This window comes from Paracoccus versutus (assembly GCF_029909795.1).
Classification (GTDB): domain Bacteria; phylum Pseudomonadota; class Alphaproteobacteria; order Rhodobacterales; family Rhodobacteraceae; genus Paracoccus; species Paracoccus versutus.
This window is the reverse complement of the sequence record NZ_CP038196.1, coordinates 1186488-1241075: the sequence shown is the minus strand read 5'-3', so window position 1 is coordinate 1241075 and position 54588 is coordinate 1186488. Positions and strand designations below refer to the sequence as shown.

Below are 54588 nucleotides of genomic sequence, written 5' to 3'. Positions count from 1 at the left end.
CATAGGAGACCATGCCGCAGATCATCGCCACGGCGATCTGCGGCACGCGCAGAAGCTCGCCCAGCGGCCGGCCCTGGGAATGGCCCTGGGCAGGGGCGGGCGGGCGCGGAATGTCGAGAAAGGCGAAAAGCACCGGGCCCAGCAGGTTCAGCCCGATGATCGCGGCATAGGTGGCCAGGAAGGGGATGGCGGTCACTTCCGCCGTCCAGCGCACCAGCAGCGGGCCGGTGAAGGCGGCGGCCAGCCCGCCCGCCAGCACCCAGGAGATGGCGCGCGACTGGAACTCGGGCGGGGCGCAATCGGTGGCGGCGAAGCGGAAGAATCCCTGCGCCGCCATGTAGACCCCGGTAAAGAGCGCGCTGGCGGTGAACAGCCAGAAATTGCCGCTGGCCAGGGCATAGGCGGCGATGGCCGCCCCAAGCGCCGCCGAGCCGCAGGACAGAAGGAACCCCGCCCGCCGCCCGTGCCGGCGCATGAAGCCCGAAAGCGGCCGGGCCGACAGCGCCGAGCCCAGGATCATCATCGACAGCGGCAGGGTGGCGATGCAGGGGTTCGGGGTCAGCATCTGGCCGGCCAGCCCGCCGACGATGAAGATCATCGACATCTGCGCCCCGAGCAGCGCCTGCGCCAGCAACAGCACGATGACATTGCGCCAGGCGCGGCGCATCGGGTCTGCCTCGGCCAGGGTCATCGCCATGGCGGGTCTAGCGCAGCGTGCGCGCGTCGCGGGCGCGGGTCTCGATCGCCGCCCAGTCGCTGGCGGCGACATCGGCGTCGGGCGCGATCCAGCTGCCGCCGACGCAGACCACGTTCGGCAGGGCCAGGTAGTCGGGGGCGTTCTGCAAGGTCACGCCGCCGGTCGGGCAGAAGCTGACCTGCGGCAGCGGACCGGCCAGGGATTTCAGCGATTTCGCCCCGCCCGCCGCCTCGGCCGGGAAGAATTTCAGCATGGAATAGCCCAGTTCCATCGCCCGCATCACCTCGGAGGCGGTGACGGCGCCGGGCAGGAGCGGCAGGCCGATCTCCTCGCAGGCCCGCGCCAGCCGCTCGGTCAGGCCGGGCGAGACGGCGAAGCTGGCGCCGGCGTCCCTGGCCCGCTTCGCATCGTCCGGGGTCAGTACGGTGCCGGCGCCGACATGGCCGCCGGGCACCTTGGCCATCGCGCGGATCACATCGAGCGCGGCGGGGGTGCGCAGCGTCACCTCGAGCACCGGCAGGCCGCCGGCGACCAGCGCCGTCGCCAGCCCCTCGGCGCGGGTCGCATCGCCGACGACCAGGACAGGGATCACCGGGGCGAGTTCGCAAAGCGCGCGGGTGTTCCGGGATTGCTGTTCGGGGGTCATGGCGGGCCTCGTTCTTGCGGAAATCTCGCGGCAGGTTGCGCTTTTCCGCGCCGCTGCGCAAGGGTTCGTGTTAGCGTTAACTTGCCGCGGGCGGGGTGGGCCGGCGCAGGACAGGGGGCTGTCCGCCCCCTCTTGCGGCGCAAGGCCGCAATTCACCCCCGAGGGTATTTCGGCAACGGAGAAAGGCTTCAGCCGCCGAAACTGCTGCGCCCGCCCGAGCGGGCGGTGGCCGAGGCGCCGAAGCCGCCGCGCTGGCTGACCTGGGCCGCGCTCATCGGCGGCTTGCCGATGGTCGAGGGCGCACGCTGGAAGGCTGCCGCCGGCACCTTGCCCGCGCCGCGGTTGCTGGCGAAGCTCTGGTCGCCCTTGGGCGTGGAATAGCGCCCGTCGGCCGTGTTCACCATCGGCTGCGAGAAGATGCCGCCGCCGCGCGACAGCATCGAGCCCATCATGTAGCCCACCAGCAGCGGCATGAAGGAAAACCCGCCGCCCGAGCCCTGCGCCTGCTGTTCCTGGGCCGGGTCGCCGCCGCAATTGCCCACGCCATGTTCCTGTTCGCACAGCTCCTTGGATTCGTAGCGCGGCGCGGTTTCCAGGAATTCCTGCTGGGCGGCGGCGAAGTTCTGGCGGCAGTCCTCTTCGGTGAACCACAGGGTTTCCTGCTTGCTGGCGGCGATGCAGCTTTCCAGGTCGGGAAAGCTTTGCGCGTCCATGCGGTCGTCCTCGCAGGCGGCCAGCGCCAGGGTCGCGGTTCCGGCCAGCACTAGCGCGACATGGCGCGAGCGTTTGCGGGGGAGGCGGTCGGTCATGGTCAGCCCTCGATGAAATGCGGCTTGAAGCGCGACAGGTTGTGGGTGATGGGCGAGCGGTCCTCGCGCAGGCCGAGCCCGCAGCAGGTCTCGCCCACGATCCAGGCGCCCAGCACCGGGTGGAAGCCGCCGAAATCCGGCAGCCGGGCCAGGCCCTGCACGATCATCGGGTGATGCGAATAGCTGTCGTCGCCGGTGCGCGCCACCTCGCGGCCCGCTTCGCGGATCACCACGCCCGCGCCCTCGCGCGAGAAGATCGGCTTGGTCACATGGCCCTGGGCCAGGGTTTCGCGCGCGGCCTCGAAGGCCGGGGCCAGCTCGGGGGCGGGGCTGCCGCCCGCCATCGCCTCCTCGACGTCGGCCAGGAAGAAGGCGGGCAGCAGGTTCGGGTGGCCGGGGAACATCTGCCATAGGAGCGGCAGGATGCCCTTGTTCGACAGCACCGCCTTCCAGGGCGGCTCGATGAAGCGGGTGCCGGAGCCTTGCAGGTGCCGGGCGAAGTCGTCGCGCAGCATGTCCTCCCAGGGGTAGAGCTTGAAGAGCGTGCCGATGACGCGGGACTGGTCGTCGGCGAATTGCCCCTCCTCGGTCAGGCCGATCTGGGAAAGCGCGGTGAAATGCGCGCCCAGGCCCGCCTCGCGCGCGGCCCAGGCCAGGGTCTCGACGGTGGCGTAATCCTCGGGGTTGTCGGGATCGGCGGTGAAATGCACCTCTTCGCCGTCGGTGCAGATCTGCGTCCAGCGCGCCACGATCGCCTCGTGGATGCTGTTGAACTGGTCGGCATCGGCATCCAGCACCCCCGCCGCCCGCTGCTGTTCGAACCAGAGCCATTGGAAGCTGGCGGATTCGTAGAGCGATGTCGGGGTGTCGGCGTTGTATTCCAGCAGCTTCGCGGGGCCATGGCCGTCATAGGCCAGGTCCATGCGGCCGTAAAGCTCGGGCTCGCCCCGCGCCCAGCTGGCGGCGACCAGATCCCAATGCTCGCGCGGGATGTCGAGCCGGGTCAGCCAGGATTCGTCGCGGACGGCGCGGTCCACCGCCTCGCGGCAGAGCGCGTGCAGTTCCGTCGCGGGGGCCTCGATGTCCTCTTCGACCTGGCGCAGGGTGAAGCGATAGGCGCTGGTTTCGTCCCAATAGGGCTCGCCGCCCATGTCGGCGAAGCTGAAGCCCAGCTTCTCGGCCTCGTCGCGCCAGCCGGGTCGCTCGGGAAGGGTGCGTTTTTCCATGGTCTCTCCTTCCGCCCGAGATAGGACGGGGCGGCGCCCCGGCGCAAGCCTGCGCCGCGATTTTCTGGCCGGGCGGGTCGGTGCATCGGCCGCCCTTCGCCCCCCGGCAGGCCGGGTTTCACGCGGGGCTTGCGGCAGGGCCGGCTTCGCGCCAAGCTGCTACCATTCCAGCCCCGCGAGCGACGGGGCGCGACAACAGGGATGATCCGTCATGCAGAACCGTTTCCCGCTTCGCGCGCTCATGCTGGCCTCGGCCGTGGCCTTGGCGCCGGCCGGTGCCGCCTGGGCCGAGACCCCCGCCGATACGCTGGTGATCGCTCATCAGATCGACGACATCATCAGCCTGGACCCCGGCCAGAGCTTCGAGTTCTCGGGCCAGGACGTGGTCAGGAACCTTTACGACCGGCTGGTCGATATCGACCCGCTGGACCTGGCGGCGGGCATCAAGCCCAGCCTGGCCGAAAGCTGGGAGGTCAGCGAGGACGGCAAGACCATCACGCTGACCATGCGCGAGGGGGTGAAGTTCCATTCCGGCAACCCGGTCCGGGCCGAGGATGCCGCCTGGTCGCTGCAACGCGCCGTCAAGCTGAACAAGTCGCCCGCCTTCATCCTGAACCAGTTCGGCTTCACCGCCGAGAACGTGGACGAGCGCGTGACCTTCGACGGCAACAGGCTGGTGCTGCAACTCGACCAGCCCTATGCGCAAAGCTACGTGCTGAACTGCCTGGCCTCGGAGGTCGGCTCGGTCGTGGACAAGGAAACCGTGATGGCCCATGCCGAGGGCGAGGATTTCGGCAATGCCTGGCTGTCCACCAACGATGCGGGTTCGGGGCCCTTCACCCTGGCCACATGGCGGCCGAACGAGGCGGTGCAGCTGACCGCCAATCCCGATTACTGGCAGGGCGCCCCGGCATTGGCGCGGGTGATCGTGCGCCATGTCCAGGAAAGCAGCGCGCAACGGCTGCTGCTGGAGCAGGGCGACGTGGACGTGGCCCGCAACCTGACGCCGACCGATGTCGAGGGCATCGCCGGCAACGACAGGCTGAAGGTGATGGACGAGCTGCGCGGCCGCATCCTCTACATGGGGCTGAGCCAGAAGGATCCCCTGCTGTCCCGCCCCGAGATGGTCGAGGCGATGAAATACCTGATCGACTATGCGGGCATGGAATCGAGCTTCCTCAAGGGCCAGTGGAAGGTGCATCAGAACTTCCTGCCCGAGGGCTACCTGGGCGCCTCGGACGAGAACCCCTGGACCCATGACATCGAGAAGGCCCGCCAGATCCTGACCGATGCCGGCATCACCTCGGGCACGGTCAGGACCATCGTGCGCGACATCCGCGAATATGTCGACGCCGCCCAGACCCTGCAGGCCGCCATGGCGCAGGTCGGGCTGACGCTGGAGATCCAGCAGATGACCGGGGCGCAGGTGCTGGACGCCTATCGCGCGCGCCAGGTGCCGATCTTCATCGGCGAATGGGGGCCGGATTACGCCGATCCGCATACCAATGCCTCGACCTTCGCCCATAACCCGAACAATGCCGACGATGCCGGCCTGTCGCAGCTGGCATGGCGCAACAGCTGGGCGGTGCCCGACGAGATGAACCGCGCCGTCGAGGCCGCCACGCTGGAGGGCGACACCGACAAGCGGGTGCAGATGTATCTGGACATCCAGAGCCAGTATCGCGAGATCGCGCCGATCATCCCGATGTTCCAGAAGATCGAGCAGGTGGCGATGCAGCAGAACGTCCAGAACTGGACCTCGGGCGGCTCGGTCAGCTCGGTCCTCTATCGCCAGGTGACGAAGGAATAGGGCGTGGTCCAGCCCGACATGCTGGACCAGCCGGGGCGGGACGGGCCGCCCCCCGCCGCCGGCGCGCCGTCGGGGCGCGCCATGCGGCTGGGCCGTCGCTTCGCCGGCGTGGCCCTGTCGCTGGTGCTGACGCTGCTGGGCCTTTTGCTCGTCACCTTCGTCATCGGCCGCATCATGCCGATCGACCCGGTGCTGAAGGTGGTGGGCGAGCGCGCGACCCAGGCGCAATATGACGCGGCCTACCAGGCCATGGGGCTGGACAAGCCGATCTGGCAGCAGTTCCTGCGCTACATGGCCGAGGTGCTGCGCGGCGATTTCGGCCGCTCGATCTCGACCGGCCATGCGGTGGCGCAGGACTTGCGGCGGGTGTTCCCGGCCACGCTGGAGCTGGCGACGCTGGGCACGCTGATCGGCGTGCTGGTCGGCGTGCCGCTGGGCGTGGTCGCCGCCGCGCGCCGGGGCGGCTGGATCGACCAGGTCGCCCGCGTGGTGGCGCTGGTGGGCTATTCCATGCCGATCTTCTGGCTGGGGCTGATGGGCCTTCTGCTGTTCTACGGCATCCTCGGCTGGGTCGGCGGGCCGGGACGGCAGGGCATCGTCTACGACGGCATGGTGCCCACCGTCACCGGGCTGATCCTGGTCGACAGCCTGGTCGCCGGCGACTGGGCCGCCTTCCGCGACGCCTTCAGCCATATCGTGCTGCCGGCCGGCCTTCTGGGCTATTTCAGCCTTGCCTATATCAGCCGCATGACCCGCAGCTTCATGCTGGAGCAGCTTTCGGCGGAATATGTCGTCACCGCCCGCGTCAAGGGCCTGTCCGAGCGCCGGGTGATCTGGGGCCATGCCTTCCGCAACATCCTGGTGCCGCTGGTCACGGTGATCGCGCTGAGCTTCGGCTCGCTGCTGGAAGGCTCGGTGCTGACCGAGATCGTGTTCTCCTGGCCCGGCATCGGCCAGTATATCACCAAGGCGCTGCTGGCCGGCGACATGAACGCGGTGCTGGGCGGGACCGTGGTGGTCGGCACCTGCTTCGTGGCGCTGAACCTGCTTTCCGACATCCTCTACCGCCTGCTGGACCCGAGGGCGACATGACCCGGACCACCCGCGCATGGCTGCTTTCGGACGCGCCGCAGACAAGGCGGCAGGCCCGGCTCGGGGCGCTCTACCAGGGCTGGCTGACCTTTCGCGCCAACCGGCTGGCGATGGTCGGGCTCGCGATCCTGGTCCTGCTGGTGCTGGTCGCGGGTTTCGCGCCCTGGATCGCGCCGCAAAACCCCTATGCGCAGAACCTGGCCCAGCGGTTGCAGCCGCCCTCCGCGCAGCATTGGCTGGGCACGGATGCGCTGGGGCGGGACATCCTGTCGCGGCTGATCTTCGGTTCGCGGGTGACGCTGTTCATCGTCGGCACCGTGGCGCTGATCGCGCCGGTGATCGGGCTTTTCGTCGGCACGGTGGCGGGCTTCGCCGGCGGCTGGGTCGACCAGGTGCTGATGCGCGTCACCGACATCTTCCTGGCCTTCCCCAAGCTGATCCTGGCCCTGGCCTTCGTCGCCGCCCTCGGCCCCGGCATCGGCAATGCGGTGCTGGCGCTGGCCATCACCTCATGGCCGCCCTATGCGCGGCTCGCGCGGGCCGAGACGCTGACCATCCGCCGCGCCGACTATATCGCCGCCGCCCGGCTGCAGGGCGCGGGGCCCTTGCGGCTGCTGATCGGCCATGTCTGGCCGCTCTGCGTCAGCTCGCTGATCGTGCGGGTGGCGCTCGACATGGCGGGGATCATCCTCTCGGCCGCGGGCCTGGGCTTCCTGGGCCTCGGCGCGCAGCCGCCGATGCCGGAATGGGGGGCGATGATCTCGGACGGGCGCAGCTATATCCTGGATTTCTGGTGGGTCGCGGCCATGCCCGGCCTGGCGATCTTCGTCGTGTCCCTGGCCTTCAACCTGCTCGGCGACGGGCTGCGCGACGTGCTGGACCCCAGGGGAGGCCGGGAATGACGCCGCTGCTTTCGGTCCGGAACCTGCGCGTCGCCTTCCCGACCCGCTCGGGCCTGTTCGAGGCGGTGCGCGGCGTCAGCTTCGAGCTGGGCCGCGAGCGGCTGGGCGTGGTCGGCGAAAGCGGCTCGGGCAAGACCATGACCGGCCGTGCCATCCTCGGCCTGGTGCGTCCGCCGGGGCGGGTCGATGCCGACCGCATGGCGCTTGGCGGCGAATCGATCCTGAACCTGCCCGAGCGGCGGATGCGCCGCCTGCGCGGCGCGCGCATCAGCATGGTGATGCAGGATCCCAAGTTCAGCCTGAACCCGGTGATGACCGTCGGCCGCCAGATCGTCGAGGGCTACCGGCTGCACACGGGCGTCAGCCGCGCCCAGGCCCGCGACAAGGCGCTGGAAATGCTCGCCGCCGTGCAGATCCGCGACCCCGAACGGGTGTTTCACGCCTATCCGCACGAGGTCTCGGGCGGCATGGGCCAGCGCATCATGATCGCGATGATGCTGGCCCCCGACCCCGAGATCCTGATCGCGGACGAACCCACCTCGGCGCTGGACGTCTCGGTCAGGAACGGGGTGCTGCGCATCCTGGACCGGCTGGTGCGCACACGCGGCATGGGGCTGATCTTCATCAGCCACGACCTGAACCTGGTGGCGCAATTCTGCGACCGCGTCCTGATCATGTATGCCGGCCGCGTGGTCGAGGAACTGCCCGCGCGCGATCTGCACGCCGCCCGCCACCCCTATACCCAGGGCCTGCTGAACAGCCTGCCGCGCCTCGACCGCCCGGTGGAACGGCTCGCGGTCCTGCAAAGGCAGGCGGGCTGGCGCGACGCCCCGCCCGAGGGCGCGGCATGATGCGGCTTCTTCGTTCCCCAAATACCCATCCGCCCCGGTGCAACCCATGCTGACGGTCGAGGATCTGGACGTCTGGTTCGGCCATCCGCCCGAGCGCGTCGATGCGGTGAAATCCGCCAGCTTCGCCGTCCGGCCGGGCGAAAGCTTCGGCCTCGTCGGCGAAAGCGGCTCGGGCAAGTCCACGATCCTGCGCGCCATCGCCGGGCTTGTCGACAGCTGGTCGGGCCGCATCGAGGTCGCGGGCGAAGCCGTCGCCGGCCGCCGCCGCTCGCGCGGCTTCCACAAGACCGTGCAGATGGTGTTCCAGGATCCCTATGCCAGCCTGCATCCGCGCCATTCCGTGGACCGGGTGCTGTCGGAAACCCTGCGCCTGCAGGGCATGGACCGGATCGACGCCCGCATCGCCCGGCTTCTGGACCAGGTCGGGCTGGGGCAGGGCTTCCGCTTCCGCTATCCGCACCAGCTGTCGGGCGGCCAGCGCCAGCGCGTCGCCATCGCCCGCGCGCTCGCCGCCGAGCCCAGGCTCCTCTTGCTCGACGAGCCGACCTCGGCGCTCGATGTCAGCGTGCAGGCCGAGATCCTGAACCTGCTTGCCGACATCCGGGCCGAGCGGCGGCTGAGCTATGTCCTGGTCAGCCACGACCTGGCGGTGGTGGCGCATATGTGCGACCGGCTGGCGGTGATGCGCGCGGGCCGGATCGTCGAGGAAATGGACGCCGCCAGCCTGCGCGCGGGCGCGGCGCAGGGCGATTACGCCCGCGCGCTGATCGCCGCCAGCGCCGGCTATGTCCGCGAAGCCTAGCACTACTTTGGCAGAAGTCTGTTGAGCATTTTTCGCCACTTCCTACGGCAGTGGGGACAGTTGGGCGGCGGCTGACTGAGCTGGATCAAGATCGTCTGTCTGATAGCTGGTAGGCTCGGTTGCGGCGGGGCAGCTGGGGCCCTGTTTTTTCCGACCCGCTGCCTTCAGGCGTCGGGCTTGCAGGAAGGCGAACGCGATCATGGTCATGAGCGCATGTCGGTGCAGGCCCTGCCATGATCGGCCCTCGAAGTGGTCAAGGCCCAACTCTTCCTTGAGCTGCTGATGGGCTTGCTCACAGACCCAACGGGCCTTGATGGCCCCGGCCAGTTTCTTGAGCGGTGTGTCGGCCGGCAGGTTGCTGAGGTCGTATTTGCGCTCGCCGGTGGAACGGTGCTCGCCGACCAGCCAGACCTCCTCGCCGGGCAGATGCTGCTGGCCAAGATTGCCAATGCGCTGCGGCGGTCCGCAGGCCAACGCGGACGCGCATGGCAGCGAACCGGGCTGAGAGCTTGCCTTTCGTGCCGCGCCGCCAACTCACGGCCTGCCCCTTCGCATTCTCAAGTATCCTGCGCCGGACGAGATGGGACATCGGGGACATGGTTCTTACGCGGTCGCCCGCGCCCGGCGACCGGGAAGATCAGGGTAACGTTGGCCGAGTAGAGCTTCTGCTTGTGAGGGATGCCCACGGCCCAGATCAGTCCACGCTCGGTGAGCGCCTGCCGGAACGGGCCAGACAGGCCATAGCCGGCGTCGGCCAGGATGCCGCCAAAGCACGCACCTGCGCTGCGCACACGGTCGATCTCGGCCAATGCGATCTCCGGCTTGGTACGGTAGGTGCGCGCCTCGTCAGGAACCTTTGCCCGATCCATGCGCGCCGTATCACTGGTCCAGCTCTCGGGCAGAAACAGCCGAAGCCCGATCATCACGGGCACTTCGCCTGATGCCAGCGTCACCGACACAAGGGTCTGGCAGTTGGCGTTCTTGCCGAGCGCCGACGCGTACTGCGGTGCTACCCCAACTGAGGCACGCCCCTTCTTGGGTAACGCGGTATCATCAATAATCAGCCAAGCATCGCTGCCACCAACCAAGGCGTCTGCCTGCTGGCACAGTTCCTTCTCCAGCGGCGCGCTGGCCCACAGCGCGGCACCAATAAAATGATGACGTTGGTCATAACCAATCCCGGGCGAACGCATCGCCATGGGCTGCACGCTCTTGCGATCGCCAGGACCAATCAGCCCCTCAACGCAAGCCGGACACATCCGCGCCCGGCGCCGGTCGCCCAATGTTGCCACAAAGGGACGAAGCCACTCCGTCAGATCGTCCCGTCGATCATCCGCCATCGCCAGCCTCCACAAGCTGGCACTCTATGAATCACCGCAAGTGACTCTTGGGAATCCTGAAAATGCACTTCTGCCAAAGTAGTGCTAGACCGCCACGCCGAAGATCTTGCCGATGCCGGCGGTGGCTGCCAGCGCCAGGGTTCCGCCCGCCGTCACCCGCAGCACCGCCCGGCCGGGCGGGGCGCCGCCGGCCCAGGCCCCCAGCGCGCCCAGCGTCCCCAGTGCGACCAGCACCGCGACCAGCACGCTGGCGACGACCTGGCCGCCGGGCGCGAACACCGCCGCCAAGAGCGGCACCGACGCCGCGGTGCTGAAGGTCGCGGCCGAGGCCAGCGCCGCTTGCAGCGGGTTCGCGTTCGACGCCTCGCTGAGCCCCAGCTCGTCGCGGACATGGGCGGCCAGCGCATCATGCTCGGTCACTTCGCGCGCGGCCTGCAGGGCGGTGCCGGGGCTCATGCCGCGCGTTTCGTAGATGGCGGCCAGCTCGTGCAGCTCCGCCTCGGGCATCTCGCGCAGGGCCGTGCGTTCGCGGGCGATGTCGGCGCGCTCGGTATCCGATTGCGAACTGACCGAGACATATTCGCCCATGGCCATGGACATTGCCCCCGCGACCAGCCCGGCAAGCCCGGCGATCAGGATCGCCTCGCGTCCCGGATCGGCCGCGGCGACCCCGGTGATCAGCGCGCCGGTCGAGACGATGCCGTCGTTCGCCCCCAGCACCGAGGCGCGCAGCCAGCCCAGGCGGCTGACGTAATGCGGATCGTCGGGATGGGCGCTGGGTTGCTTGCTCATGGCTGGCCTCGGCTGCTGCATCGCGGGCAGATTAACCGGCCCCGCCGGATTTGCCAGCCTTGCGTCCCGCGCCCGGCGCCGTCACGCTGCGGCCAGGCGAATCCCGCCGGACGGAGGCGACATGCTCCACGACCCGATCCTGCCGCCGCCGCGCAACCTCATCGGCGGCGCCTGGCGGCCGGCCGCCTCGGGGCGCGAGATGCCGATGATCTCGCCCCTCGATGGCCGGCCCTTCGCCGCCATCGCCGATTCCGGCCCCGAGGACGTGGATGCCGCGATCCGCGCCGCCCGCACCGCCTTCGAGGGCGACTGGGGCCGCCTGACCGCCGCCGAGCGCGGCCGGCTGATGCTGCGCCTTGCCCTGCGCATCGAGGCCGAGGCAGAGATGCTGGCGCAGCTGGAAACCCGCGACAACGGCAAGCCCATCGCCCAGTCCCGCGCCGACATGGCGGCGCTGGCGCGCTATTTCGAATATTACGGCGGCGCGGCCGACAAGCTGCATGGCGAGGTGATCCCCTTCCTGAACGGCCATGACGCCATCAGCCTGCGCGAGCCGCATGGCGTCACCGGCCATATCATCCCCTGGAACTATCCGGTGCAGATCTTCGGCCGCTCGGTCGGCGCGGCGCTGGCCATGGGCAATGCCACCGTGACCAAGCCGGCCGAGGATGCCTGCCTGACCATCCTGCGCCTGGGCGCGCTTGCGGCCGAGACCGGCTTTCCACCCGGTGCGATCAATATCGTCACCGGGCGCGGCGCGGTCGCCGGGCGGGCGCTGTCCGAACATCCCGGCGTCGATTTCATCAGCTTCACCGGCTCGCCCCAGGTCGGCCAGGCCATCGGGATCGCTGCGGCGCGCAATCACATCCCCTGCACGCTGGAACTGGGTGGCAAGTCGCCGCAGATCGTCTTCGACGACGCCGACCTCGAGGCGGCCGCGCCGGTGATCGTGGGTGCCATCGTGCAGAACGGCGGCCAGACCTGCTCGGCCGGATCGCGCGTGCTGATCCAGCGCGGCATCTGGGACCGGCTGACCGCCATGCTGGCCGAACGCTTCCGCGCGGTCGAGGCGGGCCCGGCCGAGGGCGCGCTGCTGGGCCCGCTGATCTCGGCCCGGCAGAAGGCGCGGGTCGAAGGCTACATCGCCGGGGCCGCGGCGCCGCTGATCGCCCGCGGCGCCATTGCCGGGGACGCGCCGGCGGCGGGCTTCTACGTCGCGCCGGCGCTCTTCGGCCCGGTCGATCCGGCAAGCCCGCTGGCGCAGGAGGAAATCTTCGGCCCGGTGCTGGCCGCCATCCCCTTCGACACCGAGGCCGAGGCCGTGGCCATCGCCAACGGCACCGAATACGGGCTGGTCGCCGGCATCTGGACCCGCGACGGGGACCGCCAGGCGCGCATGGCCCGCGCCATGCGCTCCGGGCAGGTCTTCATCAATGCCTATGGCGCCGGGGGCGGGATCGAGCTGCCCTTCGGCGGGCTGCGCAGATCCGGCCACGGGCGCGAAAAGGGCTTCGCCGCGCTTTACGAATTCTCGCGGCTGAAGACCGTGGTTCATCGTTTCGCATAAAGGGAGGGAAAGATCATGCGGCTGCAAGGCAAGACGGCATTGGTGACGGGCGGCGCCTCGGGCTTCGGGCGCGGCATCGCCGAAACCTTCGCGCGCGAGGGGGCGCGGGTGGCGGTGCTGGACATCGACGGCGAAGGCGCGGCGGCGGTGGCCGAAGGGATCGACGGGCTTGCGCTGGCCTGCGATGTGAGCCGGGGCGACCAGGTCCGCGCGGCGGTGGACAAGGCGCGCGAAGCCTTCGGCGCCCTCGACATCGTGGTCAACAACGCCGGCTGGACCACGCCGAACGGCCCGCTTCTGGACACCGACGAGGCGGCGTTCCGCAAGATCTACGACATCAACGTGCTGTCGATCTTTCACATGACCCATGCAGTGCTGCCGCATTGGCGGACGCGCGGGCAGGGGGTGATGATCAACGTCAGCTCGACCGCCGGCATCCGGCCGCGGCCGGGGCTGAGCTGGTACAATTCCTCGAAGGGCGCGGTGAACACCCTGACCCGCAGCCTGGCGGCGGAACTGGCGCCCGAGGGCATCCGCGTGAACGCCATTGCCCCGGTCATGGGCGAGACCGGGATGCTGGAGCGCTTCATGGGCTGCGAGGACACGCCCGAGAACCGCGCCCGCTTCCTTTCGACCATCCCGCTGGGCCGGCTGTCGAAGCCGCGCGACATCGCCAATGCGGCGCTTTACCTGGCCTCGGACGAGGCCGATTTCATCACCGGCGTCATCCTCGAGGTCGATGGCGGGCGGACGGTCTAGCCCGTCACGCCCTGTGCCCGCCGCGTGGCCACGCTGCGCCACAGGAAGGCCAGCACGAACAGCGCCGTCAGCACCAGCACGATGGTCGGTGCCGGCGCGCTGTTCAGCCAGAAGCTGGCCCAGACCCCGCTGGCCGCCCCGAATGCCGCGACGCCGACCGAGGTGGCCAGCATGGCGGACAGCCGGCGCGTCAGCAGGAAGGCCACCGCCCCCGGCGCGATCAGCAGCGCGACGGCCAGGATGATGCCGACCGAGCTGAGCATGGCGACCACCGTGGCCGAGATCATGGCGAGCAGCCCGTAGTTCAGCAGGTTGAACGCCAGCCCCGACACCCGCGCCTGCACCGGGTCGAAGGCCAGGAGCGCGAAATCGCGCCATTTCAGCACCAGCACCAGCCCGACCATGGCCGAGATGCCGCCGGCAAGGCGCAGATCCTCGGGGCCGACGCCCAGCATGTTGCCAAACAGGATATGGTCCAGGTGCAGGTCGGTCTGGATCGCGGTGTAAAGCACCACCCCCAGCCCGAACATGCCCGACATGACCACGCCCAGCACGGTGTCGGCCTTGACGCGGCTGTTGTCCTGGATCCAGCCGGTCAGGGCCGCGCAGCCCAGGCCCGCCAGGAAGGCGCCAAGGATCAGCGGCAGGCCCGCGACATAGGCCAGCACTACGCCGGGCAGCACGGCATGGCTGACCGCATCGCCCATCAGCGACCAGCCCTTGAGCACCAGAAAGCAGGACAAAAGCCCCGCCGGCAGCGCGATCATCAGCCCGATCAGCGCCGCATCGCGCATGAAGGGGAAGGAAAAGGGCATCAGCAGCCAGTCCATCACGCGGCCTCCTTCAGCGCGTCGCGGGCGCGGCGGCGGGCGGCCAGAAGCCCGTGCTTCGGCGCCAGCAGGAAGGCGGCCAGGAAGATCAGCGTCTGCAGGCAGACGATCACCCCCCCGGTCGCGCCGTCGAGGAAGAACGAGACATAGGCGCCAATGGCCGAGGTGAGCGAGCCGATCGCCACCGACAGCAGGATCAGCCGCGGAAAGCGGTCGGTCAGCAGATAGGCGGTGGCGCCCGGCGTCACCACCAGCGCCACCACCAGGAAGGCGCCGACGGTCTGCATCGCCGCCACGGTCGAGGCCGAGAGCAGGGTGAAGAACAGCACCTTCAGCGCCTGCGGGTTCAGCCCGATGGTGCGGGCATGGCTTTCGTCGAAGAACACCACCATCAGGTCGCGCCATTTCGCTGCCAGCACCAGCGCCGAGATGCCGCCGATGAGCGCCAGCTGCAGCGTGTCGCCGGGCGTGATCGCCAGGATGTTGCCCATGGTGATGGTCTGCACGGAAACCGCCATCGGGTTGAGCGAGACCATGAACAGCCCCAGCCCGAAGAAGCCGGTGAAGATCAGGCCGATGATCGCATCCTCGCGCAGGCCCGTGCGCTTGTTCAGAAACAGCATGGTCAGCGCCGCGAGCCCGCCCGACAGGAACGCCCCCAGCGCGAAGGGCAGGCCCAGCATGTAGGCCCCGGCGACGCCCGGCACGATGGAATGGGACAGCGCGTCGCCGATCAGCGACCAGCCCTTGAGCATCAGATAGGCCGACAGGAAGGCGCAGACCCCGCCGACCAGCGCCGAGACCCAGATCGCGTCGGTCATGTAGCTGTATTCGAAGGGCACCAGCAGCGTGCGGATCATTTCGGCGCCGCCTCTTCGCGGGCGCTGCGCTGCTTGTCGTCGTAAAAGACCAGCGGGCGCTCGTCGTCCGACAGCACGGTCAGGCCGCGCGGGTCGTCGTCGTCGTGCAGGTGCCGCGGCCCCAGCACGAAATGGCGCAGCACGCCGCCGAAGGCCAGCCGCAGGTTGTCGGGGGTGAATACCTCGGCCGTGGGGCCATGGGCCAGCACCGTGTTCTTCATCAGCACCACCCGGTCGCAATATTCCGGCACCGAGCCGAGGTCGTGGGTCGAGACCAGCATGACCCGCCCCTCGTCCCGCATTTCCTGCAACAGCGCGATGATGGCGGATTCGGTCTTGACGTCCACGCCGGTAAAGGGCTCGTCGAGCAGGATCACCCAGGCACCCTGCGCCAGGGCGCGGGCCAGGAAGACGCGCTTCTTCTGGCCGCCCGAAAGCTCGCCGATCTGGCGGTGGCGGAAGTCCTGCATGTTCACCCGCGCCAGCGCCTCGTCCACGGTGCGGCGATCCTCGGGCCGGGCGCGGCGCAGAAAGCCCATATGGCCGTAGCGGCCCATCATCACCACGTCCTCGACCAGCACCGGAAAGGACCAGTCCACCTCCTCGGCCTGGGGCACATAGGCGATCAGGTTGCGGCGCAGCGCCTGCGGCACGGTCAGGCCCAGCACCCGCACCTTGCCGGCGGCGGCCGGAACAAAGCCCATCAGCGCCTTGAACAGCGTGGACTTGCCCGAGCCGTTCACCCCCACCAGCGCCGTGACCGAGCCCTGCGGCACGGTGAAACTCGCGTCGCGCAGGGCGGTGAAGCCGTTGCGATAGGCCACGGTCAGGCCGGATACCTCGATGCCCAGGGTGTCACGCATCGCTCAGCGCCTCGACGATGGTTTCCGAGGTCACGCGCAGCAGGTCCAGGTAGGTCGGCACCGGCCCGCCGGCCTCGGACAGGCTGTCGACGTAAAGCACGCCGCCATAGCGCGCCCCGGTCTCGGCCGCGATCTGCCTGGCCGGGCGGTCCGAGACGGTGCTTTCTGAAAACACCACCGGGATCTTGTGCTGCCTGATCGCATCGACCACGCGGCGCACCTGCTGGGGCGTGCCCTGCGCATCGGCGTTGATCGGCCACAGGAACAGCTCGCGCAGGCCGAAATCCCGCGCCAGATAGGAAAACGCCCCCTCCGACGTCACCAGCCAGCGCCGCTCCTCGGGCAGGGCGCGGGCGGCGTCGCGCAGCGGGCCGATGGTGCGGGCGATCTCGCCCTTGTAGCGGCCGGCATTGGCGCGATAGCTGCCCTCGCCCTCGGGGTCGACCTGGGACAGGGCGGCGGCGATGTTGTCGACATAGAACAGCGCCGTGTCCAGCGCCATCCAGGCATGCGGGTTGGGCTTGCCGTCGTAATGCCCGCCCGAGATCGGCATCGGCTCGATCCCCTCGGTCAGCGTGGCCGAGGGCAGGTCGCCCAGGTTGCGCAGGAACTGTTCGAACCACAGTTCCAGGTTCATCCCGTTGCGCAGGACCAGGCTGGCGTCGCGGGCGCCGATCAGGTCGCTGGGGGTGGGTTCGTAATTGTGGATCTCGGCCCCCGGCTTGGTGATCGAGACCACCTCGGCCCGGTCCCCGGCCACGTTGCGCGCCATGTCGGCGATGATGGTGAAGGTGGTCGCCACCTTGAACTTGCCGCCCTGCGCCAGTGCCGGGGCGGAAAGGATGGCGGGAGCGGCCAGCCCGGCAAGGGCCGTGGTCAGGAATGTTCTGCGCTTCATGGTCCGATTCTTGTTCCCGTGGGCCTGGTTCTGTTGCCGTTTATCTGCGAACGATTCTCAACTGTCAAGCCAGTTGCAATTTCTTCGCATCTGGGCCAGAAAACCGCATGGAGATCGAAACCCGCGCCGAAGCCTTCGAGGCCGCGCTGCGCCGTGCCGGCGTGCGCATCACCCGCCAGCGGGCGGCGCTGTTGCGCGTGCTGGCCGGGGCCGAGGATCACCCGGACGCGACGCAGCTGCACCAGCGCGCCATGGCGGCGGGGGCGGGGGTGTCGCTGGCGACGGTCTACCGCACGCTCTCGGCGCTCGAGGCGCAGGGCGTGATCCAGAAGCTGGAGTTCGAGGGCGAACCGGCGCGGTTCGAGCCCGCCGACGGCAGCCACCACGACCACATGATCGACGTCGAGACCGGCGAGGTCATGGAATTCGTCAACGAGCGCATCGAGCGCCTGCAAGCCGAGATCGCCGCCGAGATGGGCTATGAGATCGTCCGCCACCGGCTGGAGCTTTACGTCCGGCGGCGGAGATGAGCCTGGCGGTCTTCGACAAGATCATCTCGGACCGCGGCTCGCGCTATGCGGTGGCGGGCGGGCCGGCCAGGACGCGCGCCGAGGCCGAGGCGCTGCTGGCCGAGCTGCGCCGCAACAAGCGTTTCGCCAAGGCGACCCACAACAGCTGGGCCGCGATCCTGTCGGGCGAGGCGGTGCGCGACGACGACGGCGAAAGCGGCGCCGGCCAGATCATCCTGCAGATGCTGGAGCGGGCCGGGCTGACCGACCATGTGGTGATCGTGACGCGCTGGTATGGCGGCAAGCACCTGGGCGGCGACCGCTTTCGCCATGTCGTCGATGCGGTGCGGCACTATCTGGCGCAGGTGGGGCGCTAGTCCTCGCCCTTCACGGCATGGGCTTGCAGCAGTTCCAGCGGCACGATCTCCAGCGTGCGGGCATGGGTGGCCTCCAGCACCACCTCGGGCGCGGCGAATTCCTGCGCGGCCTGCAGGAAGCGCGCGGCGCAAAGGCACCAGCGGTCGCCCGGCTTCAGCCCCGGAAAGCGGAACTCGGGCCGCGGCGTGCTGAGGTCGTTGCCCAGGTATTTCGACAGCGCCAGGAACTCGGCCGTCACCACGACGCAGACCGTGTGCCGGCCGCGATCCTCGGGGCCGGTATTGCAGCAGCCGTCGCGGAAAAATCCGGTCAGCGGCGCGGTCGAGCAGGGCGCAAGCTTGCCGCCAAGGACGTTGAGCGCGGGGTCCATGTCAGGTCTCCTTCGGCTGCCAGTCGATCCAGCGGGCATGGAAATCCGCCCGGCCGAGGCTCCATTGCCGCATCCCGCCGCCGGCCCAGAGCCGCAGGGCCAGCGCCGCGCCCTCGCCGCCGTCGGCCTCCATCGATAGATGCGCCAGGGGGCGCTCGGGGCTGGCCTGCGCGCCGGCGGCCTGCAGCGCGGCCTCGATCCGCGCGCGCGTGGCGGCGGGAAAATATTGCGCCGCAACGGTGTGATAGACAAGCCTGCCATGGTTGCAAGGTTCGGCCAGCCGGGCCGGCAGCCAGTCGCCCGCATCGCCGCGATCCACCCGCGGCGGATGGCTCCGGGCCAGGGCCAGCGCCGCCTGCATCCGCTCCAGCCGCGCGTGCTGGTCCGCCCAGATATAGGACAGAAGCCGCAGCCCGTCCCGCACCGGATCGAGCGGGTTCAGGTCCACCCCCCGCGCCGCGCCGGTCGCCAGCAGAGCATGGGCCGGGACCGCGCCGCGCCATTCCGGGGCAAGCCGGACAAGCGTCGCATTGTCTCCAATAGTCCGGTATTCATCGCCTATATCAAGATGATATAGAGGAAAGTTCAGGTTCAGTCCAGCACTCGCCCCCAGCTCCAGCAAGTCAAAGCGGCATCCGGGAAGCTCGCCGGCCAAGTGCCGGCCCGCAGCGATCAGCACCGCGGCGCGGGCGACCTCATTGGTCTGCGGCGCAAGCTCGAGCCATTCCAGCATATGCGGCTGATGCTGATGAATTGCTTCGGAAATCTTCTGGCGAAGCCATGCATCATCGCCCCCGGCATAGGCCCGCGCCAATTCCGGGTCGCGCCCGCTCAGCACCAGCGCATGCAGCGCCCCGCAAAGCCGCAGCGGCAGCGAATCGCCGCGGTGGCTGGGATCGCCGGGCCAGGTTCGCACCCGCCGCGCCAGCGCGCCGTCGCCCTCGGCCAGGACCGGCGCCAGCTGCTCGCAGACCCGGGCCGTCAGCGGCGAGCCGAGCGTGCGGCAGGCGCCCGCCTGCAAGGCGAAGGCCTCGCGCCAGGCCGTCACCGGAACCGCTCGGTCAGCGCCCTGAGCCGGTCGGAGAGGCTGGGCGGCTCGGCGGCGAGGTCGTTGGCGGGTTTCGCCGCGGGCCTTTCCGGCGATCCCTTGCGGGGGTTCTCGGCGCGGGTGCCGCTGTTGCGCGCCGGCGCCACCCGCGCCGCGACTGCGTTCATGAACCGCGCATCGTCCCCCGCCGCCAGCGCCTCCGCCCCCTCCGAGATGCCGCGCAAGAGGTCGTCCAGCCCGGCCTCTTCGGCCTTGGCGAAATCCGACAGCACATAGCCCGACACGCGGTTCTTGTCGCCGGGATGGCCGATGCCGATGCGCAGCCGGCGATAGCCCTCGCCGATATGCTGGTGCAGCGAGCGCAGTCCGTTGTGCCCGGCATGGCCGCCGCCGGTCTTAAGCCGCAGCTTGCCGGGGGCGAGGTCCAGCTCGTCATGCAGCACGGTCACGTCCTCGGGCCCGAGCTTCAGGTAGCGCATCGCCTCGCCGACCGACTGGCCCGACAGGTTCATGAAGGTTCCGGGCTTGAGCAGGGTGACGCGCGTGCCCCCCAGCCGCCCCTCGGCGATCTCGCCCTGGAAACGCGCGCGCCAGGGGGCAAAGCCGTGGTCGGCGGCGATGCGATCGACCGCCATGAAGCCCACATTGTGCCGGTTCGCGGCGTATTTCGCGCCCGGATTGCCCAGGCCGACGATCAGTTTCATGCGTTTCTCCGTCGCTCGGGCGCCAGATTACCGGCCCGGCCGGTCAGGGGCAAATTTTATCGCTCTCTTGTCCTCGGGGCCCGGCGTTACTAAGACTCTGTCAACCTTTCGCGTCTAAGAGCGGTCGAACGGGACAGGGGCCTTGGGACGAATCGCGAAACGGACAGGCCAGGCAGGGACAAAAGCAAGGACAGACATGCACGATCCGGCAGAATTCTACATGAACACCCTCGTCCCCATGGTCGTCGAACAGACCAGCCGGGGCGAACGTGCCTATGACATCTTCTCGCGCCTGCTGAAGGAAAGGATCATCTTCCTGTCCGGCCCGGTGCATGACGGCATGGCGACGCTGATCTCGGCGCAGCTGCTGTTTCTCGAGGCGGAAAACCCGACCAAGGACATCAGCATGTATATCAACAGCCCCGGCGGGCTGGTGACGGCGGGCCTGTCGATCTATGACACAATGCAATACATCAAGCCGCGCGTCTCGACGCTGGTGGTGGGGCAGGCGGCCTCGATGGGCTCGCTGCTGCTGTGCGCAGGCCAGCCGGGGCAGCGCTTCTCGCTGCCGAACAGCCGCATCATGGTCCACCAGCCCTCGGGCGGCTTCCAGGGCCAGGCGACCGACATCCTGATCCATGCGCGCGAGACCGAAAAGCTCAAGCGGCGCCTGAACGAGATCTATGTCCAGCACACCGGCCGCACGCTGGAAGAGGTCGAGGAGGCGCTGGAGCGCGACCGCTTCATGTCGCCGCAGGAGGCGAAGGATTGGGGCCTCATCGACGAGATCCTGACGGCGCGCGGCAAGGCCGAGCCGGGCCAGTGATCACGGCTGCGGGAAGCTGGCGGGGCAGGCGTTTTGGGGATTGTGACGGGCCGGGGGGGCTCGTAACATGATGGGCAACGCATGGCGTGGCCTGGCCACGTCCGGAACAGGCGGTCGTCCGGCGCTTTTGCCGGGCCTCCGGTGCTATACGAGGATGAACTGATGGCCAATCCGACCGGCGGCGACAGCAAGAACACGCTCTATTGCAGCTTCTGCGGCAAGAGCCAGCATGAGGTGCGCAAGCTGATTGCCGGTCCGACCGTGTTCATCTGCGATGAATGCGTCGAACTCTGCATGGACATCATCCGCGAGGAGACCAAGTCCTCGGCGCTGAAATCCGGCGACGGCGTGCCGACCCCGCGCGAGATCTGCAACGTGCTGGACGATTACGTGATCGGCCAGGAACATGCCAAGCGCGTGCTGTCGGTGGCCGTCCACAACCACTACAAGCGGCTGAACCACAGCTCCAAGACCGACATCGAGCTGGCCAAGTCGAACATCCTGCTGATCGGCCCGACCGGCTGCGGCAAGACGCTGCTGGCGCAGACGCTGGCGCGCATCCTGGACGTGCCCTTCACCATGGCCGACGCCACCACGCTGACCGAGGCCGGCTATGTCGGCGAGGATGTCGAGAACATCATCCTCAAGCTCCTGCAGGCCAGCGAATACAACGTCGAGCGGGCGCAGCGCGGCATCGTCTATATCGATGAGGTCGACAAGATCACCCGCAAGTCCGACAATCCCTCGATCACTCGCGACGTCTCGGGCGAGGGGGTGCAGCAGGCGCTGCTGAAGATCATGGAGGGCACGGTCGCCTCGGTGCCGCCGCAAGGCGGGCGCAAGCATCCGCAGCAGGAATTCCTGCAGGTGGACACGACCAATATCCTCTTCATCTGCGGCGGTGCCTTTGCCGGGCTGGACCGGATCATCGCGCAGCGCAACAAGGGCACGGCGATGGGCTTCGGCGCCAACGTCAAGGAGGACGACGACAAGGGCGTGGGCGAGTTGTTCAAGCAGCTCGAGCCCGAGGACCTGCTGAAATTCGGCCTGATCCCGGAATTCGTCGGCCGCCTGCCGGTCATCGCCACGCTGGGCGACCTTGACGAACAGGCGCTGATCACCATCCTGACCCAGCCCAAGAACGCGCTGGTCAAGCAGTATCAGCGGCTCTTCGACCTCGAGGGCGTGAAGCTGACCTTCACCGAGGACGCGCTGGTCGCCATCGCCCGCCGCGCCATCAAGCGCAAGACCGGCGCGCGGGGCCTGCGCTCGATCATGGAGGACATCCTGCTGGACACCATGTTCGACCTGCCCGGCATGAGCAGCGTCGAGGAGGTGGTGGTCAACGAGGAGGCGGTGGACAATCCCGCAGCCAAGCCTTTGCTGATCCACACCGATTCGAAAAAGGAAACCGCGACCGCGGGCTAGGCCCGCATCGCATAGGGGCTCGGCCGGCCGCCTTGGCGGCTGCCGATCCCGCGCCGCGGCGGGTCGGTCGGCGTGGTGCAGGCGGGGCCATGGGCGCCGCCTTTTTCGTTTACCCCTCCGCGCGCGTCCATCCGCACGGAGAACGTCTCTGTCCGGCGGGCCGCAATGGTTTGTCGGCGCGTAAGGTTTCCGGCCGCGCTCGGATCGGCTTGTCCCCGTGCGGGCTCCGCCGGGGTGAACCGCATCCAGCTGCTGGCCTGCGACTACGGCTTGCCCCTGCGCGGGCTCCGCCGGATTTCCGGCCCAACGCTATCGCGCGGCTGCGGCGCATCATCTGCCTGATCGCCTTCGGGCTGCTGTTCCTGGGAATGCTTTCAGTCATCCTGGGGATGGCAGTTCTATTGGTGCAGCAGATCGTCAATCTGGGCCGACTGACGCTTCTGGGCTTGCTCTCCAGGCCCCAGTCAAGAGCCGAGACTCTCCATATAAGCCCCCCGACCAGGAGCAATGAGAAACCCTCCCGAGAGCAACTCGGGAGGGGGATCTCATCCCGACCTGGATCTTGGGGAAACTGGGGTGCGCTGTCCGTGGGGGGTTTCCCGGATCGCCACATCGGCCTCGGTCAGGTTCTCGGAAATGGTCGAGAACTCGCCAGCATTCAGCAGGGGAGCGATGGAAAGCCGGGCATTGGCCTCCTCCAGCGCCCTGATCCCGCCGCGATGAGCCGGCCCACCATCCGCCCCCCGGCCGCGTCGATTTGCCTTGTCCGGGCACGGCTGCGGCCAAGCGTCTCTGGACCTTCGCCGCAACTTGCGGCATATCTCGGCCACACCCGATTGATGAGGTTCGCACCCATGTCGTTTCTGCTGCGCTTTCTGACCTGGTGGAACAGCCAGACCCTGAACACCCAGGTCTGGACCAAGCTTTACGGCGAAAAGGTCGGCGAGGACGATCAGGGCAATGTCTATTACCAGTCCGGCGGCGGCAAGCGGCGCTGGGTGATCTATAACGGCGAGGCCGAGGCAAGCCGCATCTCGCCCGAATGGCACGGCTGGCTGCATCACACCTACAAGGAGCCGCCGACCGCGGCCCCGCTGCCGCACAAGACCTGGGAAAAGCCGCATGAGCCGAACCTGACCGGGACGCCTGGCGCCTATCACCCGGCGGGCTCGCTCTATCGTGCGCAGCCGGTCGAGCGGCGCGACTACGACGCCTGGCAGCCCGAGTAGGCGCATGAACACCGCCGCCGAACGGGCCGAGCTTTGGGTTGGCGCGGCGGTCCTGGCCGTGGCGGCCGGCTTCCTGGCCTGGTCCACCGCCGGCGGCAGGCTGGGGGCGCAGCTGGCGGGCGGCTATGAGCTGCGCGCGGCCTTTCCCAACGTGGACGGCATCGAGGTCGGCACCGATGTCCGCGTCGCCGGCGTCAGGGTGGGGCGGGTCTCGGCGGTTGACCTGAACCCGCAGACCTATTTCGCCGAGGCGCGGCTGCGCCTGCCCGACGGCATCCGCCTGCCCAGCGACAGCGCGGCGCTGATCCAGTCGGACGGGCTGCTGGGCGGCGCCTATATCGAATTGCAGCCGGGCGGCGCGCCCGACAACCTGGCGCCGGGCGACGAGATCGAGGATGTGCAGGGCGCGGTCAGCCTGATCTCGCTGATGATGAAATTCGTGGATGCGCAAAGCACGGACGACAGCCCATGACCGATCTTCTGACCCGCGCCTGCCTGTGCCTGCTGCTGGCCGCCAGCCCCGTCTTCGCCCAGGACGAGGAGCCGGCCGAGGACCAGCAGCTGATGATCGACCCGGCCTTCAGCGACGATCCCGATGCGGTGGTCCCCGTCGAGCCCTCGGCGGCCGAGCGGCAGCGCGCCGCCGAAGCCGCCCGCGGCCCCGAGACGGCGCGCGGCACCGGCGCGCAGCTGCGCGGCCTCGACAAGATCACCGGCCGGACGCAGGATTTTACCCTGGCCGTGGGCGAGTCGATCGCCTTTGGCCGGCTTCAGTTGAGCCTGGCGGAATGCCGCTATCCGGCGGCGGACCCGACCTCGGACGCCTATGCCGAGCTGACGATCACCGACCATCAGGCCAATGCCCGGCTGTTTGCGGGCTGGATGATCGCCTCGTCCCCGGCGCTCTCGGCGCTGGACGATCCGCGCTATGACGTCTGGGTGATTTCCTGCAACAGGGCCTGAACGCCGGGCAGGGCATGGGTAGTCAGGTCGGCCCGGACCTTTAGCGCGACCGCCAGCCGCCGGCGATATTCAAGGCGCGGGATGGCCTGGCCACCCATCGAGGCGAGATGCGGGTTCGGATATTGCGTGTCCCACAGCGTGAATCCGCAGCGCGCCAGATGCGAGGACATCCAGATCAGCGCCGCCTTGGAGGCATTGGGCCGGTGCGAGAACATGCTTTCGGCAAAGAAGGCCCCGCCCAGCGTCAGGCCGAACATGCCGCCGATCAGCGCGTCGCCGGCCCGGATCTCCAGCGAATGGGCGTGGCCCATGCGGAACAGATCGCGGTAAAGCGCCATCAGCGGGGCATTGATCCAGGTTTCCGCGCGATCGGCGCAGCCCTGGACCACGCCGACGAAATCGCAGTCGAGGGTCGCATGCCAGCCGCAATGGCGCAGCACGCGCCGCATCGAGCGCGAGACATGCACCCCGCCCACCGGCAGGATGCCGCGCAGCCCCGGCTCGAACCAGTAAAGCTGGGGATCCGAGGCGGATTGCGCCATCGGAAACACCCCCTGGGCATAGGCGGCCAGCATCCGTTCGGCAGTCAGGCCCCTGCTGCTCATGCAGGGACCGCCGGTCGTGCCGCCTGCCGCATCGCTCAGGCGCTGACGGCCATCTCGGCCAGCCAGCGTTCCAGCCAGTGGATCGAGTAATCGCCGCGCTGGATGTCGGGATTCTCGATCAGCGCCCGGAACAGCGGCACGGTGGTGTCGATCCCGTCCACGATCAGCTCGCCCAGGGCGCGGTTCAGCCGTGCCAGCGCCTCGGGGCGGTCGCGGCCATGCACGATCAGCTTGCCGATCAGGCTGTCGTAATAGGGCGGGATGCGGTAGCCGTCATAGATCGCCGAATCCATCCGCACGCCCAGCCCCCCCGGCGCGTGATATTGCGAGATGGTGCCGGGCGAGGGGGTGAAGTTCGGCAGCTTCTCGGCATTGATCCGCACCTCGATGGCATGGCCGCGGATCTGAAGGTCTTCCTGGCGGAACTCCATCTCTTCGCCGGCGGCGACCAGGATCTGCTGGCGCACCAGGTCGACGCCGAAGATCGCCTCGGTCACAGGATGCTCGACCTGGAGGCGGGTGTTCATCTCGATGAAGTAGAACTCGCCGTCCTCGAACAGGAACTCGATGGTGCCTGCGCCGCGATAGCCGATCTTGGCCATGGCATTGGCGCAGATGCCGCCGATGCGGGCGCGCTGCTCGGCGGTGATGACCGGGCCGGGCGCTTCCTCGAAGACCTTCTGGTGGCGGCGCTGCAGCGAACAGTCGCGCTCGCCCAGATGCACGGCGCGGCCGCGGCCGTCGCCAAAGACCTGCACCTCGATATGGCGCGGGCGCTGCAGGTATTTCTCGATATAGACCTCGTCGTTGCCGAAGGCGGCCTTGGCCTCGGCGCGGGCGGTGCGGAAGGCGGTCTCCAGCCCGGCTTCGTCATTGGCGACCTTCATGCCGCGCCCGCCGCCACCGGCGGTGGCCTTGATGATGACCGGATAGCCGATCTGCGCCGCCACCTGCTTGGCCGCGGCCACGTCCGCCACGCCACCGTCCGAGCCGGGCACCACCGGGATGCCCAGCGACTTCGCCGTCTCCTTGGCGGTGATCTTGTCGCCCATGATGCGGATATGCTCGGCCGAAGGGCCGATGAAGGTGATGCCGTGATCCTCGACCATCTGCACGAAGGCGGCGTTTTCCGACAGGAAGCCATAGCCGGGATGCACCGCCTGCGCACCGGTGATCTCGCAGGCCGAGATGATGGCGGGTTGCGACAGGTAGCTGTCGGTCGAGGGCGGCGGGCCGATGCAGACGGATTCGTCGGCCATGCGCACATGCATCGCATCGGTATCGGCGGTGGAATGCACGGCGACCGAGGCGATGCCCATTTCGCGGCAGGCGCGGATCACGCGCAGCGCGATCTCGCCGCGGTTGGCGATCAGGATCTTGTCGAACATCCGCGCCTCACTCGACGACCATCAGGGGCGCGCCGAACTCGACCGGGCTGCCGTCGTCGACGAGGATGCGCTTGACCGTGCCCGAGCGGGGCGAGGGGATGTGGTTCATCGTCTTCATCGCCTCGACGATCATCAGCGTCTCGCCTTCCTTGACCTGCTGGCCGATGGCGACGAAGGGCGTGGCGCCGGGCTCGGGCGCCAGGTAGGCGGTGCCGACCATGGGCGAGGTCACGACGCCGGGCAGGCTGGCCGGATCCTCGCTGGCGGGGGCTGCGGCCGCGGCCGGGGCGGCGGCGGGGGCCATCGCCGCGGGGGCGGCGAAGGCGGCCGGCATGGCTTGCGGCGCGGCTTGTTTCTGGTGCTTGGACAGGCTGACGGTCAGCCGGTCGTTTTCGTCATATTCGCGCTTGACGGTCAGTTCGGTCAATTCGTTGCGATCGAGCAGTTCGGCCAGCGCCTGGATGAAGGCGACATCGCCCTCGTGATGGCGCTTGTCTTGACCAGCGTGTTTGGAATCGTCGCTCATGCCGTCCTCTGGATGTCGTTGTCGGGGCCCGCGTTCTGATTGCGCGGCGGATTTGGGCGTCCTTATAGACCGTCGGGCAACCCAAGGGAAAGGGATTCGCCGCCTAGCCCCTGCGTTTCCAGCGCCGATGGACCCAGAACCACTGCTCCATATGGTCGCGGACCAGCCGCTCCAGATCGTCGTTCAGCGCCTGCATCATGGTCGGGGCGTCGCTGTGGGGGATGGGCGCGCCGACCTCGACGCGAAAGCTCAGCCCGTCGGGCTGGCGCACCCCGGCGATGGGCAGGATCAGCGCATCATAGCGCAGCGCCAGTTCCGCCGGGGTCAGCACCGTCCTGGTCGGCAGGCCGAAAAAGCGCAGCTCGGCGCCGTGGACGTCGAACTGGTCGAAGCCCAGCGACAGCCAGCCCCCACCCTTGAGAAAGCGCAGCATCGCCGCAAGCCCGGCGCGGCCGCGCGGGAACATCGGCTCGGCGATGGCGCGCATGGCGGGGATGTAATGGCGGTTGAACGCCTCGTTGTTCATCGGCCGGTAAAGCGCGCCGACCGGCCAGCCGCGCCCGGCAAGCGCCGCGCGCATGGCGTCGTAATTGCCGAAATGCGCCACGGCCAGGATCACCGGCCGGCCCGCCTGCGCGGCCTGTTCCAGCGCCGGCAGGCCGGGGCCGGCCAGCGGGTCGGCGGCATGGATGCGGTCGGTGAACTCGGAGCCGGAATAGATCTCGGCCAGCGAGCGGCCGGCGTTGTCGGGCACCGCGCGGGTCAGGCGGCGGACCTCGGCCGCGGAAAGGTCGGGACGCGCCATGGCCAGGTTGGCGCGGATGCGCCGGCGCCAGCCCGCCAGCGGGCCAAGCAGATGGGCAAAGAACCAGCCCATCGCGGGCACGCGCCGCCGATAGGGCAGGATGCGCGCCAGCCCCATGACGGCCAGGAAGGCGCCATTGGCGATGCGGTCGCGCAGCGGGGCGGGCTCCTGGGTCTCGGTGTCGGTCTCGGTCATTGCGGCCCCGTTCCGGCGGCCCGGTTCATCGCGCGGGCCTCGCGCATCCAGACATACAGGCCCGCGGCCACGATGATCAACGCGCCGATGAGGGTCCAGAGGTCGGGCAGGGTGCCCCAGAACAGCCAGCCCCAGAGCCCTGCCCAGACCAGCCCGGTATAGCCGAAGGGGGCGATGGCCGCCGCCTCGGCCAGCGAGAAGGCGCGGATCAGCAGCGCCTGCGCCGCCGTGCCGAGCCCGCCGAGCAGCAGGAAGGCCCAGAGGTCGCCGGCCGCGATGGGCTGCCAGACGAAGGGCACGGCGAGCGAGGAGAGGACCGTGCCGACCAGCGCCGACCACAGGATCGAGGTCGCGGTGGAATCGCTTCTCGCCATGCGGGTCAGGATGGCGCCGGCGGCATAGGTGAAGGCCGCGGTGAGCGCCAGCAGCGCCGCGGGATGGAAGACGCCGGCGCCGGGGCGGATGATGAGCATGGCGCCGCAGAAGGCGGCGAGGATGCCGAGGATGCGGCGGATGCCGATGGATTCGCCCAAAAAGACGGCCGCGCCCAGCGTGATCAGCACCGGGTTGAGGTCCATGATCGCCGTCGCCTCGGCCAGGCCGATGAATTGCAGCGCGCTGAAGAACAGCAGGCCCGAGCCGAATTGCGTCACGCCGCGGAAGAACTGCACCGCCGGGCGCCGGGTGGCGAGGGCAGGGCGCAGCCGCGGCGCAAAGATGACCGCGACGATGGCCAGGTTGGTGACGAAGCGCACCCAGACCACCTGCACCGGGTGGTAGAGCGTCGAGAGATGCTTGCCGGTGGCATCCATCAGCGTGAACAGGAAAATCGCCAGCAGCAGGAGCAGGATGCCGCGCAATTGCGCCGAGCGCGCCGGATCGCCCGCGGGCGCGAGGATCGGCGGCAAGGCGCCGGGGCTGGGTTCGGGCGGTGTCATGGCATGTCCCTCTTGTTCCCGCTTATGCCCGTGGGCGGCGGCGGGGTCCATGGGGGCGGAGCGGGTGCCTGCCCGCGCCGTCGCATGGGTATTTGGGGAACGAAGAAGCCGGGCGGGGATTCGAGGGGACCAGGCTTCGGGGCCGGGATTGGGCAGGCCGCGCCTTGGGAGCGCGGCCCGGATGGGTCAGCCGAGCAGGCGGCGGGCCTCGGCGATGGTCGCCTCGGCGGTGATGCCGAATTCCTTGTAGAGCGTGGGCGCCGGGGCCGAGGCGCCGAAGCCGGTCATGCCGATGAAGCCCGAGGTTTCCTCGCGCCCGCGCTCGCCCAAGAGCAGCCAGTCCCAGGGCTGGCGCACGGCGGCCTCGATGGCGATGCGCACGGTGCCGGCGGGCAGGACCTGCCGGCGGTATTCGGCGTCCTGGTCGCGGAAAAGCTCCATCGACGGGACCGAGACCACGCGGGTCGGCACGCCCTCGGCCTCGAGCGCATCGCGGGCGGCGACGGCGATTTCCACCTCGGAGCCCGAGGCCATCAGGATCACCCTGGGCTCGGCGCTGGCCTCGCGCAGGACATAGGCGCCCCTGGCCGAGAGGTTCTCGGACCCCGCATCCTCGCGCAGCAGCGGCAGGTTCTGGCGCGACAGCGCCATGACGGTCGGGGTCGATTCGCTCGACAGCGCGATTTCCCAGGCCTCGGCGGTCTCGATCAGGTCGCAGGGGCGCAGGGTCAGCGTGTTGGGCGTGGCGCGGCAGATCGCCAGGTGCTCGACCGGCTGGTGGGTCGGGCCGTCCTCGCCCAGGCCGATGCTGTCATGGGTCATGACATAGGTCACCGGCAGGCCCATCAGCGCCGAAAGCCGCATGGCGCCGCGGGCGTAATCGGTGAAGCACATGAAGGTGCCGCCATAGGGGCGGAAGCCGCCGTGCAGCCAGATGCCGTTCATCGCCGCCGCCATGCCATGTTCGCGGATGCCGTAGTGGATATAGCGGCCCTGGCGGTTTTCCGGCGTGAAGATGCCCAGATCCTTGGTCTTGGTGTTGTTCGAGCCGGTCAGGTCGGCCGAGCCGCCCAGCGTCTCGGGCAGTTCGGGGTTCACCACCTCCAGCACCATCTCGCTGGCCTTGCGGGTCGCGACCTTGGGCTTGCTGGCCAGCGCCTGCTGCTTGAGCGCGGCGATGGTGGGGGCAAGCCGCTCGCTGGTGCCGCCCGAGATGCGGCGGGCGAATTCGTCGCGGTTTTCCGCCGCATCGACGCGGGCGGCCCAGGCTTCGCGTTCCGCCCGGCCCTTGGCGCCGATGGCGCGCCAGTCGGCCAGGATGTCATCGGGCACGGTGAAGGCGGCGGCATCCCAGCCCAGCGCCTCGCGCGCGGCGGCGATCTCGGCCGCGCCGAGCGCCGAGCCATGCACGCCCGAGCTGTCCTGCTTGTTGGGCGCACCGAAGCCGATGATGGTCTTGCAGGCGACCAGGACCGGGCGGTCGTCCTTGCCGCTGGCCGCATCGGCCAGGGCGCGGGCGATGTCGGCCGGGTCGTGGCCGTCGCAGCTGAGCGTGCGCCAGCCCGAGGCCTCGAAGCGCTTCAGCTGGTCGGTCGAATCCGACAGCGACACGCGGCCATCGATGGTGATGTCGTTGTTGTCCCAAAGGACGATCAGGTTCTTCAGCTTCTGGTGGCCGGCCAGGCCGATCGCCTCCTGGCTGATGCCTTCCATCAGGCAGCCGTCGCCGGCGATGACCCAGGTCTTGTGGTTGCACAGGCCCTCGCCGAACTGGGCGCGCATCGCCTCTTCGGCGATGGCGAAGCCGACGGCGGTGGCGATGCCCTGGCCCAGCGGGCCGGTCGTCGTCTCGATCCCCTCGGCATGGCCGTATTCGGGATGGCCGGCGGTGATCGCGCCCCATTGGCGGAAGTTGCGGATCTGGTCGATCGACATCTGCTCGTAGCCGGTCAGGTGGAGCAGCGAATAGATCAGCATCGAGCCATGGCCCGCCGACAGCACGAAGCGGTCGCGGTCGAACCAGTTCGGCGCGGCGGCGTCGAATTTCAGGTGGTCGCGGAACAGGACCGTGGCGACGTCGGCCATGCCCATCGGCATGCCGGGGTGGCCCGAGTTCGCCGCCTCGACGGCGTCCATGGAAAGGGCGCGGATCGCGGTGGCGAGGCGCCAGTGGGCGGGATCGGCCTTGCGGCGGGCGGCGATGTCCATATCGGGATTCCGTGCTGTTGTATGGCGGCACGTCCTGATAGGCAGGAGGGCGCGCGGTTGCAAGCCGCAAGGGGAACGGAGGGGCGGTTTCGCATGACAAAGCATCACGCCATCATCGGTTTCCGGCAGGACCGGATCGGCGCGCGGCTGATCTGCCTGCTCAATGTTATGCGGATTGCGCGCAAGTTCGGGGTCTCGGGGCGCTATCTGTGGCTGTCCCAGCCCGGCGGCCCCTATCCCGAGCTGGCCGATCCGCGCGATTTCCTGGATCCCGGCTTCGTGGCCGCGCATATCGACGTGGTCGGGCGCGCGCCCGACCGCGCGGGCCTGCGCAACCTGCCCGCAGTCGCGCCGGGCATGAGCCGCGCCGGCTTTGCCCGGACCCTGGCCGAGGGGCGGCGCTATGAGTGCGACAGCATGGCCGAGATCCTGCGCTTCATGGACGAACCCGAGGCCGAGGCGGCGGCCGGCCTGCGCGCCGTGGCCGCCGATCTGGCCCTGTCCCCGCGGCTGGCGCGGGCGCTGGCGGATGCGCGGCGCATCCTCGAGCGCGCGGGCGGCGGCCGGCCGCTAGCGATCCATGTCCGGCGCGGCGACATCCTGGACGGCGATCCCTGGTCCTATTCCTCCTGGGCGTCGAAATATGTGCCCGACGAGTTCTTCCGCGCCTTCGTCGCCGCGGTGGAGGGGCCGGTGATCGCCTTTTCCGACACGCCGGCCGCGGTCGAGCATCTGCGGCAGGGCGATCCGCGCATCCTCTCGGTGCAGGAGTTGCTGGACCCCGGCGCGCTGACCCCGGCCGAGCGCGACCTGCTGGAACTGCTGCTGATGGCCGGTTGCGCCCAGGTGGGCGCGCCCAGCCACAGCGCCTTTTCGCGCGCGGCGGCGATGGTGGGGGAATGCCGGATCGTGACCCTGCCGGGGGCGCTTCCCGCCGATCTGCAGGCTTCGGCCCATGATGCGCTGCTGGAGCGGGTGCTGTCGCGGCCGGAGAGTTTCCTTGCGCCCGGCGATCTGGCGCAAAGCATAAGCTATGCCGCCGGCCATGCCCGGCGCCGCGGCCGAGGCGCGGAGCTGGTCGATGCCTTGGTCGGGAACCGCGCGCTGCTGGAGCGTTTTCCCTTTCTTTATCGCGAGCTTGCGGTGGCGGCCTGGTCGGCGGGCCGGGCGCAGAAGGCGCGGCGGCTGGCCTTGCAGGGGCTGGAGGCGCCGCTGATACGCAACCGCGACAAGCCGCAATGCCGGCAGGTGCTGCTGGTCACGGGCGGGCAGGGCGGGAATGCGGATGGCGCCGCGCCCGCACCGGACGCGGCCTTCGTGGACATGATCCTTGCCGGGCGCTCGGCCGAGGGGCCGATCATGCCCGCCCTGGCGCATCGGCTGATGCGCGAGGGCGGCGCGGCCAGCCGGGCGCTCGGCTTCGCCCCCGAACTGCTGGCGACCTATGCCCAGCCCGACCCGGAACGCGGCAAGGGCCGGATCCTGCCGCTTTGGCTGTTGCGAATCGACTGGTCGGAGTTCATCCGCGATCCGGGCCCGCAGCGCGAGCTGCTGGTCTGGCCCGACCTGTGGCGCAAGCTGGGCCCCGGCGCCGAGGCGCTGGCCCCGGTCGAGGCGGCGCTGGCCAGGGGCGAGCAGCCGCCGCTTGCCGAGGGGGACGCGGCCTGGCTGGGCTTTTGCGCCTCGGTGCTGCGGCTGCATGGCCGGCTGAACCGGGCGCTGGCGCTGCTGCACTGGCTGGATGCGGCGCGGCCGGGCCGGATGCTGACCTGCAAGCGGCTGGCCGATGTCTGCTTTGCCGCCGGCAATCGCAAGGCCGGGCAGCGCTGGCTGGATGCGGCGCTGGCGCTGGCGCCGGACCAGCCGCTGCTGCGCCTATCGGCCGCGCTGCGCGCCGCCGAGGCCCAGGACGCCCCGCGGGCCGAGGCGCATCTGCGCGCCGCCCAGGCGGCTTGGCCGGAACTGGGCCTGACCCAGACCCTGCGCCGCACAATGCGCCGGCAGATGCAGGCCGGCGCGCTTGCGGATGCCGCATCCTGCGCGGCGCAGGCCGGCTGATCACGCGATCGTCATAAAGCATTTGCCAAAGCCCGGCCGCCAGCGCAGTCTTGCGAAAACGCAAGGATAACGGGCAACGAAGGGGGGCCTCATGGCAAGAGCCGCGACATCCGCAGTCGATCCGGTCGACGAGATCCTGCCGCCGTTGCGCATGACGACCCTGGGCTTGCAGCATGTGCTGGTCATGTATGCCGGCGCGGTGGCGGTGCCGCTGATCGTCGGCCGCGCGCTGAAGCTCTCGCCCGAGGACGTGGCCTTCCTGATCTCGGCCGACCTGTTCTGCTGCGGCGTGGCCACGATCATCCAGTCGCTGGGCGTGACGCGCTGGTTCGGCATCCAGCTGCCGGTGATGATGGGCGTGACCTTCGCCTCGGTCGGGCCGATGGTGGCCATGGCCAATGCCTATCCGGGCCCCGAGGGCGCGCGGATGATCTTTGGCGCCATCATCGGCGCGGGGATCGTCGCCATGCTGATCGCGCCCTTCGTCGGGCGGATGCTGAAGTTCTTTCCGCCGCTCGTGACCGGCACCATCATCCTGGTGATCGGCGTCACGCTGATGCGGGTGGGGATCAACTGGATCTTCGGCAACCCGGTCGGGCCGACCGCGCCCAAGGTGGTGGACCCGGTCGCGGCGGGCTGGCTGAACCAGCTGCGCGACCTGGCCGGGACCGGCGCCGTGCCCGCGCTGCCCGAGGGCTTTGCCCCCGCGCCCAGCGTGCAGAACCCGCTTTACGCCCAGCCGGTCAACATCGCCATTTCCGGCGTGGTGCTGGTGGCGATCCTGCTGATCGCCCGCTTCGGCCGCGGCTTCGTCGCCAATATCGCGGTGCTGCTGGGCATGCTGATCGGCGCGGGGCTGACCATCGTGCTGGGCCAGATGACCTTCGACAAGGTGGCCGAGGCGCATTGGTTCGGCATCGTCGCGCCCTTCCATTTCGGCATGCCGATCTTTGACCCGGTGCTGATCGTGACCATGGTGCTGGTGATGATCGTGGTGATGATCGAATCGACCGGCATGTTCCTGGCGCTGGGTGAGATGACCGGGCGCGAGATCACCCCGCAGCGCCTGACCGCCGGTCTGCGCACCGATGGCCTGGGCACGCTGATCGGCGGCATCTTCAATACCTTCCCCTATACCTCTTTCAGCCAGAACGTCGGCCTTGTCGGCGTCACCGGCATCAAGAGCCGCTTCATTTGCGTCGCCGGCGGGCTGATCCTGATCCTGTTCGGGCTGGTGCCCAAGATGGGCGCGGCAGTGGAATCGCTGCCGACCCCGGTGCTGGGCGGCGCGGGCCTCGTCATGTTCGGCATGGTCGCCGCGACCGGCATCCGCATCCTCTCGACGGTGGATTTCGCCGGCAACCGCAACAACCTGTTCGTGGTGGCGGTGGCGCTCGGCTTCGGGATGATCCCGCTGATCGCCCCCGATTTCAAGCAATGGATGCCGCATGCCATCCACCCGCTGGTCGAATCGGGCATCCTGCTGGCGACCATCGCGGCGGTGGCGCTGAACGCCTTCTTCAACGGCGCCGGCGGCAGCGTCGAGGAGGCCAAGCGCGCCGCCGGCATGGCCGATCACTGATCGGCGGCGGCCTCGCCCGGCGGCGTCTCCAGCGGGCGGATGCGCAGCCGGGTGATGCGGTTTTCCCGCCGCGCCAGCACCTCGAAGCGGTAGCCGTGAAAGGAAAACACCTGGCCCGCCGCCGGAATCGACTGGGCCATGTGGATCACCAGCCCGGCGACGGTATTGGCCTCGTCGTCGGGCAGGGACCAGTCCAGCGCCCGGTTCAGGTCGCGGATGGTCATCGCGCCGTCGACCATGTAGTCGCCCTGCGGTCCGGGCAGCAGCGTTTGCGCGGCGTCCATGTCGTGTTCGTCGGTGATCTCGCCGACGATTTCCTCCAGGATGTCCTCGAGCGTGATCAGCCCGCGCAGGCTGCCATATTCGTCCACCACCAGCGCGAAATGCGTGTGGCGTTTGAGGAATTCGCGCATCTGCTCGTCCAGCGGCGTGGTCTCGGGCACGAAATAGGGCGGCATGGCGGTGTCCAGCACGTCAAAGCTGCGCAAGGCGTCCGGCCCCTGGTCCTGAAGCGCCCGGCGCACGCCGCGCAGCAGGTCCTTGGCATGGATCACGCCGACGACATTCTCGCGCTCGCCCCGATAGACGGGCAGGCGGGTATGCGGGCTCTTCAGCACCAGGTCCAGCACCTGATCGGCGGGAAGGCCGGCGTCGATCATTTCGATGCGCGAGCGGTGCAGCATCACCTCTTCGACGGCGCGTTCGCCCAGGTCCAGCGCGCCCAGCAGGCGGTCGCGTTCCTCTTTTTCGACCGAGCCGCTGGATTGCGCGATGGCCAGGGCGCCGGCGATTTCCTCCTGGACGGAAAAGACATGGCTTGCCCGGTCGGGTCGAAAGCCCAGCAGCGCCAGGATGCCGCGCACGATCAGCCGGACCACCGCGACGATCGGGGCCATGATCCGGGTGAAGACGCCGATCGGGCGGGCGACGCGGCTGGACAGCTCCTCGGGGGCAAGGATGGCATAGGTCTTGGGCAGCACCTCGGAAAAGATCAACACCAGCGCGGTCATCACCAGCGTCGCAACCGCCACGCCGCCGGCGCCCAGGATGCGGGTGAACAGCGCCGTGGCCAGGCTGGCCGACAGGATGTTGACCACGTTGTTGCCCAGCAGCAGCGAGCCGAGCAACCTTTCGCTGTCGCGGGTCACGTCAAGCGCCCGCGCGGCGCCTGCATCCCCCTTGTCGGCCCTGGACCGCAGCTTGGCCTGGCTAGAGGCGGTCAGCGCCGTTTCCGAGCCCGAGAAGAACGCCGAAAGCGCCAATAGCAGCAGGATGGCGGCGCAGGTCAGCCAGACCACCGGATCGGCAAGGATCGAATCGGGGACCGGCAGGGCGGCGGCGGCCGCATCCGCGGCTTGGGCTGGGACGGTCATGGCTTCTTTCCGCTGGCGTCGGCATGGGCCAGCGGATGGTGGTTCAGCACCAGGTCGCGCATCCGCGTGTCCAGGACATGGGTATAGATCTCGGTCGTGCCCAGGTCGGCATGGCCCAGCAGCGTCTGGATCGCGCGCAGGTCGGCGCCGCCCTCCAGCAGATGCGTGGCGAAGGCGTGGCGGATCACATGCGGCGAGACGCGGGCCGGGTCGATGCCGGCCGCCAGCGCCAGCTGGCCCAGCAGGGTGTTCATCGCCTGGCGCGTCATGTGCCCCTCGCGGCTGGCGGCGGGAAACAGCCAGCGCGCGCCCTTGCCCGCGACCAGCCGGCCCAGCGGGCTTTCGGCGGGCGCATTGTCGCGCCGCTTCAGCCAGGCGGCCAGTGCCCGGCGGGCGGGATCGCTCAGCGGCACCATGCGCTCCTTGCCGCCCTTGCCGCGGATCAGCAGCAGCGCCGGATCGCCGCGGCAGGCGCCCACCGGCAGCGAGACCAGCTCGCTCACCCGCATGCCGGTGGCGTAGATCAGCTCGACCAGCGCCAGGTTGCGGGCGCGCTCGGCCTCGTTGCGGCCGATGCGGGGCAGGGCGTCCAGCAGGGCCTGCACCTCGGCCCGGTCCAGCACCTTGGGCAGGCGCTGCATCCGGCCCGGCCCGCTGATGCGGCAGGCCGGGTCGTCCTCGCGCCAGCCTTCGTCCAGCGCGAAGCGCATGAGCTGGCGGATCGCCGACAGCCGCCGCGCCCGCGTCGCCCGCGACAGGCCCTGGGCGTCGCAATGGGACAGGTAATCCTCGATCCCCTCGCGCGGGACGGCCAGCAGGGTGTCGTCGCGCGCCGCCAGCCAGTCGGCGAAATCCCGCAGGTCGCGGCCATAGGCCAGCAGGGTGTTGCGCGCCGCCCCCGCCTCGGCCGCCTGCGCGTCGAGAAAGGCCGAGATCCGGCCCCGGTCGTTCAGGCCGCCGCCGCTCACGGTGCGCCGGCGCCCGGCGGGGGCGCCATCACCGGGGCCAGGATCAGCTCGATCGCCGCCTGGCGCGCGATTTCCTGCTGGCCCAGCACGCGCAGGACGCGCAGGCCCTGCGCCGCCCGCGGCAGGTCGCCGTCGAGCCCGGCATCGACATCGGCGATGGCGGCCAGCAGCGCCTCGCCCCGCCGGTTGGCCAGGATCAGCTGCGCGGCGCTGTCCGGCAGGTTCTGCTCCGACGGGCCAAGGAAGGCGGGGAAAAGCGCGGCCGCCCGCGGCTCGCCCTCGCCCTGCGGCGGGGCGGATTGCGGCTCGCCCTCGGCAAAGCGCAAAAGCCACAGCTCGAAAGGCGCGGCATCGGCGGGCGGGGCCTGCACCACCTGCGGCTGCGCGGCCTGCAGCGCCAGCCACAGCGCGATGCGGCCGGCGCGGCCATCCAGCCCCAGCGCGCCGACCTCGGCCCCGACCATGTCGGCCAGCGCCGGGCCAAGCCCCGCCGCGACCATGGCGTCGAAGGCGCGGGGCAGGGCGTGGCCCACGCCCGCCACGTCGCGCATCAGCAGCGCATCGGCCAGCGCCTGCACCGCGCCCGCGCGGTCCCAGACCCCGCCCGAGGCGGCGGGCTTCTGCTCCAGATAGATCATGCGCAGCTGCGAGGCCGGGATCGCCCCCGCCCGCGCCAGCCGCTCGGCCGCGTCCAGCCGCGCCTTCCAGCCCTCGTTCTGGTCCAGGTCCGCCAGGGCGAAGGCCAGGGGCAGGCTGGACGAGGGCAGGGGCTGGCCGATGGCTTCGTGCAGGCGCAGTTCCAGCGGCGTGACCACGGCGGGCGGCACCAGTTCCTCGGCGCTGTCGGAATAGCCGTCGTCCAGGTAATGCGCCAGGAGCGTCGCCATCTGCGGGTCGATCCGCCCCATGGCCTGGGCGCCGTGAAACACCAGCGCCGCCGCCGCCCAGTCGCCGCCGAAGGCCAGGCAGAAGATGCGCGCCGGAAAGCTGGGGGCGACGCCGGGGGTGCGGTCCATGGTCTCGCAGGCCTGGGCCTCGTCGCCGGACAGAAGCGCGATGTCGAACAGCCGCCGGAACCGCTGCGGGTCGCCGGGGCCGGCGGCCTTCAGCAGCTCCTTGGCGGCGCCGGTGGCACCCATGTCCAGCAGCTTGTCGACGCGGGCCAGGAAGAGGGTGCCTTCCTGCCCGGCCTCGGTCCGGGCCGGGCGCAGTTGCGCGGCCAGCAGCCGCCGCTCCAGCCGCCGCAGCGCCGGCAGGCGCGGGTTCGGGCTGCGGATCAGCCGCACCAGCACCGCCGCCTCGCTGTCGCCCCAAAGATCGGCCGGAAGCCCCGCCGCCCGCGGCGAGACGGTGCCCTTGCCGTCGGGATTGCCCTCGCCCAGCCGGGTCACGCCGACCGGCTCGACCGCGCCGGTGGGGGCAAGCTCGCGCCGGGCGCGCTGCCTCAGCTCGGGCGGGCGCGCGTCGCCGGGCCGCCAGGACGAGATGTTGTCGGGCTCGCGCACGCTGCCCGACAGCCAGTCGCTGGCCGAAAGCGGCGGCTTGGCCCCGGCGGGCAGGGCAAGCGCCAGCCCGCCCACCAGGGCGCAGGCCAGGCCAAGGCCGTCAGTCGAGGTCATTCTGCCCCGCCCCCGCATCCTCGGCCGCCGGGGCGGACTGGGCGGCATCGCCGTCGTCGGGGGCCGTGGCCGTCGAAGGGGCCGGCGTTTGGGTCGCGGCCGGGGTCGATGCCGGGGCGGCGGCCCTTTGCGCGCCCAGGTCCAGTTCGACCGGCATCCGCATCTCGCGCGGGTCGGAACTCATGTCGCCGAAATAGGCATAGCCGGCCAGGCCCGCCAGAATCAGGATGACCAGAACCACCACCACCTTCAAAAGCCGCATGAATTGCCCCTTCCGCCTCGATATGCTTGCCGGTCTGTCGCCGGTTCTTGCGAAATATATATGGCATTTCCCGAAAGATCACGCCATCAGTCTGTCCGGTTGCAAGAGGCGGGATCCGGGTGGTGATGCGGCGTAACATCGTGCTGATCGGAATGATGGGGGCGGGCAAGACCGCGATCGGGGGCGAACTTGCGCGCCGGTTGCGCAGGCCGTTCTCGGATACCGATGCCGAGATCGAGCGCGCGGCCGCCATGACCATCCCGGAAATCTTTGCCCGCGACGGCGAGGACTTCTTTCGCGCCCGCGAATCAGAGGTGCTGGGCCGGGTGCTGGCCTCAGGGCCGGGCGTGGTCTCGACCGGCGGCGGCGCCTGGCTGCGCCCCGAGAACCGCGCCCGCATCGGCGAAGAGGGGGTCTCGGTCTGGCTCGACTGCGACCTGGAGACGCTCTGGCACCGGGTCCGGCACCGGCCGACGCGGCCGCTGCTGCAGACCCCCGACCCGCGCGGCACGCTGGAGCGGCTGCTGGCCGAGCGCAGCCCGGTCTATGCGCTGGCCGACATCCGCGTCCCCGCGCAGCGCGGCGACAGCATCGAACAGACGGCGGACCGCGTGCTGGACGCGATCCGCGCGCATGATCCGGCGATCCTGGAGGGCAAATGAGCATCGAAACCGTCCATGTCGACCTGGGCGCACGTTCCTATGACGTGCGCATCGGCCAGGGCCTGCTGGCCCGCGCGGGCGAAGAGATCGTCGCGCTGGCCGGCCGCCGCCGCGTCGCCGTCCTGACCGACGAGACGGTGGCGGCGCTGCACCTGCCGGCGCTGCGCGAGGCGCTGGCCCGGCAGGGGATCGAAGCGCCGGCGCTGGCCCTGCCCGCCGGCGAGGCGACGAAATGCTGGGCCGAGCTGGGCCGCGCCGTGGAATGGCTGCTGGCCCAGCGGATCGAGCGCAACGACCTGGTGATCGCGCTTGGCGGCGGGGTGATCGGCGACCTGGCGGGCTTTGCCGCCGCGATCCTGCGCCGCGGCGTGCGCTTCGTGCAGATCCCGACGACGCTTCTGGCGCAGGTGGACAGTTCGGTCGGCGGCAAGACCGGGATCAACAGCCCGCAAGGCAAGAACCTGATCGGCGCCTTCCACCAGCCGGCGCTGGTGCTGGCCGACATCGACGTGCTGACCACCCTGACGCCGCGCGATTTCCGCGCCGGCTATGGCGAGGTGGCGAAATACGGGCTGCTGGGCGACGAGGGCTTCTTCGAATGGCTGGAAGCCAATGCCGGCGGGCTGGCGGCCGACCCGGCGCGGCGGCTGCACGCCGTGCGCCATTCGGTGGCGATGAAGGCCGGCATCGTGCAGCGCGACGAGACCGAGCAGGGCGAGCGCGCGCTGCTGAACCTGGGCCATACCTTCGGCCATGCGCTGGAAGCGGCCACCGGCTATTCCGACCGGCTGCTGCATGGCGAGGGGGTGGCGATCGGCTGCGCGCTGGCCTTCGAGCTTTCGGCCAAGCTGGGCCTGTGCAGCCAGGAGGCGCCGTCGCGGGTGGCGGCGCATTTCGCCGCCATGGGCATGCCGGCGCGCATCGCCGACATTCCGGACGAGCTGCCCGACGACGAGGCGCTGATCGGGCTGATGGCGCAGGACAAGAAGGTGCAGGACGGCAAGCTGCGCTTCGTCCTGGCGCGCGGCATCGGCCAGGCCTTCGTCACCGATGCGGTCGACCCCGCCCTGCTGCGGCAGGTGCTGGCGCAATCGCGCTAGGGCTGCGGATCGCCGGTTTCGGATTCGGTCTCGGCGGGGGGCTCGGTGCTGCGGATGCGGGGCGGCACCACCTCGTCATGGCCCAGCTTGCGGTCGCGGTCGCGGCGCAGCGCCGCCCGGCCCAGCATCAACAGCGTGATCGGCGTCGTGACCATGATGAAGATGCCGATCATCAGCTCATGCACCACCACCCGCCCCTCGGCCAGCGAGAACATCAGCATCGAGGCCAGGATGATCAGCAGCGTGCCATAGCTGTAGCCCAGCGTCGGCGCGTGCAGCCGCTGGTAGAAGCTTTTCAGCCGCACCAGGCCGACCCCGCCCAGCAGCGTCAGCGAGGCGCCGACCACCACGAACAGCGCGATGATGACGGCGGCCCAGGGCGGCAGTTGCTCCAGATGCATCATTCGATCACCTCGCCCCGCATCAGGAACTTGGCGGCGCAGACCGTGGTGACAAAGCCCAGCACGGCGATGACCAGCGCGCCCTCGAAGAAGAAGACATTGCCGTTGCCCATGCCGATGACCAGAAACAGCAGCATGGCGATGCTGTACATCGTGTCGAGCGCCAGGACGCGGTCCTGCGCCCGCGGCCCGCGCAGCATCCGCCAGCAGGCCAGCCCCAGAGCCAGGATCAGGGCGATCTGGGCATAGCCCAGGGCGAATCGCAGGATCTCGGCCGTCATTCGAATATCTCCATGAGCAGCGCCTCGTAGCGGTCGCGGATCAGGCTTTGCCAGTCGTCGTCGCTGCGCAGGTCGAGGACATGCAGCAGCAGCCGGCCTTCCTCCTGGTCGAATTCGATCCAGGCGGTGCCGGGGGTGCCGGTCAGGATGATCGCCAGCACCGCCAGCGCATTGGGATCGCGCAAGCGCAGCGTCAGCTCGACGAAGCCCGAATGGTATTTCGGATGGTCGGGGCCCAGGATCAGCACCCGCGCCACGGCGATGTTGGAGCGCAGGATGTCCAGCGCCACCACCGCCATCAGCTTGGGGATCGCCAGCCAGCGCCGGAAGATCGGCTTGGGCGGATGCAAGTGCTCGACCGACCAGCCCGCCCCCAGCGCGATCAGCGTGCCGAGCAGCAGATGGCCGGGGGTGAAGGCGGTCAGGAACAGCCACATCAGCACCAGCACGGCCGAAAGCACGGGATGGGGGACGAAGCGGCTCATTGCGCGCCCTCCTCTGGCCCGTTTTCGGGCTCGGCTTCGGCCTCAGGTTCGGGCAGCGGATCGGGGCTGAGGCTCTGCACCGGCGCGGCGCGCACGTCCTGCGCCTCGGCCAGCACCGCGCTGCGATAGACGCGCGGCTCCAGCAGCGCGTCGGCCGTGGCGCTGGTATAGCCCAGAAGCGCGTCCGAGCGCACGGTCTGCAGGCCGATCATGCCCAGCAGCATGACCACCGGCACCACCTCAAGCGCCAGGATGCGCGGGGTCGGGCCTTCCTCGGCCCAGAAGCGGCGGATGCCGAAGCGCATCAGCGCGATCAGCGCCCCCAGCCCCGACAGGATCAGCATGGCGGCATAGGCCCACAGGATGACCGGCAGATGGCCCGAGGCGGGCAGGTTGTCCTGCACCGCGCCGCGCAGGATGGCGAACTTGCCGATGAAGCCGGGCATCGGCGGCAGGCCGGCGATCATCGCCGCGACCAGGCCGAAGCAGATCGCCATGGTCAGCCAGCTGACGGTGCGCTGGCTGGCGGGGGCGGTGGTGTCCTCGACCGTGCCCAGCCCCATCGGCGCCCAGCGTTCCGACAGCGGGTCGAAGCCGTCGTCCTCGGCCGGGGCGTCGTCGTCGCCCTCGTCGTTGCGGCTGACCGGCTCGGCGATCAGGAAGAAGGCCGAGATGGCCGCAGTCGAGCCCACCATGTAGTAAAGCGCGCCGCCCAGCATGGAGCTGCCGCCCCCCGCCTGGGCAAAGCCGATCGCGGCCAGCACCGTCCCCGACGAGATGATCGCCAGATAGCCGCCCTTGCGCACCAGTTCCGGCGTGCCGAGGATGCCGATCATGCCGAATGCCATCGTCACCACCCCGCCGATCATCAGCACCGAGGCGCCGAAGCCCGCCGAGGGCCCGGCATCCGGTCCCAGCACCAGAAGCGACAGCCGCAGGATGACATAGATGCCGACCTTGGTCATGATCGCCATGATCGCGGCGGCGGGCGGCGAGGCGGCGCCATAGGTCGGCGGCAGCCAGAAGCACAGGGGCCAGGCCGCCGCCTTGATCAGGAAGGCCAGCCCCAGGAAGGTCGCCGCGGCGTGGAACAGCAGCCGCTCGGCATCGTCGAGCCAATAGAGCGCGCGGCCGATGTCGGCCATGTTCAGCGTGCCGGTGGTGCCATAGACCAGCGCCACCCCGATCAGGAAGAACAGCGAGGCCGCCAGGTTCACCGCCAGGTAATGCAGCCCGGCCTTGATCCGCTCGGGCCCCGAGCCGTGCAGCATCAGCCCGTATGAGGCGGCGAGCATCACCTCGAAGAACACGAACAGGTTGAACAGGTCGCCGGTCAGGAACGAGCCGTTCACCCCCGCCAGCAGGAACTGGAACATGCTGTGGTAATGCTGGCCCTTGCCGTGCCAGCCGGCGGCGGCATAGATCAGCGAGGGCGCGGCCAGAAGCGCCGTCAGCATGACCATCATCGCCGAAAGCCGGTCCAGCACCAGCACGATGCCGATCGGCACCGGCCAGTCGCCCAGCCGGTAAAGCCCGACCACGGTGCCGCCCTGTTCGGTCGCGGATTTGACGTCGGCCATCAGCTCGACCGAGGCCAGGAAGGTCAGCCCCACCGCCACCAGCCCCATGATCAGCTTGGTCTGCCGGTTGCGGTCGCTGTAAAACAGCATGAGCGCGCCGGCCACCAGCGGGATCAGGATCGGCGCGATCATCAAATGGTCGGGCATGGCCGCATCGTTCATCATGGATGACGCTCCCTGCCGTCCACGTGGTCGGTGCCGGTGGCCCCGCGCGAGGCGATCATCAGCACCAGGAACAGCGCCGTGGTGGCGAAGCTGATGACGATGGCGGTCAGCACCAGCGCCTGCGGCACCGGGTCGGCATAGGCGGTCGGATCGACGAAGCCGCCCTTGGGCATGATCGGCGCGGCGCCGACGTAAAGCCGGCCCATGGCAAAGATGAACAGGTTGACGCCATAGGCCAGCAGGCAAAGGCCGATGATGACCTGGTAGGACCGCGGCCGCAGCAGCAGCCAGACGCCGGAGCCGACCAGGATGCCGATGGCCAGGGCAAGGATCAGTTCCATCAGCGCGTCTCCTCGTCGGTTTCGGGCGCGCGGGCGCGCGGGGCGACGCGCAGCGACTGGTGGGCAATGGCGATCAGCATCAGCACGATGGCGCCCAGCACGGTCGAGAACACGCCGAAATCGAACAGCATCGCGGTCGAGAAGGGCACCTTGCCGATGACCGGGAACTCGAGATATTGCGCATGCGCGCTGAGGAAGGGATAGCCGAAGATCCACGATCCCGCCCCGACCGCCGCCGAGGTGGTCAGCCCCGCCGCCATCCAGCGCATCGGCAGCACGGTGATCCGCGCCTCGACCCAGCGCACATTGGCGGCGACATATTGCAAGAGCAGGCCCACGGCCAGGGTGACGCCGGCGGCGAAGCCCCCGCCCGGCAGGTCGTGGCCGCGGAAGAACAGATAGGCCGCCAGCGCGATGATCGGCGCGAACATCCATTGCATCAGCACCGAGGGCACGAAGAGATAGGCCTCCAGCGCCTGCTCCTCGGCATCGAGCTGCGGGCGCGGGCGCTCGACGCTTTCGGGCGCGGGGCGGAAGCGGCGCAGCAGCGCATAGACGGTCAGCCCGACGACGGCGAGGACGGTGATCTCGCCGAAGGTGTCGAAGGCGCGGAAATCCACCAGGATGACGTTGACGACATTGGTGCCGCCGCCCTCGACATAGGCATTGCGCAGGAACCAGTCGCCCAGCGAGGTGCCGGGCGGGGTCAGCAGCACCGCCAGCGCCAGCGCGGTCATGCCCGTGCCGCAGGCCAGCGCGATCAGCAGGTCGCGCGCCCGGCGCGAGCGGGCGGTCAGGTTGTTGTCGCCGGGGATCTCCTGGTCGCGCTTGGGCAGCCAGCGCAGGCCCAAGAGCAGCAGCGCGGTGGTGGCGATCTCGACCAGCAGCTGGGTCACGGCCAGGTCGGGCGCCGACAGCCAGACGAAGGTGGCGCAAGTCACCAGCCCGGCCCCGCCCATCAGCACCAGCGCCGCGAAACGGTGATATTTGGCCTGCCAGGCGGCGCCGACGGCGCAGGTGCCGCCGACCAGCCACAGCAGGGCAAAGACCAGCTCGCTTGCGCCCAGTTCCGGCATGGGCACGTTCCAGTCCAGCCGGCGCAGCACGAACCAGGCCCCGGCCAGCGACAAAAGCACCATGGCGCGCAATTGCGACTGAAGCCCGTTCGCCGACAGCACCCGCAGCGCAAAGCGCGGCAGCCGGATGGTAAAGACTTGCAGCAGCCAGTCGAAGCCGCGGGCAAAGTCCAGCCGCCGCATCAGCCGCGTGCCGTCCTCGCCCGAATCGATCAGCCGGCGCGGCAGCAGGTAGATCAGCGCGCCCAGCGACATGGCGATCAGGCTCATGATCAGGGGCGGGTTGACGCCGTGCCAGATCTTGAGGCTGAAATGCGGCAGTTCCGGGCCGACCACGGCCATGCTGGCGGTCTGCAGCCAGGTGCCCAGCACCTGCTGCGGGAACATGCCGACCGCCAGGCAGATCGCCACCAGGATCGCCACCGGCAGGCGCATCAGCAAGGGCGGCTCATGCGGTTCCTGCGGCAGGTCGGTGGCGGGCGGGCCGAAGAACACGGTGACGATGAAGCGCAGCGAATAGGCGGCGCTGAACGCCCCGGCCAGCACCGCGACATAGGGCGCGAAATTGTCCAGCGAGCCGCCGTTGTTCCAGACATAGGTCGCCTCGAAGAACATCTCCTTGGACAGGAACCCGTTCAGCAGCGGCACCCCCGCCATCGCCCCCGAGGCGATGATCGCCAGCATCGCCGTCACCGGCATGACCCGCGCCAGGCCCGACAGGCGGCGCATGTCGCGGGTGCCGGTCTCGTGGTCGATGATGCCGGCGGCCATGAACAGCGAGGCCTTGAAGACGGCATGGTTGACGATGTGGAACACGGCGGCGATCAGCGCAAAGGGGCTGCCGATCCCGGCCAGCGCCGTGATCAGCCCCAGGTGGCTGATGGTGGAATAGGCCAAGAGCCCCTTGAGGTCGTGGCGGAACAGCGCCACCACCGCCCCCAGCAGCAGCGTGGTCATGCCGATGCCGGTCACGATCTGGAACCAGGCGTCCGTGCCCCCCAGCGCCGGGTGGAAGCGCAGCAGCACGAAGACCCCGGCCTTCACCATGGTCGCCGAATGCAGATAGGCCGAGACCGGCGTCGGCGCCGCCATGGCATTGGGCAGCCAGAAATGGAACGGGAATTGCGCCGATTTGGTAAAGGCGCCCAGCACGAACAGGATCAGCACCACCGGATAAAGCCGGTGGCTGGTGATCTGCGGCCCGGCCTTGAGCACGGCGTCCAGTTCGTAGCTGCCGGCGATCTGGCCCAGGATGATCATCGCCACCATCAGGCACAGCCCGCCCGAGGCGGTCACGATCAGCGACATCCGCGCGCCGTCGCGTGCGTCCTGCCTCTGGAACCAATAGCCGATCAGCAGGAACGACACGATGCTGGTCAGTTCCCAGAACACCACCAGCATGATGATGTTGCCCGACAGCAGCAGCCCCGACATGGCGCCGCAAAAGGCCAGCAGACTGGAATAGAGCCGCGGCACCGGGTCGTCGGGCGACATGTAGTAGCGCGCATAAAGGATGACGAGGAAGCCGATTCCCGCCACCAGCACCATGAACAGCCAGGAAAACCCGTCGATGCGGAAGGTCAGGTCAAGCCCGATGGAGCTGACCCAGCGGAAGGTGCCGGTGATGCTTCGCCCCTCGGTCACGGCGGGGTAGAGCACGCCCAGGATCACCAGCGCGACGATCATCGTCAGCCCGGCGAGCCAGGCTTCGGCGTTGCGCGCCCGGATGGGAAGTGTGGCCGCCAGGGCGGCCGACACGAATGGCGTCAGAACAAGCAAGAGCAACAGGTTCTGTTCGACCATCGTGTTCCTTTTCCGGTTCGGGCTGTGCGCAGATAATAGACGCGCAGCCGCGGAAAACACAACCGACCCGGTCGATAAAAACGACGCAAAAATCCAAGATCAGAAATATTTTATCGCTTGCCCGGAAATGGGGCGGCGGCCGGGCCTCAGCCGCCGCGGATCCGGGTCGCGTCGCGCATCTGCCCGCCGGTCAGCAGCACCTCGGCCGGCATGGGGTGGCTGATGAAATGCAGCGGGCTGGCGGTCGGCCCATAGGCGCCGCAGGCATGGATGGCGATCAGGTCGCCTTCCTCCAGCCTGGGCAGGGCGACGCCGCCGCCCAGCTTGTCGATCGAGGTGCAGAGCGGGCCGGATATGTCCTGCCTTTCCTCGGGGCGGGTGCCGCCCTCGTCGCCGCCGACGCGGTGCATGACGTAATTGCGCCGCAGCACCATGCCGAAATTGCCCGAGGCCGCCAGGTTGGCGTTCAGCCCGCCGTCGCAGATGGCGATTCGGCTGCCGCGCGACTGCTTGACCGAGACGACGCGGGCCACGAACCAGCCCGCCGGCCCGACCAGGTAGCGGCCCAGCTCCAGCACCAGCCGCGTCGCGGGAAAGCGCGCGGCGAAGGCGTCCAGTTCGGGGCCGATCTCGGCGGCGATGGCGGCAAGGTCCAGCGCGCCGTCGCCGGGGTGATAGGGGATGCCGAGCCCGGCGCCGAAGATCAGCTTTTCCGGGCGCAGGTCCAACGCGGCGCAGGTCTCGGAAAAGACCTGCATGAAGATGCGCCAGTTCTCGCAGATCGCCTCGGGCTTGAGGCATTGCGTGCCGGAATAGATGTGCAGCCCGATGATGCGCAGGTTCGGCAGGGCGGCGATCTGCGGCAGGATCTCGGCCGCGTCCTCGACATCGACGCCGAAGGGGCTGGGCCGGCCGGCCATCTGGTCGCCGAAACCCTTGGGCACGCGCGAGGGCGCCAGGCGGACCAGCACCGGCTGCACGCGGCCCAGCTCGGCCGCGACGGCATCGGCCAGCCGCGCCTCGCGCAGGCTTTCCAGCACCAGCTCGCCCAAGCCCGCCTGGGTGGCGGCGCGCAGCTCCGCCTCGCGCTTGGCCGGGCCGGTGAAGCTGATCCGGCCCGCATCCCAGCCCGCCTCGCGCGCCAGCGCCAGCTCGCCCCCCGAAGAGATGTCGAGGCAGTCCAGCCGGTCCCGCATCCAGCCCAGCAGCGCGGGGTTCGGATTGCTCTTGACCGCGAAGCTGACGGCGAACCAGCGCCCCAGATGCGCGCGCAGATGCGCCAGCCGTTCCTCGACCAGGTCGGTGGCATAGACATAGCAGGGCGTGCCGAAGCGCGCCGCGGCCTCGGACAGGTGGCGGTCGAGGTCAGTCAAGGGTCTGCACATAGGCCAGGATAGCGTCCACCGTGTCGAAATTCTCCAGCGTCACGTCGCCCGGCTGCACCCGCACCCCGGCATGCTGCTCGACGAAGGAGATCAGCCCGACCATCGCCACCGAATCCAGCATCCCGGTCGAGAAAAGCTCGGTATCGCCGTCCAGCGGCGTGTCGATGTTCAGTTCGGCGCGGATATAGCGGAACAGTTCGTCCTTGCTCAGGCTCATGGATTCAATGCCTTTCTGGTCAGTTCTGCGATGCGGCCCTGGCGGCCGAGATGATGGCGGGGCGGTCCAGCTTGCCGCTGGCGGTCCGCGGCATGGCGCCTTGCCAGGAATGATAGCGCTGGGGACGCATGTAATGGGGCATGGCGCGGGCGCAATGCGCGGCCAGCGCGGCCTCGTCGCCCTGCGGCAGATAGGTCACGACCGCGTGAACCGCCTGGCCCAGGTCGGCATCCTCGACCCCGAAGGCCACCACGTCGGTGACAAGCCCGCTTTGCGAGATCGCATCCTCGACCTCGGTCGGCGACAGGCGGAAGCCCAGGGTCTTGATCATCTCGTCCATGCGGCTGACGAACCACAGGTCGCCGTCCTCGTCCACGCGCACCAGGTCGCCCGACCAGACCACCGGCTCGTCGCCCAGCAGGTGCGCAAGCTCGGGGCAGGGGCGGATCTTCTGCGCCGTCACCTCGGGCTTTTCCCAATAGCCCATGCTGACCAGCGGCCCGGCATGGACCAGCTCGCCCTGTTCGCCGGGGCCGGCGATGCCCTCGCCATGCTTGATGGCGAAGACCTGCGCGTTCGGGATCTGCCGGCCAATCGAGCCCATCTTGGCCGCGAATTTCGCCGGCGGCAGATAGGTCGAGCGGAACGCCTCGGTCAGCCCATACATCAGGTAGATGTCGACGCCCGGAAACACCTGCGGCAGCAGTTTCAGGATGTTCGGGGGGATCTTGCCGCCGGTGTTGGTGATGCGCCGCAGCGCCGGCAGTTCGGTCGGCCGGTCCACCAGCAGCCGCACGATCTGGTTCCACAAGGGCGGCACCCCGGCGATCCCCGTCACCGATTCGGCCTGGGCCATGCGGATGATCTCGGCCGGCATGGTCAGCGGCTGATGCACCACCGTCCCGCCGGTCAGCAGCATGGTGGTCAGCTGGTTCAGCCCGGCGTCGAAGCTGTAGGGCAGCACCGAAAGCAGCCGGTCGCTTTCGTCCAGCCCCAGGTAGTCCGCGACCGAGATGGCGCCCACGCGGATATTGCGATGGCTGAGCATCACCCCCTTGGGCGCGCCGGTCGAGCCCGAGGTGTAGATGATCATCGCCAACCCGCGCGGGTCGGATTCGTCGGGCGCGGAAGCCCGGTCGGCGCCAAGCGCCCCCCAGGGGTCCGCGCCCTGGACAAGGCCCTCGGCCTTGCCCTGAACAAGATAGGCCGTGCCCTCGGGCAAGGCATGTTCGCCCACCAGCGCCTCCAGCGCGTTGCGGGGCAGGATCGCTGCGCGCGCCTGGCTGTCGCGGGCGACATAGGCCAGCTGCGCGGGCGTCCAGCGGATGTTCACGTTGATGACCACGGCGCCCATCTTCCAGGCGCCGAACATGGCCGCGACCTCGTCGATGCCCTTGCGCAGATGCACGATCACCCGGTCGCCGGGACGGATGCCGCGCCCGACCAGCCAGTCGGCCACGCGCCCCGCCTCGGCCGCGAGTTCGGCGTAGCTGACCGAGCGGCCCTGGTCCACCGCGGCGATCTTGTCGGCGCGGGCGGGCAGGTTGTCGGCCAGAAGACGCCACATGCTGCAGTCGAAATCGTCACTCATTCTCGGGGGCCTTCTTCTTGGCGGCAAAGATCGGCAGGCTGGGATAGATCTTGGCGGGCGAGCCGATCACCACCGAATCCGGCGGCACGTTGGTCGTCACCGCGGTATTGGCGCCGATCCGCACCCGGTCGCCGATGGTGATCGGCCCCAGCACGCAGGAATTCACCCCGATGAACACATCATCGCCGATCACCGGCGCGCCGGGGCCCATGTTGGTGCCGATGGTGACGTTGTGCATCACCCCGCAGCGGTCGCCGATCACCACGTCGGGATGGATCGACAGCGAGCCCTCGGCATGGATGATGTGGAAGTCGCGCCCCAGCCGCACCTGCGGCGGGATCCAGACCTTGGTCACGTTCAGGATCAGGATCCGCATCAGCGCATAGGGCTTGCCGGCCAGCCAGCGCAGCAGCGGGTTCTTCAGCCCGATGGCCCAGCGGCCATAGCGATAGACAGCTAGCGAGACGAAGGCGGGCTCGGTCAGCGAACGGCCGTGTCTTTTGTAGTCATCCCGGAGAGTTTCGAACATCACCATGCACTTGCTTAATCACTTCGGCGGGAAATAAAGCTCGCCCGCCCCCATATTCCGATGTCTCGCGGCAAACTCAACCTGACTGTTAGGACGGGTTTCAGGCGGTTTGCGCCGCGATCAGGTCGAGCGTGCGCCGGATCTGGTCCCATTCCACCCGGTAGCCGCGGGCGGTGCCCGACCCCACCACCATGGCGTAATGCTGCTGCCAGCAATCCGTCAGCAGCTTGAGCGAGGTCGTCACCCGGTCCGCCGGCTGCAGGGTCAGCACCGTGCCGCCCGGCGCCATGGCGATGACGCCATGGGCAAGCTGGCTGCCCTCGACCCCCGCCACGATCCGCGCCGCGCCGGCAGCCTGGGCCAGTTCGTCGGCGTCGTGGCGGTCGATGTAGAGCGTGCGAAAGCCGTATTCGACCTCGAGCCGCTCGGCGATCTCGGCCTCGTTCTCCAGGATGCGGGCATCGCCGCTGGCGCCGCGGAAGATGAAGACGCCGGGCAGGGGCTCCAGCGCCCGGCCCTGAAGGACCAGCGCGCGGTTGCGCTGCGCGCGGCCGCGGCGGTGGCTGTTGCTTTGCAGGTCGTCGAACAGGACCAACTCGTCGAAATGCACGTCGCCGATGCGCCGGGGCGCCATGCCCAGCAATTTCTCGTAGCGCGCGATATGGCCGCCGCGCAGCGGGGCGGAGGTCACCGGCGCCCCCGCCTCTTCGGCCAGGCGATAGGCAAGGCAATCGTTCAGCAGCCAGTTGCCGAACCAGCGGTTGCCGATCCAGCTTTCGTAAAGCGCGCCCGTCAGGCTTTCGCGCGGCCGGGCATAGCCCAGGCCCGAGCGCTTGTGCTGGCGCAGGTGGCGTTCGGCCCCGCGCGCATGCAGCACGCCATCGACGAAATCCACGTCGCGGAAGCGATAGCCCAGGGTGGGCGGAATCTGCTCGGCCGGATTGCCCTGCATCTGTTCAAGGATGTCGGGCAGGGAACCGAACTCGGTGCGCGAGATATGCTCGACCTGGTCGGGCAGCCAGATGCCCGGCATGACCTCGCCCACCTCGGCCGGGCAGATCTCCCATCGCTCGACGGCGGTGGCAAAGAAATCCGCGGGGCCCAGGCCGGCAAGGCGGCGCAGGCGGTTATGGGTCGGTCTGAGGGAATGCATGGCGGCTCGGCTGGCAGGGTCGGGTGGAGTGTGCGGTCGCGCGGCGGCGGGCGCAAGAGACAGAATGCGCCGTTCAGTTCGGACCCGGCCCTTTCAGCGCCGCGACCAGCGCCTGCGCGATCGTCGCGTGATCCTCGGCCGAGGGGTGCCACAGGCAGGCGTTGCGCTGCGGATCGCCCAGGACGACCAGGCGGTTGGCCAGGCCCCGGCCGTCCAGCAGAGCCGAGGCGGTCCGATGCGCCTCGACCAGTTCGGGCCCGTATTCGCCGAAGGCCAGCAGCACCAGGGTCGCGCCGGGGTTTTCCTGCGCGCGGGCGGTGGCGAAATCGGCCAGCGCCGGGCCGAACTCGTGGCGCAGCTGGCCCATGTCGCTCCAGCGTTCGCCGGGGGCGAGTTCCGAGCCGAACACGTTCGAGCCCAGCCCGATGACGACGATGTCCGCCTTGCGCTCCGGCAGGGCCGGCGCATCCGGCTGTCCCGGCAGGGCCAGGGGATAAAGCCGGTCCATGGTGCGGTCGGGCTCGGCGCCGCCGTAGTTGCGCAAAAGCCCGATGCCCGAGCGCGCGACGATGCGGTAATCCGCACCCAGCGCCGCCGCGACCTGCGGGCCGAAGCTGCGGCTGGTGTCGGTCGCGGCATAGATCTCCTCAGCCTCGCAATCGCGGCGGCTGGCGGTATTGGCAAAGCCGACGGTGTCGGAATCGCCGATGAACTCGATCAGCCGCGGTGCCGGGGGGGGCGGAGGCAGCGCCTGGGCCGAATCGTCCAGGAAGAAGCCGCCGAAAAGCGCCGGGCCGCTCGATTCGCTGATCTTCTCGGCGCGGATCTGATGCGGGCCGGGCGCAAGGCCGCGGATATGCAGATCCTGCCGGCCGGGGCGCGAGACCTCGACCGCCTTGCCGTCCAGCGTCACGCGCCAGCGATTGAGCGCATCGTCGAATCGCAGCACGATCCCGGTGCCCTGAAACCGCGCCGAGGCGTGAAAGCCCGGCCATTCATGGCGATAGCCCAGGCCCGAGGGATCAGCGGCCGCGCGCCCCGTCGCCTGGGCGGGCAGGGCGGTCCATCCGGGCCGCGGTGGGCCGAGTTCCGCCTGGAATCCCGCGTCCCCGGCCAGGCTCAGCGCCGGCACCGGCGTCGCCGGGCGCGGCGGTTCGGGCCAGGCCAGGAAAGCGGCCCCCGCGCCCAGGGCGACGACCAGGACCGCCGCGCCGATCCGCCTTGTCCAGACTGCACCCATGACCGCCCACCCAAAACCTCGGCGCCGATCCTGACCAAGCCGGGCCGGCAAGTCCAGCGGCCAGCCGCTCAGCCGCGGAATCGGGCCAGGATTCGGATCGCGTCCCGCATGTCATGGGGGTGGTTGCCGATGAAAAAGCCGTTGCGGTCGATCTCGTCCGCATGGGTCATCGGCCCGTGCAGGCTGTGGTCCATCAGCCGCAGCACGGGATTGCCGGTGAAATTGCCGCTGACGATGGGCCGGGTCTCGAATCCCAGCGCGCCGAGCCGCGCCAGGACCTCGCGCCGGCCAAGCCCGCATTCGGGGCGCAGCACCAGCGCAAAGCCGAACCAGCTGCTTTCCCCGATCTCGCGCTGGATGCGAAACAGCGGGTGATCGGCCATCGCCTCGACCCATCGCGCGCCGTTCTCGCGCCGCGCCGCGACCAGCCGCGGCAGCTTTTCCAGCTGCGCCCGGCCCAGGGCGCCCGACATCTCCAGCGGGCGCAGGTTGTAGCCGGGCAGGACGAAGCGAAAGCTTTCCTCGAAGGGATCCTCGCCCTTCTCGCCGGTCACGCGGTTCCATCTGGGCAGGTCGCGCGTCCAGCCATGCGCCCGCAGCGCCAGCAGGATGTGGTAAAGCTCTTCGTCGTCGGTGACGACCAGCCCGCCCTCCATGGTCGAGATGTGGTGCGAGAAGAAGGTCGAGAACGTCCCCATCACCCCGAAGGTGCCGGCCTGGCGCCCGGCGAAGGTCGCGCCCATGGATTCGCAATTATCCTCGATCAGCAGGATGCGGCGGGTGCCGATCAGCGAACGGATCGCATCGAAATCGTTGGGATTGCCCAGCAGGTTCACCGCCATGACGGCGCGGGTCCGGTCGTCGATGGCCGCGGCCAGCGCGGCAAGGTCGTAGTTCAGCGTCTCGCGGTCGATGTCCACGAATTTCAGGTGCAGCCCGTATTGGTGCAGCGGAAAGAAGCTGGTGGACCAGGACACCGCCGGCACGATCACCTGGTCGCCCGGCATCAGCCGCGAGGCCGGGTCTTGCCGGTAGCGCAGCGCCGCCACCATGGCGAGATTGGCCGATGAGCCCGAATTGACCATCACTGCATGGCGGCTGCCGGCGAAGCGGGCGAACTCGGCCTCGAAGGCCGCGACCTCGGGGCCCATGGTAAAGCGGCCCGAGGCGATCACCCGCTGCAGGGCGTCCCGCTCGGCTTCGTCCCAGCTGGAGCTTGCCAGGGGAAAGCGGTTCATGGCTGCTGCTCCAGATACCAGGCATAGGTGGCGGCGATGCCCTCGGCCAGGCCGATCCGCGGCGCCCAGCCCCAGGCCGCCTGCCGCGCCACGGACAGAAGCTTGCGCCGCATGCCCACGGGCTTGCCGAGGTCGTGGACAAAGCGGCCCTGCCAGCCCACCACCCCGGCCACGATGCGGTAATAATCCTCGATCGCGTGATCCACCCCCGGCCCGACGTTCATCACCGCCGGCACGGCCGAGGGATCGGCCAGCGCGCGCAGGATCGCATCCGCCAGGTCGCCCGCATGCATGAACTCGCGCCGGGCCTGGCCGTCGCCCCAGATCTCGACCCTGTCGCGGCCCTCGATCCTGGCGCGGTGGATCTTGTGGATGATCGCCGGCAGCAGATGCGACCGCCCTGGGTCGAACGTGTCGAAAGGGGCCGTAGAGGTTGCAGGGGATCAGCGTGCGCCATTGCAAGGCGGGGTTCTCGCGGCAGGCATGGTCCACCAGCCGCATCGCCATGATCTTGGCCAGGGCATAGCCCTCGTTGCTGGGCTCGAGCGGGCCGGTCAGGATCTGTTCCTCGGCCAGGTCGCGGTGCAGGTCGCGCGGATAGACGCAGCTCGAACT

At 69.3% G+C, this 54588-nt stretch carries 54 protein-coding genes and 2 pseudogenes (2 of these 56 running past the window's edge); 18 read left to right on the top strand and 38 right to left on the bottom strand.

Going from position 1 to position 54588, the window contains the following annotated elements:
- The 4 genes from E3U25_RS06055 to E3U25_RS06040 form a co-directional block, all read right to left on the bottom strand.
- A protein-coding gene (locus tag E3U25_RS06055; RefSeq protein ID WP_166435491.1) for an MFS transporter crosses the window boundary here: on the bottom strand, positions 1 to 691 show its 5' portion. It extends 530 nt beyond the left edge of the window; the window shows 691 of its 1221 coding nt (coding positions 1-691); its start codon is at positions 689 to 691; its stop codon lies off the left edge, out of view.
- A gap of 13 nt (positions 692 to 704) precedes the next feature.
- Positions 705 to 1343, bottom strand: coding sequence for a bifunctional 4-hydroxy-2-oxoglutarate aldolase/2-dehydro-3-deoxy-phosphogluconate aldolase (gene eda, locus E3U25_RS06050; RefSeq protein WP_114535978.1), 639 nt, complete (start codon positions 1341 to 1343; stop codon positions 705 to 707).
- A gap of 188 nt (positions 1344 to 1531) precedes the next feature.
- Entirely contained in the window at positions 1532 to 2152 is a 621-nt protein-coding gene (locus tag E3U25_RS06045; protein ID WP_116220932.1) for a DUF1190 domain-containing protein, read from the bottom strand.
- A 2-nt stretch (positions 2153 to 2154) separates the two neighbouring features.
- Positions 2155 to 3378, bottom strand: a complete 1224-nt coding sequence (locus E3U25_RS06040) for a glutathionylspermidine synthase family protein (protein ID WP_116220933.1) — start codon at positions 3376 to 3378, stop codon at positions 2155 to 2157.
- Positions 3379 to 3589: 211 nt separating this feature from the next.
- On the opposite strand from E3U25_RS06040, the gene E3U25_RS06035 reads away from it, so the two are divergent.
- From E3U25_RS06035 to E3U25_RS06015, 5 genes are all read left to right on the top strand, one after another.
- Positions 3590 to 5188, top strand: a complete 1599-nt coding sequence (locus tag E3U25_RS06035) for an ABC transporter substrate-binding protein (RefSeq protein ID WP_114535976.1) — start codon at positions 3590 to 3592, stop codon at positions 5186 to 5188.
- Positions 5189 to 5269: 81 nt separating this feature from the next.
- A complete protein-coding gene (locus E3U25_RS06030; RefSeq protein WP_072462472.1) occupies positions 5270 to 6280 on the top strand; it encodes an ABC transporter permease in 1011 nt (336 codons plus the stop codon).
- Positions 6277 to 7182, top strand: coding sequence for a nickel transporter permease (gene nikC, locus E3U25_RS06025; protein WP_116220934.1), 906 nt, complete (start codon positions 6277 to 6279; stop codon positions 7180 to 7182). The genes E3U25_RS06030 and nikC overlap by 4 nt, the downstream gene beginning before the upstream one ends.
- Complete coding sequence (locus E3U25_RS06020; RefSeq protein ID WP_116220935.1) at positions 7179 to 8033, top strand: ABC transporter ATP-binding protein; 855 nt, start codon at positions 7179 to 7181, stop codon at positions 8031 to 8033. Before nikC ends, E3U25_RS06020 begins: the two co-directional genes overlap by 4 nt.
- 46 nt (positions 8034 to 8079) lie before the next feature.
- Positions 8080 to 8835 carry an ABC transporter ATP-binding protein gene (locus E3U25_RS06015; RefSeq protein WP_072462451.1) on the top strand — a complete coding sequence of 252 codons (756 nt, stop codon included), beginning with the start codon at positions 8080 to 8082 and terminating at the stop codon, positions 8833 to 8835.
- 42 nt (positions 8836 to 8877) lie between these two features.
- Here E3U25_RS06015 and E3U25_RS06010 read toward each other — a convergent pair.
- Positions 8878 to 10175: pseudogene (locus E3U25_RS06010) on the bottom strand (IS701 family transposase).
- A gap of 84 nt (positions 10176 to 10259) precedes the next feature.
- Positions 10260 to 10967 carry a VIT1/CCC1 transporter family protein gene (locus E3U25_RS06005; protein WP_036759830.1) on the bottom strand — a complete coding sequence of 236 codons (708 nt, stop codon included), beginning with the start codon at positions 10965 to 10967 and terminating at the stop codon, positions 10260 to 10262.
- Positions 10968 to 11088: 121 nt separating this feature from the next.
- Here E3U25_RS06005 and E3U25_RS06000 point away from each other — a divergent pair, with 121 nt between their 5' ends.
- On the top strand, positions 11089 to 12534 hold the full coding sequence (locus tag E3U25_RS06000) for an aldehyde dehydrogenase family protein (protein WP_116220936.1): 1446 nt from the start codon (positions 11089 to 11091) through the stop codon (positions 12532 to 12534).
- Positions 12535 to 12549: 15 nt separating this feature from the next.
- Complete coding sequence (locus E3U25_RS05995; RefSeq protein ID WP_116220937.1) at positions 12550 to 13293, top strand: SDR family oxidoreductase; 744 nt, start codon at positions 12550 to 12552, stop codon at positions 13291 to 13293.
- On the opposite strand, the gene E3U25_RS05990 is transcribed toward E3U25_RS05995, so the two are convergent.
- The 4 genes from E3U25_RS05990 to E3U25_RS05975 are packed head-to-tail and all read right to left on the bottom strand — an operon-like array spanning position 13290 to position 16744.
- Positions 13290 to 14123, bottom strand: a complete 834-nt coding sequence (locus tag E3U25_RS05990) for a metal ABC transporter permease (RefSeq protein ID WP_072462448.1) — start codon at positions 14121 to 14123, stop codon at positions 13290 to 13292. The genes E3U25_RS05995 and E3U25_RS05990 overlap by 4 nt on opposite strands.
- A complete protein-coding gene (locus E3U25_RS05985; RefSeq protein WP_036759834.1) occupies positions 14123 to 14983 on the bottom strand; it encodes a metal ABC transporter permease in 861 nt (286 codons plus the stop codon). Before E3U25_RS05985 ends, E3U25_RS05990 begins: the two co-directional genes overlap by 1 nt.
- Positions 14980 to 15846, bottom strand: a complete 867-nt coding sequence (locus tag E3U25_RS05980) for a manganese/iron ABC transporter ATP-binding protein (protein ID WP_116220938.1) — start codon at positions 15844 to 15846, stop codon at positions 14980 to 14982. The genes E3U25_RS05985 and E3U25_RS05980 overlap by 4 nt, the downstream gene beginning before the upstream one ends.
- Entirely contained in the window at positions 15839 to 16744 is a 906-nt protein-coding gene (locus E3U25_RS05975; RefSeq protein ID WP_116220939.1) for a metal ABC transporter substrate-binding protein, read from the bottom strand. Before E3U25_RS05975 ends, E3U25_RS05980 begins: the two co-directional genes overlap by 8 nt.
- Before the next feature lie 107 nt (positions 16745 to 16851).
- Here E3U25_RS05975 and E3U25_RS05970 point away from each other — a divergent pair, with 107 nt between their 5' ends.
- Entirely contained in the window at positions 16852 to 17274 is a 423-nt protein-coding gene (locus tag E3U25_RS05970; RefSeq protein WP_072462445.1) for a Fur family transcriptional regulator, read from the top strand.
- A complete protein-coding gene (locus E3U25_RS05965; protein WP_140846483.1) occupies positions 17271 to 17630 on the top strand; it encodes a YigZ family protein in 360 nt (119 codons plus the stop codon). The genes E3U25_RS05970 and E3U25_RS05965 overlap by 4 nt, the downstream gene beginning before the upstream one ends.
- Here the strand turns inward: E3U25_RS05965 and E3U25_RS05960 are convergent.
- The 3 genes from E3U25_RS05960 to pth are packed head-to-tail and all read right to left on the bottom strand — an operon-like array spanning position 17627 to position 19753.
- Positions 17627 to 18001 carry a DUF2237 family protein gene (locus E3U25_RS05960; RefSeq protein ID WP_072462444.1) on the bottom strand — a complete coding sequence of 125 codons (375 nt, stop codon included), beginning with the start codon at positions 17999 to 18001 and terminating at the stop codon, positions 17627 to 17629. The genes E3U25_RS05965 and E3U25_RS05960 overlap by 4 nt on opposite strands.
- Before the next feature lies 1 nt (position 18002).
- Positions 18003 to 19049, bottom strand: coding sequence for a DUF2332 domain-containing protein (locus tag E3U25_RS05955; protein WP_116220940.1), 1047 nt, complete (start codon positions 19047 to 19049; stop codon positions 18003 to 18005).
- Complete coding sequence (pth, locus tag E3U25_RS05950; protein ID WP_116220941.1) at positions 19046 to 19753, bottom strand: aminoacyl-tRNA hydrolase; 708 nt, start codon at positions 19751 to 19753, stop codon at positions 19046 to 19048. Before pth ends, E3U25_RS05955 begins: the two co-directional genes overlap by 4 nt.
- Positions 19754 to 19949: 196 nt before the next feature.
- On the opposite strand from pth, the gene E3U25_RS05945 reads away from it, so the two are divergent.
- The 5 genes from E3U25_RS05945 (at position 19950) to E3U25_RS05925 (ending at position 24199) form a co-directional block, all read left to right on the top strand.
- A complete protein-coding gene (locus E3U25_RS05945; RefSeq protein WP_036759845.1) occupies positions 19950 to 20579 on the top strand; it encodes an ATP-dependent Clp protease proteolytic subunit in 630 nt (209 codons plus the stop codon).
- Between the two features lie 162 nt (positions 20580 to 20741).
- Entirely contained in the window at positions 20742 to 22007 is a 1266-nt protein-coding gene (clpX, locus tag E3U25_RS05940; protein WP_036759847.1) for an ATP-dependent Clp protease ATP-binding subunit ClpX, read from the top strand.
- Positions 22008 to 22861: 854 nt separating this feature from the next.
- Positions 22862 to 23236: an NADH:ubiquinone oxidoreductase subunit NDUFA12 gene (locus tag E3U25_RS05935; RefSeq protein WP_036759849.1), complete on the top strand. Its 375-nt coding sequence runs from the start codon at positions 22862 to 22864 to the stop codon at positions 23234 to 23236.
- Between the two features lie 4 nt (positions 23237 to 23240).
- Positions 23241 to 23708 (top strand): outer membrane lipid asymmetry maintenance protein MlaD, encoded by a 468-nt coding sequence (gene mlaD, locus E3U25_RS05930; RefSeq protein ID WP_072462441.1) that lies wholly within the window; start codon positions 23241 to 23243, stop codon positions 23706 to 23708.
- Complete coding sequence (locus tag E3U25_RS05925; RefSeq protein ID WP_116220942.1) at positions 23705 to 24199, top strand: DUF2155 domain-containing protein; 495 nt, start codon at positions 23705 to 23707, stop codon at positions 24197 to 24199. The genes mlaD and E3U25_RS05925 overlap by 4 nt, the downstream gene beginning before the upstream one ends.
- Here E3U25_RS05925 and aat read toward each other — a convergent pair.
- From aat to tkt, 6 genes are all read right to left on the bottom strand, one after another.
- Entirely contained in the window at positions 24163 to 24804 is a 642-nt protein-coding gene (gene aat, locus E3U25_RS05920; RefSeq protein ID WP_116220943.1) for a leucyl/phenylalanyl-tRNA--protein transferase, read from the bottom strand. The two genes, E3U25_RS05925 and aat, sit on opposite strands and share 37 nt — an antisense overlap.
- 35 nt (positions 24805 to 24839) lie before the next feature.
- Entirely contained in the window at positions 24840 to 26192 is a 1353-nt protein-coding gene (gene accC / locus E3U25_RS05915) for an acetyl-CoA carboxylase biotin carboxylase subunit (RefSeq protein ID WP_036759858.1), read from the bottom strand.
- A gap of 7 nt (positions 26193 to 26199) precedes the next feature.
- The gene (gene accB, locus E3U25_RS05910; RefSeq protein WP_072462438.1) at positions 26200 to 26718 is read right to left on the bottom strand and encodes an acetyl-CoA carboxylase biotin carboxyl carrier protein; all 519 of its coding nucleotides are present in this window, start codon (positions 26716 to 26718) and stop codon (positions 26200 to 26202) included.
- Positions 26719 to 26821: 103 nt separating this feature from the next.
- Positions 26822 to 27718 carry a lysophospholipid acyltransferase family protein gene (locus E3U25_RS05905; RefSeq protein ID WP_116220944.1) on the bottom strand — a complete coding sequence of 299 codons (897 nt, stop codon included), beginning with the start codon at positions 27716 to 27718 and terminating at the stop codon, positions 26822 to 26824.
- The gene (locus E3U25_RS05900; RefSeq protein WP_116221687.1) at positions 27715 to 28656 is read right to left on the bottom strand and encodes a DMT family transporter; all 942 of its coding nucleotides are present in this window, start codon (positions 28654 to 28656) and stop codon (positions 27715 to 27717) included. The genes E3U25_RS05905 and E3U25_RS05900 overlap by 4 nt, the downstream gene beginning before the upstream one ends.
- Before the next feature lie 186 nt (positions 28657 to 28842).
- A complete protein-coding gene (gene tkt / locus E3U25_RS05895) occupies positions 28843 to 30864 on the bottom strand; it encodes a transketolase (protein WP_036757953.1) in 2022 nt (673 codons plus the stop codon).
- A 93-nt stretch (positions 30865 to 30957) separates the two neighbouring features.
- Between tkt and E3U25_RS05890 the strand changes: the two genes are divergently transcribed.
- Together E3U25_RS05890 and E3U25_RS05885 are read left to right on the top strand one after the other, a co-directional pair.
- Entirely contained in the window at positions 30958 to 32922 is a 1965-nt protein-coding gene (locus E3U25_RS05890; RefSeq protein WP_116220945.1) for a hypothetical protein, read from the top strand.
- 91 nt (positions 32923 to 33013) lie between these two features.
- The gene (locus E3U25_RS05885; protein ID WP_072462435.1) at positions 33014 to 34504 is read left to right on the top strand and encodes a nucleobase:cation symporter-2 family protein; all 1491 of its coding nucleotides are present in this window, start codon (positions 33014 to 33016) and stop codon (positions 34502 to 34504) included.
- Here the strand turns inward: E3U25_RS05885 and E3U25_RS05880 are convergent.
- The 4 genes from E3U25_RS05880 to E3U25_RS05865 are packed head-to-tail and all read right to left on the bottom strand — an operon-like array spanning position 34498 to position 38726.
- Positions 34498 to 35877, bottom strand: coding sequence for an HlyC/CorC family transporter (locus E3U25_RS05880; protein ID WP_116220946.1), 1380 nt, complete (start codon positions 35875 to 35877; stop codon positions 34498 to 34500). The two genes, E3U25_RS05885 and E3U25_RS05880, sit on opposite strands and share 7 nt — an antisense overlap.
- Entirely contained in the window at positions 35874 to 36845 is a 972-nt protein-coding gene (locus E3U25_RS05875; protein ID WP_116220947.1) for a tyrosine recombinase, read from the bottom strand. Before E3U25_RS05875 ends, E3U25_RS05880 begins: the two co-directional genes overlap by 4 nt.
- Positions 36842 to 38464 carry a hypothetical protein gene (locus tag E3U25_RS05870; protein ID WP_116220948.1) on the bottom strand — a complete coding sequence of 541 codons (1623 nt, stop codon included), beginning with the start codon at positions 38462 to 38464 and terminating at the stop codon, positions 36842 to 36844. Before E3U25_RS05870 ends, E3U25_RS05875 begins: the two co-directional genes overlap by 4 nt.
- Positions 38451 to 38726, bottom strand: coding sequence for a hypothetical protein (locus tag E3U25_RS05865; protein WP_116220949.1), 276 nt, complete (start codon positions 38724 to 38726; stop codon positions 38451 to 38453). Before E3U25_RS05865 ends, E3U25_RS05870 begins: the two co-directional genes overlap by 14 nt.
- Before the next feature lie 125 nt (positions 38727 to 38851).
- On the opposite strand from E3U25_RS05865, the gene E3U25_RS05860 reads away from it, so the two are divergent.
- A complete protein-coding gene (locus E3U25_RS05860; protein WP_072462430.1) occupies positions 38852 to 39388 on the top strand; it encodes a shikimate kinase in 537 nt (178 codons plus the stop codon).
- On the top strand, positions 39385 to 40488 hold the full coding sequence (gene aroB, locus E3U25_RS05855; protein WP_116220950.1) for a 3-dehydroquinate synthase: 1104 nt from the start codon (positions 39385 to 39387) through the stop codon (positions 40486 to 40488). Before E3U25_RS05860 ends, aroB begins: the two co-directional genes overlap by 4 nt.
- On the opposite strand, the gene mnhG is transcribed toward aroB, so the two are convergent.
- From mnhG to E3U25_RS24905, 15 genes and pseudogenes are all read right to left on the bottom strand, one after another.
- A complete protein-coding gene (mnhG, locus tag E3U25_RS05850) occupies positions 40485 to 40892 on the bottom strand; it encodes a monovalent cation/H(+) antiporter subunit G (protein WP_072462428.1) in 408 nt (135 codons plus the stop codon). The two genes, aroB and mnhG, sit on opposite strands and share 4 nt — an antisense overlap.
- A complete protein-coding gene (locus tag E3U25_RS05845) occupies positions 40889 to 41170 on the bottom strand; it encodes a K+/H+ antiporter subunit F (protein WP_036757939.1) in 282 nt (93 codons plus the stop codon). Before E3U25_RS05845 ends, mnhG begins: the two co-directional genes overlap by 4 nt.
- Positions 41167 to 41655, bottom strand: coding sequence for a Na+/H+ antiporter subunit E (locus E3U25_RS05840; protein WP_116220951.1), 489 nt, complete (start codon positions 41653 to 41655; stop codon positions 41167 to 41169). The genes E3U25_RS05845 and E3U25_RS05840 overlap by 4 nt, the downstream gene beginning before the upstream one ends.
- Entirely contained in the window at positions 41652 to 43397 is a 1746-nt protein-coding gene (locus E3U25_RS05835; RefSeq protein ID WP_052096111.1) for a monovalent cation/H+ antiporter subunit D, read from the bottom strand. Before E3U25_RS05835 ends, E3U25_RS05840 begins: the two co-directional genes overlap by 4 nt.
- Complete coding sequence (locus E3U25_RS05830) at positions 43397 to 43741, bottom strand: Na+/H+ antiporter subunit C (protein WP_036757935.1); 345 nt, start codon at positions 43739 to 43741, stop codon at positions 43397 to 43399. Before E3U25_RS05830 ends, E3U25_RS05835 begins: the two co-directional genes overlap by 1 nt.
- A complete protein-coding gene (locus E3U25_RS05825; protein ID WP_116220952.1) occupies positions 43741 to 46620 on the bottom strand; it encodes a monovalent cation/H+ antiporter subunit A in 2880 nt (959 codons plus the stop codon). The genes E3U25_RS05830 and E3U25_RS05825 overlap by 1 nt, the downstream gene beginning before the upstream one ends.
- A 146-nt stretch (positions 46621 to 46766) precedes the next feature.
- Positions 46767 to 48005 (bottom strand): type III PLP-dependent enzyme, encoded by a 1239-nt coding sequence (locus E3U25_RS05820; protein ID WP_116220953.1) that lies wholly within the window; start codon positions 48003 to 48005, stop codon positions 46767 to 46769.
- On the bottom strand, positions 47986 to 48222 hold the full coding sequence (locus E3U25_RS05815) for an acyl carrier protein (RefSeq protein ID WP_036757930.1): 237 nt from the start codon (positions 48220 to 48222) through the stop codon (positions 47986 to 47988). The genes E3U25_RS05820 and E3U25_RS05815 overlap by 20 nt, the downstream gene beginning before the upstream one ends.
- A 19-nt stretch (positions 48223 to 48241) precedes the next feature.
- Positions 48242 to 49813, bottom strand: a complete 1572-nt coding sequence (locus tag E3U25_RS05810) for an AMP-binding protein (RefSeq protein ID WP_116220954.1) — start codon at positions 49811 to 49813, stop codon at positions 48242 to 48244.
- Positions 49806 to 50348 (bottom strand): serine O-acetyltransferase, encoded by a 543-nt coding sequence (locus tag E3U25_RS05805; RefSeq protein ID WP_072462424.1) that lies wholly within the window; start codon positions 50346 to 50348, stop codon positions 49806 to 49808. Before E3U25_RS05805 ends, E3U25_RS05810 begins: the two co-directional genes overlap by 8 nt.
- Before the next feature lie 94 nt (positions 50349 to 50442).
- The gene (locus tag E3U25_RS05800) at positions 50443 to 51495 is read right to left on the bottom strand and encodes a glycosyltransferase family 61 protein (RefSeq protein WP_116220955.1); all 1053 of its coding nucleotides are present in this window, start codon (positions 51493 to 51495) and stop codon (positions 50443 to 50445) included.
- A 73-nt stretch (positions 51496 to 51568) separates the two neighbouring features.
- Positions 51569 to 52735: an SGNH/GDSL hydrolase family protein gene (locus E3U25_RS05795; RefSeq protein ID WP_116220956.1), complete on the bottom strand. Its 1167-nt coding sequence runs from the start codon at positions 52733 to 52735 to the stop codon at positions 51569 to 51571.
- A gap of 68 nt (positions 52736 to 52803) precedes the next feature.
- The gene (locus E3U25_RS05790) at positions 52804 to 53973 is read right to left on the bottom strand and encodes a DegT/DnrJ/EryC1/StrS family aminotransferase (RefSeq protein WP_116220957.1); all 1170 of its coding nucleotides are present in this window, start codon (positions 53971 to 53973) and stop codon (positions 52804 to 52806) included.
- Entirely contained in the window at positions 53970 to 54338 is a 369-nt protein-coding gene (locus E3U25_RS24910) for an NAD-dependent epimerase/dehydratase family protein (protein WP_244295113.1), read from the bottom strand. Before E3U25_RS24910 ends, E3U25_RS05790 begins: the two co-directional genes overlap by 4 nt.
- A gap of 103 nt (positions 54339 to 54441) precedes the next feature.
- Positions 54442 to 54588 (bottom strand): annotated as a pseudogene (locus E3U25_RS24905) (NAD-dependent epimerase/dehydratase family protein) (its annotated part continues 273 nt past the right edge of the window); the annotation flags it as partial.

Bases quoted from the DNA above. Each gene is read 5' to 3' on its own strand.
- E3U25_RS05815 (WP_036757930.1), bottom strand. From the start codon at position 48,222: ATGAGCCTGAGCAAGGACGAACTGTTCCGCTATATCCGCGCCGAACTG.
- E3U25_RS06000 (WP_116220936.1), top strand. From the start codon at position 11,089: ATGCTCCACGACCCGATCCTGCCGCCGCCGCGCAACCTCATCGGCGGC.
- E3U25_RS05965 (WP_140846483.1), top strand. From the start codon at position 17,271: ATGAGCCTGGCGGTCTTCGACAAGATCATCTCGGACCGCGGCTCGCGC.
- E3U25_RS05975 (WP_116220939.1), bottom strand. From the start codon at position 16,744: ATGAAGCGCAGAACATTCCTGACCACGGCCCTTGCCGGGCTGGCCGCT.
- E3U25_RS05790 (WP_116220957.1), bottom strand. From the start codon at position 53,973: ATGAACCGCTTTCCCCTGGCAAGCTCCAGCTGGGACGAAGCCGAGCGG.
- accC (WP_036759858.1), bottom strand. From the start codon at position 26,192: ATGTTCGACAAGATCCTGATCGCCAACCGCGGCGAGATCGCGCTGCGC.
- E3U25_RS05905 (WP_116220944.1), bottom strand. From the start codon at position 27,718: ATGACCGAGACCGACACCGAGACCCAGGAGCCCGCCCCGCTGCGCGAC.
- mnhG (WP_072462428.1), bottom strand. From the start codon at position 40,892: ATGATGCATCTGGAGCAACTGCCGCCCTGGGCCGCCGTCATCATCGCG.
- E3U25_RS05840 (WP_116220951.1), bottom strand. From the start codon at position 41,655: ATGAGCCGCTTCGTCCCCCATCCCGTGCTTTCGGCCGTGCTGGTGCTG.
- E3U25_RS05925 (WP_116220942.1), top strand. From the start codon at position 23,705: ATGACCGATCTTCTGACCCGCGCCTGCCTGTGCCTGCTGCTGGCCGCC.
- mlaD (WP_072462441.1), top strand. From the start codon at position 23,241: ATGAACACCGCCGCCGAACGGGCCGAGCTTTGGGTTGGCGCGGCGGTC.
- E3U25_RS05970 (WP_072462445.1), top strand. From the start codon at position 16,852: ATGGAGATCGAAACCCGCGCCGAAGCCTTCGAGGCCGCGCTGCGCCGT.
- clpX (WP_036759847.1), top strand. From the start codon at position 20,742: ATGGCCAATCCGACCGGCGGCGACAGCAAGAACACGCTCTATTGCAGC.
- E3U25_RS06030 (WP_072462472.1), top strand. From the start codon at position 5,270: ATGCGGCTGGGCCGTCGCTTCGCCGGCGTGGCCCTGTCGCTGGTGCTG.
- E3U25_RS05865 (WP_116220949.1), bottom strand. From the start codon at position 38,726: ATGCGGCTTTTGAAGGTGGTGGTGGTTCTGGTCATCCTGATTCTGGCG.
- pth (WP_116220941.1), bottom strand. From the start codon at position 19,753: ATGAAACTGATCGTCGGCCTGGGCAATCCGGGCGCGAAATACGCCGCG.
- eda (WP_114535978.1), bottom strand. From the start codon at position 1,343: ATGACCCCCGAACAGCAATCCCGGAACACCCGCGCGCTTTGCGAACTC.
- E3U25_RS05935 (WP_036759849.1), top strand. From the start codon at position 22,862: ATGTCGTTTCTGCTGCGCTTTCTGACCTGGTGGAACAGCCAGACCCTG.
- E3U25_RS05870 (WP_116220948.1), bottom strand. From the start codon at position 38,464: ATGACCTCGACTGACGGCCTTGGCCTGGCCTGCGCCCTGGTGGGCGGG.
- E3U25_RS05810 (WP_116220954.1), bottom strand. From the start codon at position 49,813: ATGAGTGACGATTTCGACTGCAGCATGTGGCGTCTTCTGGCCGACAAC.
- E3U25_RS05960 (WP_072462444.1), bottom strand. From the start codon at position 18,001: ATGGACCCCGCGCTCAACGTCCTTGGCGGCAAGCTTGCGCCCTGCTCG.
- accB (WP_072462438.1), bottom strand. From the start codon at position 26,718: ATGAGCGACGATTCCAAACACGCTGGTCAAGACAAGCGCCATCACGAG.
- E3U25_RS05825 (WP_116220952.1), bottom strand. From the start codon at position 46,620: ATGGTCGAACAGAACCTGTTGCTCTTGCTTGTTCTGACGCCATTCGTG.
- E3U25_RS05990 (WP_072462448.1), bottom strand. From the start codon at position 14,123: ATGGACTGGCTGCTGATGCCCTTTTCCTTCCCCTTCATGCGCGATGCG.
- E3U25_RS05995 (WP_116220937.1), top strand. From the start codon at position 12,550: ATGCGGCTGCAAGGCAAGACGGCATTGGTGACGGGCGGCGCCTCGGGC.
- aroB (WP_116220950.1), top strand. From the start codon at position 39,385: ATGAGCATCGAAACCGTCCATGTCGACCTGGGCGCACGTTCCTATGAC.
- E3U25_RS06045 (WP_116220932.1), bottom strand. From the start codon at position 2,152: ATGACCGACCGCCTCCCCCGCAAACGCTCGCGCCATGTCGCGCTAGTG.
- E3U25_RS06005 (WP_036759830.1), bottom strand. From the start codon at position 10,967: ATGAGCAAGCAACCCAGCGCCCATCCCGACGATCCGCATTACGTCAGC.
- E3U25_RS05885 (WP_072462435.1), top strand. From the start codon at position 33,014: ATGGCAAGAGCCGCGACATCCGCAGTCGATCCGGTCGACGAGATCCTG.
- E3U25_RS06020 (WP_116220935.1), top strand. From the start codon at position 7,179: ATGACGCCGCTGCTTTCGGTCCGGAACCTGCGCGTCGCCTTCCCGACC.
- E3U25_RS05945 (WP_036759845.1), top strand. From the start codon at position 19,950: ATGCACGATCCGGCAGAATTCTACATGAACACCCTCGTCCCCATGGTC.
- E3U25_RS05900 (WP_116221687.1), bottom strand. From the start codon at position 28,656: ATGACACCGCCCGAACCCAGCCCCGGCGCCTTGCCGCCGATCCTCGCG.
- E3U25_RS05980 (WP_116220938.1), bottom strand. From the start codon at position 15,846: ATGCGTGACACCCTGGGCATCGAGGTATCCGGCCTGACCGTGGCCTAT.
- E3U25_RS05805 (WP_072462424.1), bottom strand. From the start codon at position 50,348: ATGGTGATGTTCGAAACTCTCCGGGATGACTACAAAAGACACGGCCGT.
- E3U25_RS05820 (WP_116220953.1), bottom strand. From the start codon at position 48,005: ATGTGCAGACCCTTGACTGACCTCGACCGCCACCTGTCCGAGGCCGCG.
- E3U25_RS06015 (WP_072462451.1), top strand. From the start codon at position 8,080: ATGCTGACGGTCGAGGATCTGGACGTCTGGTTCGGCCATCCGCCCGAG.
- E3U25_RS05890 (WP_116220945.1), top strand. From the start codon at position 30,958: ATGACAAAGCATCACGCCATCATCGGTTTCCGGCAGGACCGGATCGGC.
- E3U25_RS05835 (WP_052096111.1), bottom strand. From the start codon at position 43,397: ATGAACGATGCGGCCATGCCCGACCATTTGATGATCGCGCCGATCCTG.
- E3U25_RS05800 (WP_116220955.1), bottom strand. From the start codon at position 51,495: ATGCATTCCCTCAGACCGACCCATAACCGCCTGCGCCGCCTTGCCGGC.
- E3U25_RS05795 (WP_116220956.1), bottom strand. From the start codon at position 52,735: ATGGGTGCAGTCTGGACAAGGCGGATCGGCGCGGCGGTCCTGGTCGTC.
- aat (WP_116220943.1), bottom strand. From the start codon at position 24,804: ATGAGCAGCAGGGGCCTGACTGCCGAACGGATGCTGGCCGCCTATGCC.
- tkt (WP_036757953.1), bottom strand. From the start codon at position 30,864: ATGGACATCGCCGCCCGCCGCAAGGCCGATCCCGCCCACTGGCGCCTC.
- E3U25_RS05985 (WP_036759834.1), bottom strand. From the start codon at position 14,983: ATGATCCGCACGCTGCTGGTGCCCTTCGAATACAGCTACATGACCGAC.
- E3U25_RS05880 (WP_116220946.1), bottom strand. From the start codon at position 35,877: ATGACCGTCCCAGCCCAAGCCGCGGATGCGGCCGCCGCCGCCCTGCCG.
- nikC (WP_116220934.1), top strand. From the start codon at position 6,277: ATGACCCGGACCACCCGCGCATGGCTGCTTTCGGACGCGCCGCAGACA.
- E3U25_RS05830 (WP_036757935.1), bottom strand. From the start codon at position 43,741: ATGGAACTGATCCTTGCCCTGGCCATCGGCATCCTGGTCGGCTCCGGC.
- E3U25_RS05845 (WP_036757939.1), bottom strand. From the start codon at position 41,170: ATGACGGCCGAGATCCTGCGATTCGCCCTGGGCTATGCCCAGATCGCC.
- E3U25_RS06035 (WP_114535976.1), top strand. From the start codon at position 3,590: ATGCAGAACCGTTTCCCGCTTCGCGCGCTCATGCTGGCCTCGGCCGTG.
- E3U25_RS06040 (WP_116220933.1), bottom strand. From the start codon at position 3,378: ATGGAAAAACGCACCCTTCCCGAGCGACCCGGCTGGCGCGACGAGGCC.
- E3U25_RS05860 (WP_072462430.1), top strand. From the start codon at position 38,852: ATGCGGCGTAACATCGTGCTGATCGGAATGATGGGGGCGGGCAAGACC.